Below are 57,671 nucleotides of genomic sequence, written 5' to 3' on the forward strand. Positions count from 1 at the left end.
GCCTGCAGCGGCGCCGTTGATGGCGGTAACGATGGGCATATTCAGACGGGCAAGGTTCATCATCAACGGGTTATAATGCCGGGTCAAAGCGATATAGCTACCCTCCCCTCCCGAAATCGAGCGTTCTCCGCGAGCGGACAAGTCTGCGCCTGAACAAAATCCGCGTCCTGCGCCCGTAATGACAAGGCAGCGGGCATCGCCAAGACCAGTTGAAAGGACGTCATTTATTTCCCCAGCCATATCTAGAGAACACGCATTCATCCGTTCAGGACGGTTGAGGGTGATGGTCGCGATCTTATCAGATACGTCAACGGATATTGTTTCATAAGCCATGATTACGCGCCCTCCTCCGGCGTTTGTATTATTATCGGTTAATTCAGTCACGCGTTCCGAGCAAGTCCCGTGCGACCACCCAATTGTGAATTTCGCTTGGCCCATCATAAATGCGCATAGTCCGTAACTTGTTGGACAGCAGATAAAGCGGCATTTCGCGTGTCATACCCATCCCGCCGAACATCTGCATCGCATGGTCGACAATGTCATAGGCAGTTTCGGTGCAATAGGATTTGATCATCGAAATCTCTTGCCTGGTGTCGCGCCCTTCATCCATTTTCCACGCACAGTCGTAAGTCATCAACCGCATAGCATGTATCCGCGTAGCGGCATCAGAAACCCAATTCTGCACAGTTTGGCGGGACGACAGCGGTTTACCAAAAGTCACGCGTTGCGGGGCATAGTCGATCATCATATCCAGCGCGCGCTGCGCCATGCCAATTGACCATGACGCCATTTCTATCCGCCTTGTGCCCAAACGGACTTGCATTGGCAAAAACCCCTGTCCGCGCTTGCCAAGTAATTTCCAGCCTGGAACGCGGCAATCGTCGAGCGCGATTTCATAGGTCGCCGTGCCGTCGATCATAGGGATTTTGCGTAGGACATTAAATCCCGGTGTTTCGCGGTCGACGAGAAATGCCGACATGCCATTTCGGCCTTCGGCATTTTTGTCCGTCACGGCCATCAATATGGTGAAATCTGCCTCGTCTGCCTTTGTAATCCATATTTTTCGGCCGTTGATAATCCAGTCATCGCCATCCTGAACTGCGGTAGTCTTCATCAGTTGCGGGTCGGCTCCAGCGCCCGGTTCCGATATACCAATAGCAGAGATCGTCTCGCCGCGCACATAAGGCGCTAGATAATGTTCGCGCTGCTTTTCATCCGCCGCCGCCATCATCATGCGTAAATTGGGGGAATCTGGGGGGATTGTGTAAGGGGTAACGGTCCGGCCAAGTTCTTCGCCAACACCAACCATGGCAACCATCGGCAGGTTCATCCCGCCCACTTCCTCCGGCGCATCCAGACCCCACAGTCCTAAATCCTTTGACACGAGATCAACCCGCGCCTGTTCGTCTATGGTGAGATAACTGCCTTTGCCCTCTGTCTCGCGCGCTAGCACAATGCTTTCTAACGGCATAAGCTGGGATTCCACAAATTTGCGGGTTAGGTCTTTGAGCATTTTATGCTCTTCAGCGAGTTCGAAATTCATGGCGTATCCTTGCGTTAATAGCTGCGGGGAAGACCGAGAACATGCTCGGCAAGATAACTTAGGATCAGGTTCGTGCTGATCGGGGCAACGGTGTAAAGACGTGATTCACGGAATTTGCGTTCGACATCATATTCTTCGGCAAAACCAAAGCCACCATGGGTTTGGACGCACATGTCCGCGGCGGCCCAACTTGCTTCGGACGCCAGCAGCTTGGCCATATTGGCTTCTGCGCCGGGATTACCGCCTGCATCAAACACTTGTGCCGAATGATGCACCATTAACTCCGCCGCGCACATTTGCGCATAGCAACGGGCGATAGGAAATTGGACGCCCTGATTCTGACCGATCGCGCGGCCAAAAACATTGCGCTCGCTGGCGTAGTCGCTCGCTTTCTTGATAAACCATTTGGCGTCACCAATGCATTCCGCAGCAATCAATATGCGCTCTGCATTCATGCCCGAGAGAATATAACGAAACCCCTTGCCTTCCTCACCGATCAGTGCAGACGCTGGAATCCGCATATCGTCAAAGAAAACTTCGGTTGTTGAATGATTCATCATCGTACGGATCGGCTTGATGGTCATGCCGTTCCCGACCATTTTGCGCATATCAACCAAGAAGATGGAGAGCCCTTCGGTCTTGCTGGCCACGTCTTCACGCGGGGTCGTGCGTGCCAGCAACATCATTAGGTCAGAATATTCCGCACGACTGGTCCAGATCTTCTGGCCATTGATGACATATTCGTCACCGTCCGGCACAGCGACAGTCCGCAACGAAAGCGTGTCCGTGCCGCTGGTTGGTTCAGAAACACCAAAGGCCTGCAGACGTAACTCTCCTGTTGCAATACGTGGCAGATATTCCTGCTTCTGTTCTTCGCTGCCATATTTCAACAACGTGTTCATGATATACATCTGTGCGTGGGCCGAAGCACCATTGCAGCCGGCTGCCTGAATTTCTTCCATGATCACGGCTGCAGCATCAAGCTTTAGCCCCGAACCACCATAAGCTTCCGGGATCAGGGCGGCGAGAAACCCTGCTTTGGTCAGAGCATCGACAAATTCGGAAGGATATGCGCGTTCGCTATCTTTTTCCCGCCAATAAGCACCGGGAAATTCAGCGCATAAAGCCTGCACTGCACGGCGGATTTCGCTGATGCCTTCGCTTTCAGTTATCATATTATTTCCTTTGGGCTGTTGCGGCGGTCACTTGCCGTCCGTCGCCAGCAAAAGCCGCCATTTCGATTTCATTACCTGAGCCGCGCATCACGAGATGCAAAGCCTCACCGCAAATGGCAGGCGAAAGGCCCCGGTAGCTAAAATGTGCGAGTGCATTGTCGCCGAATTCCCGCCGCGCCAAATCCAGTAATAATGTCGCGGTCAACGGGCCGTGGACGACAAGGCCACGATACCGCTCTTCATCTTGCGCATAAGGTAAATCATAATGAATCCGGTGGCTGTTGAAGGTTAGCGCGGAAAACCGGAAGAGCATCGGCTCGCTTGGCGTGAGCATCCGGTGGCTGCTCCAACCCTCTAAATCAACGGCTCCTAACGCCGATTTTGGTGGCGATAAATCCGCACCAACCGCGGCCGCCTCACGATATACAATGCTCTGAACCTCGTGAACCGCAATCCCTGCCTCGCCAAAAGTTTCATGCGCCACATCAACAAATACCAACTGGCCAGAACCCCCTGATTTTTCGGTGATGGATAACACGCGCGACGTGCGGGTGACCGCTTCACCCATATGCAAAGGCGCAAAGAAATCCACTTTGCTGGATGCCCACATTCTGCGCGGTAAAGCTATCGGTGGAAGAAAACTGGCTAGACTGTCATCACGCACGGGATGTCCGTCAGGGCCAAGCTGCGCAGTCGCGGCATCCGGTACGCATAAGCACCAATGGAGCCCCTGTGGTACATTGCCATCGGTAGGCGCTTCACGATCAAATGTCGCAAGCCAACGTGCTGCCAGACCATTGTCGATGCGGTCTGTCCGCAATTCCTCGCGCCCAATCCACGCGTCCCAAATACTCATGAATTGCGAACTCCCGTCAAACCTTTTGCAATTACCTGCGCCTGAATTTCTGCGGCGCCTTCGAAAACATTCAAAATCCGCGCATCACACAAAACACGGCTAATTTCATATTCAAGCGCATAGCCATTGCCGCCATGAATTTGTAAGCTCGAATCGGCATTGCTCCATGCAGCACGGGCTGCCAGCAGCTTCGCCATGCCCGCCTCAATATCGCAGCGCTTGCCAGAATCCTTAGCACGCGCTGCTGCGTAAGTCAGTTCACGGGTCATCACGAAATCAGCCACGCTCATTGCGATTTTGTCGGCTACGCGCGGGAACCCGATGATGGCCTTGCCAAACTGCTTGCGGTTAACGGCATAATCGAGGCCAAGCTCTAACGCGCGTTTTGCAACACCCACGGCGCGCGCTGCGGTCTGGATACGCGCGCCTTCGAATGTGCGCATCAGTTGCTTAAAGCCCTGTCCCTCTTCACCGCCCAGCAAAGCATCATCAGGGGCAATCATAGCATCAAATTGCAGGGTATATTCGCGCATACCGCGGTAACCCAGCACTTCTATTTCGCTACCGGACATGCCTTCAACAGGAAATAGGTCCGCCTTTGTTCCACGCGGCTTTGGCACCAGCAGCATGGACAGCCCCGCATAGCCATTCACATCGGGCGCTGTGCGCACGAGCATAGTCATGAGGTCAGAGCGACTTGCATGGGTAATCCAAGTCTTTGCCCCGTCGATTACCCAATGCCTATTATCCCGCCGCGCCCGCGTCTGTAATGCGCCAAGGTCGGAACCTGTGTCAGGTTCGGTAAACACCGCCGTTGGCAATATTTCACCGCTGGCGATTTTTGGCAGCCAATGGGCCTTTTGCGCGTGTGTGCCACCCATCGCGATCAACTCGCCAGCTATTTCAGACCGAGTACTCAGCGACCCTGCACCAATCCACCCGCGCGACAGCTCTTCTGTCACGACGCACATCACCAGCTTCGATAATCCCAAACCACCATATTCCGTGGGAATACACACCCCGAAAGTGCCAAGATCCGCCATTTCAGATATGGTTTCATCTGGGATTAAGTCATTTGCAAGGTGCCACTTGTGCGCGTTTGGTAAAATCCTGCTATTTGTAAACCGCCGATATTGGTCGCGAATAACGTCCAATTCAGCGTCATAAAGATTCTCGCTTGGCATTTGACCATCAGCCAAGGCCTGTGCCACCGCTGCACGGGTTTCTGCTTGGTTATCATTCAACCAAGAAGTGCAATCATGGGCAAGCAATGCTGCGGCACTGACGATACCAAGATCCACAGGTCTAAAAATCTCGTTCTGCCCCATCGGCAGACCGCCAGTCAGTTGTCCCAAGGTTTCGGCAAAAATCAGAGACGCCACATGCTGGTCAAGCTGCGTTCCACCGTCATTGCTGTCGAGCCATCGGCTAACGGCTTCCAAAGCCGCAACACTGGTGGCCACCCAAGCAAAGCCATGCGCGGCGCGTTGGTCTGTTTCCATAGCACGCTGCGCCAGACGCGCCACGAGTGCCGATTTTGCCGCGTCGCAGTAACGCTCCGCAGCTTGTAGAGCGGCTGCAAAACTCATGCGCGTTCAAATACCGCCGCAATCCCCTGGCCGCCGCCAATGCACATCGTTTCAAGCCCGAAACGGACGTCCCTGCGATGCATTTCGCGGGTCAGGTTCGCCAATATACGCCCCCCGGTTGCACCAATAGGATGACCAAGCGAGATACCCGACCCGTTGACGTTGAGCATGTCATGGCGGCTGTCATCGTCTGCCCAGCCCCAGCCCTTGAGACAGGCTAGTACTTGCGGCGCAAATGCCTCATTCAACTCGACAAGGCCGATGTCGTTCCAACTCAAGCCGTTGCGCGCAAACAGACGTTGCGTTGCAGGAACCGGACCATAGCCCATGCGCGAAGGCTCGCAGCCAGCTGCAGCCCAACTGTGGAAATAGGCTATGGGTTCTAACCCAAGCTCTTCCAATTTGTCTTCGGCGACAACAAGGCAAGCCGCGCCTGCGTCATTCTGCTGGCTCGCATTGCCTGCCGTCACCACGCCACCTTCAAGCGGCCGTAAAGCAGCCATTGTTTCGAGCGTCGCATCGGCGCGATAGCCTTCATCATGATCAAAGATGATTGGATCGCCTTTCCTTTGCGCGATGCGCACGGGCACCAACTCATCGTCAAACAGGCCATTTGCCCATGCCGCCGCCGCGCGCTGGTGTGACCGTGCTGCATAAGCATCGCACGCTTCGCGGCTGATATCATGGTCTTTCGCCAAATTTTCAGCGGTCTCAATCATACCACTAATCACGCCAAAACGCTCGACAGGCTGGCTCATCACCCGCCCACGCGTCAGGCGATCATGCAGCGTCAGATTGCCCGCACGAACGCCTTTGCGAACGTCCGTGGTGTAATGTTCAACATTTGACATGCTTTCGCACCCACCGGCTACGACAATGTCGCTTACCCCCGTTTGAACCATCATTGCGGCATTCACGATGGCTTGCAGGCCGGAACCACAACGACGGTCGACTTGATAACCAGGCACCTCAATGGGCAGCCCCGCCGCAAGCCACGCCCAATGCCCAATGCAGGGTGCTTCGCCATTGCCATAGCCCTGGGCAAAGACAACGTCGTCGACGCGGGCCGGATCAATCTTCGTCCGCTCGATCAGTGCCTTGAGGATGATACCGCCCAAGTCACCTGCGTTGAGCGACGACAGCGCACCGCCGAATTTGCCGACGGGCGTGCGAATAGGGGCTACAATAGCGGCACGGCGAAGCGTATTCATGTGGCAATTCCTAATATTCCAGAGTCGATGAGACGGGCGATTTCGCCTGAGGATAGTCCGAGCGACGTGCTCAATATTTCCTCGCTATGCTGCCCATTGCGCGGCGCTGCTTTTGCGTCACCACGCTGCAATTGGGGAATACTGCCAAAGGCACCAGCGGCAGGATAATTGAAGCCAGATGGGTTCGCGTCAAAGGCGGAAAACATGGGATTCTTGCCGACCAAGCGTGGATCATGCGCAGCATCCAACATGGTACGATAGGCCGAATGAACAATTCCTGCCCCATCAAGCGTTGAAGCCATTACCGCGTGATCGAGCGAACCAATTGCCCTTTCAAACAACGGATAAAGCGCTTCTCGATGTTCAAAGCGAAGTCCATCGTCTTTGGCGAAGCTAACGCCGCGCTCTGCCTCTATCGCTTCGACTTGAGTTGCCAAACTAAGCGCACCGATTAGATTTGCCCATTGGCGGTGTGTGACAACGACAATCATCGTGCGTATATTGTCTTTGGTGACAAAATCACGTCCAAACAAACCATAGACCGCGTTGCCAAGCCGAGGACGATTAGCTTTGTTATGCAGCACTTCGGCTATACCGCCGAGATTGGCCACTGTGCCAATGGCGACGTCCGACAGGGGAATGCGTACTTCACTGCCCTCCCCGGTTTGTTCGCGCCTGCGAATGGCGGCCAGCATGGCAAATGCAGCATAAGCACCGCTGATGACGTCCCAAGCCGGCAGAACATGGTTGACGGGTTCGGGACCAGGCCCAGTCATCATGGGATAACCAACGGCATTATTCACGGTATAGTCAAGGGCTGGCGCACCGTCGGCCCAGCCCATGACCCGCACGGTTACAAGATCAGCGCGTCCTTCCGCTAGTTTTGCGTGCGAAAGAAAGCCCTCTGCTGGGAAATTAGTAATAAATTGGCCCGTAGCGCGCACCAATTCCTGAAGTATTTCTCGCCCTTGTGGGCTAGATAAATCAAGTGCCACCGACTTTTTTGCGCGGTTTAGATTTTCCCAATATAATGAGTCATTCGCCTCAGTCACTGGCCAGCGATGATAATCCGGGCCACCACCAACCTGATCGACACGGATAACCTCTGCGCCGAACTGCGCACAATATAGGCCCGCCGTCGGCGACGCCACAAAGGACGACGCCTCGATAATTTTTAAACCGTCTAACAAATTATACATGCATCAGGCTTCCGACATCAGGATTGGGCAGCCCATTCACGCAGCATATGTTTGGCAATTTGAAGCTGCAAAATTTGCGTTGTGCCTTCATAAATCCGGTAAATGCGGGCGTCACGGTAGAAACGTTCCGCATCATATTCTGCGAGATAGCCAGCGCCACCGTAAATTTGAACCACGCGGTCAACAACGCGCCCACACATTTCGGTAGCAAACACCTTTGCAGCCGCCGCCTTCCGCAGGACATTCTCGCCTGCATCAGCACGGCGAGCAGCATCGTCAAGCATACATTCAGCTGCATAGATTTCGATATCACTATCCGCCAGCATTTGCTGAATAAGTTGAAAATTGGCAATTGGCTCACCGAACGCTTTACGTTCATTGGCGTAGCGCAATGCGCTGTCGAGTGCGCGGCGGGCATAACCCGTGGCCGCGGCTCCCACCGAAAGCCGGCCATTGTCTAAACTTTGCATTGCAAAAGCAAAGCCCTTACCTTCTTCGCCGCCCAATATGGCATCAGCGGGTAATTTTACATCTTCCATGATGATATCGGCAATATGGCTTCCCGCCTGCCCCATTTTTTTATCGGATTTACCAACAGTGACGCCAGCGGTGTCCATGGGAACAATAAAGGCCGAAACATGGGCATTTTTGGGAAGTGCTTCTTTGCTGGTACGGGCCATGATAAGCGCGACCTTCGCGAACGGCGCATTGGTGATGTAGCGCTTTGTCCCGTTCAATACCCAGCCATTGCCGGACTTTACGGCAATGGTTTGCATAGCGGCGGAATCCGAACCGGATCCAGGCTCGGTCAGGCCAAAAGAGGCCACTTCACCTGCTGCCAATCGCGGCAACCATTCAGATTTCTGAGCGTCAGTACCGCCATTTTTAAACGCTGAACAAACCATTCCAATGTTGATCGACGTGATCGAGCGATAGCATGGCATGGCATAGCTCAATTCACGGATTGTCCGGACATATTGCTGGATATTCATTCCCGATCCGCCATATTCTTCAGGCATTGTCAGGCCAAAAAGGCCCATGTCCCGCATCTCGGCCAAAATTGAATCCGGGATGATATCTGTTTCGAGGATTTCCTTCTCGGCAGGAATTAAACGCTCGCGAACATAACGCTGAAGCTGCTCGATAAACTGATCAAAAATGTCGTTATCCATGACGTTCCCTTTACCAGCGATACAAAAAACGAATATCTCTTTTCGCTATTCATGACTGACTTTTAAGCCGTAAACACAAAATATCCATTCGACAGAACCGTGACATCACCTTCAATACTTGTCGACTGAAATGCTGCTTTTCCATCACTCTCAATCCAAATATCCGTCCGGATTGTCTCGCCCGGTTCAACAGGTCGTGAAAACCGAACGTCCATTCTGCGCACACGCAATGGGTCATTATCGGCTAACGCCGACAGCAACGCGCGCCCAACCACGCCGTAAGTGTCGTCGCCGCTGACAATCCGACGTTCAACCATCGTATATGACGGCCCCACCGAAGTACATAAATGGAGCCTAGCCAAAAAAATCAAACGAGACTGGAAAACGTCGCAGAATTAATTACAGCATCACGGCATGGGCATGAATTGCAAAATGGAATTTGGCGTTAGGGCGCAGACTGGCCTGTGCGATATCGACATATGCCATTGTCCATTCATCGATCAGCACATAGTTGCACAGGGCGCTGGATTGATTGCGCCCTTTTGTGCGCTTTCAAATTTTTACGGGCCATAATTTGCATATGGAACATAATATTTTGTCCGATAGTTGGTCGCTATCTAAATGGTTGGCAGTCAAAACCAGCCATGCGCGCGATTTGGTGATTGATTGCATTGAATCACATCAGCCCGTGATGAGCGAGACCAATTGTCAACGGTTACTGCTGGCGCACGTGCATTATCATCAGATGGTCAAACCCGTTTATGATGATCCTAATATCAAGCGGTTGCTTTTTCCCTTTTTCGATATCCGCCAACCGCAGGTATTTGAGCCTAAAGCGCCCCGGCACATTGTTCCAGATGTACAGTTTTCCGGTCATGGCCGCAGCGTGCCCTTTGGCCTACTTCCAAGGATGGGTTGGTTATATGCCACCCAATTTGTCGATTTCGGATTGACGCAACTCCTAACAGACCCAAAGGCCAATCACCTTAATTTGCGCGTTGATGCTGAAAATCGGAAACGCGAGTGGCAGGCATTTCGACACGATCTTGATGTTTTGCATCTCTCTGAAAACGAAGAAGAAGCCTTAGCGAAAGCAGCCTGCTCCGCCTTAAGCACTTATAGTGGCATTTTTAATAGTGCCTACCGTGAATAAAGCCCCGGTTATGGTTGCATGCATAGAGACCTAACACGTCACCGACATGGCGTGTTGCAGCCCCTACTTCTCCGGTGTCAACTTTGAGCCACCCTCAACATTTTCATTAAAGCTCGTCACCACCGAGTCGATCAGCATCTGGACTTCTTCGGCTGCAAACTTTTCGGCTTCGGCTTGGCTTGATCCATAAGAACGCTCGGACTTCACCAATATCGCCTTATAGGCTGCGCGTTCTGTTGGGCATGCCGTATCGGTTGTTTTGATAAACGCGCTTGGAGAGGCTTTTTCCGCGACTGCAACATTGTGGACTTCAATCATGCAGTTGTTATACGCCTTGCGTGCGTTGTCCATGGCATCGCCCTTCATGGCGGCCATGCTAAGCAATGCGGTTGCGATGATAGTGATCATATTTCAAAATCCCTGATATTCGTTCCCGAATGGTTTTACGACCATGTGTGGTGACAGTTTACACAATCATCATGGCGCAATCAATGCGCTATGGCAGATTGATATAATGCATTCATCGGACGATTTTACCACCCTTCACAACGGCGTCGACGGATTCCAACTCCCGCACATTGGCCAAGGGATCGCCATCCACGGCGATGATATCCGCAAAGCGACCAACGGCAATGGCTCCCACATCCTTCTCACGGCCAAGCGCTTGAGCGGCGTTGCGGGTTGCGGCCTGAATGGCCTCTATCGGGGTCATGCCATATTCGACCATGACCTTGAACTGCCCGCCGACAAGACCGTGCGGCATCACGCCCGCGTCAGAGGCAAAGACCATCTTAACGCCAGCTTTGTGCGCTTTACGGAAATTGTCGCGCTGGATCTGCCCAACTTCGCGGTCTTTGCGCAAATTGTCCTCCAATACGCCATTTTTCGCGCCTTCGGCCTGCGTATAATCCGTGTTGAAGATATCCATCGAGAACCACACAGGACGCACGCGCGCGGCGGCAAGCCTTATGCCTTCATCATCGACAAGACTTGCATGTTCAATCGTGTCGATGCCAGCCTTGATCGCGGCCTTAATACCGTCACCGCCATGGGCATGTGCCGCAACGCGCAGGCCCCATTGATGCGCCTCATCGGCGATGACGCGCAACTCACGTTCGGAAAGCTGCTGTTGGCCAGGTTCGGTATTGCGCGAAAACACGCCGCCTGTGGCGCACACCTTTATTACTTCAGCGCCATATTTACGCTGGCGGCGCACCTGATAACGCAATTCATCTTCGCTATCGGCAATGCCTTCCTCCTTCGACGCCCCTTCAAGGCTTGGCGGGAGGAAGGTTGAGTCACAATGACCGCCAGTTGCCCCCAAGGCATAGCCAGCAGGAACAATGCGTGGCCCAGTTGCATAGCCATTTTCTATGGCTTGTTTCAGCCCAATGTCATTGCGGTTGTCTGAACCGACATTGCGCACAGTGGTAAAGCCCGCCTTGAGCATAGCTTGCGCTGCGCCGACGGCGGACATGCCCCAAAAGCTGTCGGTGAATTCAAGGCCGCGATAACCGCCAATATCGGCGGGGCTGTCGAGATGGACATGCATGTCAATGAGGCCGGGCAATATGGTTTTGCCGGACATGTCGATATGCGCAACATCGCTGCCCCATTTTACCGTGCGGGCATCGGCGATGCTGGTGATGCGGCCATCCGCGCCGACAAACACAGCAGGAAAATCAACCGTTTTACCGGTCAAAACATCAACCATCTTCTCAGCAGTAATGACCGTCGTTTGTGCCTGTGCAGTCGAGGACAAAATAAAGCCGCCAGAAATCGCCAAGACCCGCAGATTCTTCAGCAAGTTCACACTATATGTCATACCCGTTTATCCTACATATTTTTGTTATCCCAAAGGATGGCAAAAAATGGCGGTGTAGGACAGCGAAAACGACTTCATCCTTATATCATGGACGTCAACCTTATATAATGAACGTCATCCTGAACCAAGTTCAGGGTGACGGTTGTATTGGTGTATGGGTTCCAACCGCCTCACTCACATATGAATCATCTTACCATAAGCGCCGAGCACGCTCTCATGCATCATCTCGCTCAAGGTTGGATGCGGGAATACGGTGTGCATGAAATCGGCTTCCACCAACTCGGCGGTTTTGCCAATGGTATAGCCTTGGATCAGCTCGGTGACTTCCGCGCCGACCATATGCGCGCCCAGCAATTCGCCGGTCTTGGCGTCGAATACAGTTTTGATAAAACCTTCTGCCTCACCTAAAGCGATTGCCTTGCCATTGCCCAAGAAGGGGAAATTGCCGACCTTGACGTGATAGCCTGCTTCTTTTGCCTTGGCCTCAGTCAAGCCGACGCTTGCGACTTGCGGATGGCAATAAGTGCAGCCCGGAATGTTCAGCGGGTCCATTGCAACTGGGTGGCCGCCGGCGATGGCTTCAGCCGCAATCACGCCTTCATGGCTTGCCTTATGCGCCAGCCATGGCGGGGCGGTGACATCACCAATTGCCCAAATACCTGCGACATTGGTCCGGCCCATGGGATCCGTTTTAATGTGGTAACGTTTGTCAGGCTCTATGCCCAAATCCTCAAGTCCAATATTCTCGACATTGGGAACGATGCCAATTGCAACAATGACATGGCTGAACTCCTCTGTCGTAACGGCACCATCCTTGGCCTTTATCTCAACGCTTACGTGTGTTTCGGACGGTGTTACGGAACCGACCCCTGCAGACGTGCGAATGTCCATACCCTGCTTTTTAAGCGCCTTCTCCAAAAACGCGCTGACTTCCGCATCTTCGACTGGCACAATGCGGTCCATCATCTCGACAACGGTAACTTTTGCACCCATGTCATTATAAAAGCTTGCAAATTCTATACCAATGGCACCTGAGCCAATAACCAGTAACTTTGTCGGTATTTCTGCTGGCACCATGGCATGGCGATAGGTCCAGATGCGTTTTCCGTCGGCCTTCGCTTTAGGTAAATCGCGCGCGCGCGCGCCAGTGGCGATGATGATGTTCTTTGCGGTCAATTCTTGGGTTTTACCGTCTTTGGTGAAAGTCAATTTGCCTGGCGCAGTGAGCTTACCATCACCCATATGGACGGTGATTTTGTTCTTCTTCATTAAATGCGCGACGCCCTGATTCAACTGCTTGGCGATACCGCGCGACCGTTTCACCACCGCGTCAATATCCGCGCTGATATTCGCCGCCGTCAGGCCATACTCGCCCGCATGCTGCATATAATGATAGATTTCCGCCGAACGCAGCAACGCCTTGGTCGGGATGCACCCCCAGTTAAGGCAAATGCCGCCGAGATTTTCACGCTCGACAATCGCAACTTTCAGTCCAAGCTGCGCGGCACGGATCGCGGCAACATAGCCACCGGGGCCAGAACCAAGGACGATGAGATCATAATCAGACATTTTGGCTTCTCTCTAAAGCCCTCTCCCCCTGCGGGAGAGGGTTGGGTGTGGGGTCGCCGCACGTCTGTGCGGCATTATTTTGGAGGGCAGCGATGATTGTTTCGACTACGCTTTCCATATTGTTAAAGATGTCCGCATTCCAGAAACGCAGAACCGTAAAACCCTGCTGTTTCAGCCAAGTATCGCGTGCGGCATCCATGTCATTTTCGGCATGTTGGCTCCCATCTGCCTCGATAATCACCCTATGTTCGAAGCAAATGAAATCGACAATATACCGGTCGTCGATGACCTGTTGCCGACGCCAGCGAAGCCCATTCAGCCGCTTGTCCCGCAGAATATACCAAAGCTTCCGTTCGGCAACGGTGGGGTTGGCGCGCATAGATCGCGCACGATTTTTAAGCAACTCGTGCCGCGATTGAACTTGCGCTAAGGTAGCCGACGTCGCTTGCCGCGACACGACCCCACACTCTCCCACCGCTGCGCGGCGGGCCCCTCCCTCTCCCGCAAGGGGAGAGGGGTTAGGTGGTGACATGACTACCGCGCATTTCAAGGCTCCGTTTTTCTAACGTCACGCCACCAACCCCAAAGGCTTCTCGACGAGTTCCTTGAACACCTTCATAAACATCGCGCCGTCTGCGCCGTCGATCGCACGGTGGTCGAAGGAGCCGGTGACGCTCATAACCGTGGCGATGGCCAAAGCGTCATCGACGATATAGGGCCGCTTTTCCCCTGCTCCGACCGCGAGGATCATCGCTTGTGGCGGGTTGATGACAGCGTCGAATTGCTTGATGCCCATCATGCCCATGTTGGAAATCGACGCGGTGCCGCCTTGATATTCATGCGGTTGCAACTTGCCATCCTTGGCCCTGCCCGCAAGTTCAGCGACTTCGGTCGAGATTTTGGACAGTGACTTGTTCGCAGCATCGGTGATGATGGGCGTAATCAGGCCAGTGGGCACCGAAACAGCCACGCTGATATCGGCGCGGGCGTATTGCAGCATATTGTCGCCAGCAAAGCTGACATTGCATTTGGGCACCTGCATAAGCGCAAGGCCGAGCGCCTTGATCAGCATGTCGTTGACCGACAGCTTGATGCCGCGGCCTTCGAGGCTGGCATTTAATTCGCCGCGCAACTTCAATAATGCGTCCAAGCGGACATCTACGGTCAGGTAAATGTGCGGAACGGTCTGCTTGCTCTCGGTCAAACGGCGCGCAATCGTCTTGCGCATATTGCTCAGCTTGACGACCTCATGGGGGATGTCAGTGCTAATCGCCACGGGGTTAGCCATGGGAGCTTCCGCGCGAGGTCCCGCATTCAAAGCGGTGGCCACAACAGGGCTCCGGCTTTCGCCAGAGAGCGCGTCTACATCTGCTTTCACGATACGGCCATTTGGACCGGTGCCGGCGACTGATGTCAGATCAAGGCCTTTGTTCACGGCAATGCGTTTGGCGAGTGGGCTGGCTTTGACGCGGTCATTGCTGTGCGATGGCGCTGGCCCTCCCCCGACCCCTCCCGCCTGCGGGAGGGGAGCTATGGCAGGTTGGGCAACCAATTTGGTTTCAGGCACAGACTTAACCTGCTCCCCTCCCGCAGGCGGGAGGGGCTGGGGGAGGGCAACAGAACTACTAGGACCAGCAACCGCATCCTCATCATCCTCACCTTGAATCATCGCGATAACCGCGCCGACCTTTACGCCATCGGTTCCCTCGGCCACCAATATCTTCGTGACGATACCCTCATCAACCGCTTCAAACTCCATTGTGGCCTTATCGGTCTCAATTTCGGCCAGCAAATCACCAGAAGACACTTTGTCGCCTTCCTTGACCAGCCAGCGGGCTAATGTGCCTTCTTCCATCGTGGGTGAAAGCGCGGGCATTTTTAGTTCTATGGGCATCGGGTACTAGCCTTTTATAGACGTCGTTATGGTTCTCCGAATAGCCAAGCTTTCCCAAGCGTCAAGCGTGATGAGGTTGCCAATCCTTTAAATTTCGCGCAGGCTGTGCAAATTCATGAAATGCTGCGGGTGAAGTAGGCCCCGGGGGAAACTATGCGGACATATCTGGTGGTTATCGACGAAACCGAAGAAGCGCGTCTTGCGCTGCGCTTTGCATCACGCCGTGCTGCGAAAACCGGCGGCGCGGTGCATATCTTGGCGTTGGTCGAACAGGCAGATTTTGTCGCATGGGGGGGTGTTCAGGCAACGATGGAGGCAGAAGCGCGCGATCGGGCGGAGCAGCTTGTGACGGCGGCCGCCGGTTCGATCTTCGACGAAATCGGTGTTCGTCCCGATATTACGGTTAAGCCCGGCGAGGCTATTGATGTTGTAAAAGTCATGCTGGAGGAACATCCCGGTATCGCTGCACTCGTTCTGGGTGCCGCCGCCCAAGGCGCACCTGGTCCGTTGATTAGCCACTTTACGGGTGTGAATGCCGGAACCTTGCCCTGCCCGGTCATGGTTATTCCCGGATCGCTCAGCGATGCGCAATTGGATGAGTTGAGTTAAGCTATACGGGTTCGTTACCCTGAATTTGTTTCAACCTCCCCCCTCGTAATCCCGAACTCGTTTCAGGATAACGCACGGCGGGCTTTGATATCCTGAAACAAGTTCAGGATGACGAACATTTATTCTATTAGGACGGTGTGAAGCAAGCTAACGCCTTTTCCCCTGATGCCGGATATTCCCCGGCCTACCGCGCTTTCCCGCATCATATTTGCCCGCCTTGGGTTTGCCCTTATGCTTGAAACGGTCTGGCGCGTAGCTTCCGCCCTCCGGCAATTCAAAGCGCAGCGCACCTGAAATCGGGTTCGCCTCGGCCAATCGCAGTTCGAGGCACATGCCCGGTCGATATTCCTGCCGTGTTTTCTCGCCGATCAATGTTTGGCTTGCCTCGTCATAATGGAAATAATCCTTACCCAAGGTTGAGACAGGGACTAAGCCGTCGCCGCCAACCCCTTGTACAGTTGCAAAGAAACCAAAATTCTGAACACCTGTAATCCGCGCTTGAACGATTTGCCCGACTTGCACGGACAGATAGGCGGCAATGTAGCGGTCCGTTGTCTCACGCTCTGCTTCCATCGCGCGGCGTTCGGTGCGGCTGATGGCTTCGGCGGTGGCTGCAAGCTTCATGATCGCGGCCTCGGTCAAGCCGGTGATGGGCTCAACATCCTTGAGTTTTGGTTTGGGCATCTCAAGCCCATAAGCGCTCACCAACGCGCGGTGCACGATTAGGTCGGCATAGCGCCGGATTGGCGAGGTGAAATGCGCATAGCTACCCAATGACAAACCAAAATGCCCCACATTAGTTGGGCCATAATATGCCTGCGTCTGGCTGCGCAAGACGGCTTCCATAATTTGCGGACGCACTTCTTCGTCGATAATTTTTTCGAGTATCGCGTTGAATGTCTCAGGCTTAACCACCTGACCCAGCGCAAATTCGATGTCAAAAGTTTTGAGATATTCCTTCAACGCCACCAGCTTTTCGCGGCTTGGCGGTTCATGCGCACGATAAATCAAAGACGACTTTTTTGCTTCCAGCGCCTTGGCCGCGGCGACATTTGCGGCGATCATAAAGTCTTCGACCAAACGATGCGCTTCCAACTGTTCGCGTTCGGCAACACCCGTCACCCGGCCTTGATCGTCAAGCGTAATCCGCTTTTCAGGCAAGTTCAGTTCCAGTGGCCCGCGCTTGTTCCGCGCGATAGAAAGCAATCTCCAGCACGCCCAAAGCGGCTTGAGCGGCGTTTCCAGCAACGGGTTTTCCATCTGCCCATCGATAGCTGCCTGCGCATCTGGATAAGGGATATTGGCCGCAATTCGGGCAACAGCACGGGTAAAGCGCCATGACGTCACCTGCCCGGTCTTGCCGATGGCGAGATGGCAGGCAAGTACAGCGCGATCCTCCCCTGCCCGCAGCGAGCATTTATCCGAAGACAATGCGTGCGGCAGCATCGGCACAACGAGGTCGGGAAAATAGACACTATTTCCACGCTTCGACGCCTCATGGTCCAATGCGCTACCGGGGCGAACATAATAGCTCACATCCGCAATCGCGACGATCGCATCAAAGCCGCCGGTATCCGCATTCGGGGTGGCCCAGATGGCGTCATCAAAGTCGCGGGCATCGCGTGGATCGATGGCGATGATGGGCAAATGGCGCAGATCCTCCCGATGGTCGTCGGTGACCGGCAGTTCCCTTACACGTTCAGCCTCACGCTCGGCGGCTTCGGGCATTTCAAAAGGAATACCGAACTTGTGAATGGCGATCAGGCTGAAGCTTTTGGGCGCAAATGGGTCGCCCAAGACTTGGGTCACCCGCGCCGATTTTTTATGTGCGTTACCCGTCAATTCGGCGAGCACCAATTCCCCGGCCTTGGCATTGCCAACGTCACCAATTTGCGTATCAAATCGCGCTTTTTTGTCGACGGATTTAAGCCAAAAACGGCCATTCTCCCCGCCTTCGACTACGCCCAATATCTGCTCGCTACCTTTTTCGAGCTTCTTCAGGACGTGCGCGACATGGCCGCTGCCGCGCTCTTCGGTGCGCGCCAATATGCGGTCCCCAATCCCTAAGGCGCCGCGATTCCCTTTGGTTTCTATCACCCGAATCTTGGGTAACGGAATGCCTTCTGCTTCCCAATGCTCCGGCACCGCCACCGCATTATCGCCATCAATCGCAACGACCTTGAGCACAGTAACCTTCGGCAAGCCGCCCATTTTGTGAAAGGCACGGCCCGGGGCCATGTCGATCAGCCCTTCGTCTGTCATGTCCTTTAACAAGGCCTTCAGCGCAATTTTCTCATGCCCACGCAAACCAAATTCCCGCGCAATTTCCCGTTTGCCCGCAGGGTCCTTAGACGTCTTGATAAATTCAAGGATCTGATCTCTTGTGGGAAGCCCTTCAAACTGCGCATATTTCGTCATATTCTAATAAGTCCGCCCGATCAGTATCCGTTCCACCGCCGGATCGCCGGTAAAGAAGCAAGCGCCGTGGCCGGGGGCGGCGTTGATAGGGCTGTTGCGCATGGTGAGTTTCAGCGCCTTGAGTTCGGAAACGATTCTGTCGAGCGCCGCGCCGCTTGGCCGCGACCATTGCACTTCGACCCAGCCTGCAAAACCCGCTTCATCGCCGGCAAAATGTTGGGCAAGGTCGGTGACATCACGGCGGATATTTGCCTCTAGCCGCTTTTTTGCCTCAGCATATAAACCATTCTGGATATCCTCCAGCAACGCAGGCGCAGACGCCACAAATTCGGCACGCGGTGTGAATGCGGTCGCAAGCTTGCCGTCGTCCTTATATAGGCGATCGCGGCGGATTACCGCTGCCTTACCTTCCGCCATATCGCGTGGCCCAACCTCAACAATAATCGGCGCGCCCTTTTTGACCCAGGCCCAGCGCTTGTTTGATGCCTTTGCTGCTTTGGTATCCAGCAACACGCGCAATGGTTCGCCAAAGGCCTTGGCCGCCAACAATTCCAACCGCAAGCTCCGGCAATAGGCCAACACCGCTTCGTCTTCGTCATTGTCCCGTAACATCGGAATGATTACAATCTGGTGCGGCGCGATTTGCGGGGGGCAGCGCAGGCCATCATCATCGCCATGGGTCATGATAACGCCGCCAATCATGCGCGTGGACACGCCCCAGCTTGTCGTATGCGCGAACTGCTGATTGCCTTCCTTATCCTGATATTTGATGCCGGATGCTTCGGCAAAGCCAGTACCGAGATAATGCGACGTGCCAGCCTGCAACGCTTTACCGTCCTGCATCATCGCTTCAATGCTGTAGGTTGCAACCGCGCCGGGGAAACGTTCATTCTCGGGCTTTTCACCCGCAACGACGGGCATGGCCAATGGACCTTCGGCAAAGGCGCGGTACATTTCCAACGCGCGCATCGTTTCCTGCATTGCATCTGCACGGTCGGAATGGGCGGTATGCCCTTCCTGCCACAAAAATTCGCTGGTGCGCAGGAACATGCGTGTCCGCATTTCCCAGCGCACAACATTGGCCCATTGGTTGACCATCAACGGCAAATCACGCCAGCTTTGCACCCAGCGGCTCATCGCTGCGCCAATCACCGTTTCTGAGGTTGGACGAACGACAAGCGGTTCCTCCAGCTTCGATCCGGGGTCTGGGATCAGCTTGCCATTGCCATCGCTGACAAGGCGGTGATGCGTAACAACCGCCATTTCTTTGGCAAAGCCTTCGACATGATCCGCCTCTTTTTCAAAGAAGGATAAGGGGATGAACAATGGGAAATAGCAGTTTTCAACGCCAGCGGCCTTAATCTCTGCATCCATCAGCTTCTGGATGCGTTCCCACATGCCATAGCCCCATGGCCGGATAACCATGCATCCCCGCACACCGGATTCTTCGGCCAAATCCGCCTCTGAAATGACTTCCTGATACCAACCAGCGAAATTTTGCGCGCGGGTGACGCTTAAAGCATTTTTAATCAAAGTCTTACCTGCTATTCAAAGAAAAGTTATGAGGCGCGGTCAGCGGCCATTTGGTCGATCTGCGCTTGCAGCGCCGTGATTTGTTGCTTGAGCTCAGCAACGCTTTCATCGCGTTCCGGCTTTTTACCCGTGAGGTTCCCCAAATTCGGCATCAATGCTTCCCGCGCAGAGCGCATGAATTCGATATTCTGCTTTGCCAAATGGCCAAAGGGACCAGAAGTGATCGCCGTTTCAATCACTTCTTGAACTTGCCTTTGATTCTTGCGGAAATTGTCCATCGACGTTTCCAAAAATTGCGGCACCATCCCTTGCATGGAATCCCCATACATTGCGATCAGTTGCTTCAGGAAGCCGACCGGCAACATCTGCTGCCCGCTATTCTCTTCATCCATGATGATCTGTGTGAGGACACCGTGCGTGATATCCGCATTCGATTTGGCGTCGACAACCTTGAAGTCAACATCCTTGCGGGTAAGTTCAGCGAGAAAATCAAGAGTGATATATTTCGAGGACTGCGTATTATACAGCCTGCGATTGGCATATTTTTTAATGATGATTGGGCCATCACCATATTTGTTGGCCGTACGTGCCATATTTGGTCCTTTCGGAAAAGCTGCGCCCCGATAGCACTATGTCATAGTGCACTGCAACATTGGTGAAGGGATGCAAGGTTTAGCACCTATCTTTCACGCAAAAAGGATGCGGCGTAGTTAAAAGCACGCATATTCCATCCATTTTTCAATTTAGATTGCAACCAAGTTAACAGCGTTCCTATTTTTGATAGGGTCGCATGCCCCATCCTGTAAGTACATGTGATATTATAGTCACACACATGAAGAAAATGACCAAATGTCATCTGCAACTCTTGCATATGAACCCGACCGAAGCTTTACCGTTTAAGCAATTATAACTGCATGCTATATTCGTAATGAATAAACAAAAATTTGAGCTGGGGAGCTTTCACATGAAAACATCACATTTACTATTGGCGGGTTCGGCGCTCAGCCTCGCGCTTTTTACCGCCGCACCATCCTTTGCTCAAACCGCTGCGACAGAAGGGGAAGCCAAAGAAGAAGCCGTTGTCAAAACTACTGAGGTGGTCGAAGATGCTGGTAATGCTATCACGGTAACTGGATCACGCATCCGGCGCCCTAACCTGACGTCTACTATTCCGGTAACAACGATCATCGGCGAGCAATTTTTTCAGCAAGGTCAGACAAGCGTAGGGGATACCTTAAACGACTTGCCGCAACTGCGCAGCACCTTCGCACAACAGAATCCTGGCTTGGGCATCGGTATCGCTGGACTAAACCTGCTTGATCTTCGCGGGCTTGGGACTTCGCGTACACTTGTTTTGGTTAATGGTCGCCGGCACGTTCCTGCAGACATTTTGGTTAACGCAGTGTCGGTAGACACTAACACCATTCCAAACGATTTGATCGAGCGCGTGGACATTGTAACGGGCGGCAACTCCGCTGTTTACGGTTCGGACGCGATTGCTGGTGTCGTTAACTTTGTATTGCGCAAAAGCTATGACGGTCTCCAACTGCGGGCGCAGGCAAGTGTTGCCGAAGAAGGCTTCGGCGCAAACCAATACATCTCTGGCATGTACGGAAAGAATTTTGCGGGCGGCAAGGGTAACGTAACGGTGCATGGTGAATATGCTCGATCCGAGCGTGTTTTTGCATCAGACGTTCCTGCATTTCGCAGGAATGATAACTTCCTAACTATCGATGCGGATGGAGGTGCTGGAATTGTAAATGGCGGCGACGGATTTGTTGACACTGCCTTCTTTACCAACATCAGCAGCACGACAATTCACTACAACAGCCTTGTTCCTATCAACCAGCGTAACGTTCCGAATGCAGGCGCGTGTGGCAACGCAACAACGCCAAACAATGGAGGCCCTAATACAGCTGGTGCGGCGTTCAATTGTACGTACTTTTTTTCGGATGCTGGTCGCCTTACACAACAAACAGGGACACGCTTTGGTACGGGGATAAACTCGGCAATCGTAAACAGTAATGGTCAAACTGGCCGTGAAGGAAAAACGGTTTCCGTGCTGCCCTTTAATGAGCGCTTAAGCTTTAACTTTCTGGGTCACTTCGAGTTTAGCGATGCTGCCGATGTTTTCATCGAGGCAAAATGGAACCGTGTAAATGCTTTGGGTAACAACGCTGGCCCCTCGTTTAATCAGGGGACCGGTGGGACGGCGGATTTTCGTGAACGTCCTCGTCTAGATAATCCGTTTCTCAATTCAGCAGATCGCGCTACACTTGCCGGCCTTATTCTGGCCTCTGGTTGTCGGACAGATCTGCAGGTCACATGCCCGGCTGCTGGTAACTTGACAGCTACAGACATTACAAACGTCAATAATGGGAGCTACCGCTTTGTTGCTTCGCGCAACCTTCTGGACGTTGGCCTTCGCGATGCTCGGTTCCAGCGTGACACTTTCCGTGTCGTTGGCGGGGTTCGTGGCACGTTTAATGACGACTGGAGCTACGAACTTTCGGCTAACTACGGAAAGTTTAAGGAAGATACCACGCAGGACGGTTTTATAGATCGGCAACGTTTTGCGCTCGCAATGGATGCGGGTCGTAATCCTGTTACTGGTGCTGTTCAGTGTCGTTCGCAGTTTGATACAGCATCGGCAGTTCCTCTTGTTGGCTTTGCTGCGCCAGCCTCTGCAAATGCGGCTCGTTTAGCAGCCGACATCGCGGCATGCGTGCCTTACAATCCTTTTGGATCGCCGGATAACTCTGCTTCCGTGGCATATTTTGCACGTACTTTTACTGCTACGGCGTCGCTTGACCAATTCATTGCCTCTGGCTTTGTATCAGGTGATGCAAGCCAGTTGTTTGAGTTGCCAGGCGGTCCGCTCAGTTTTGCAATTGGTGCCGAGTATCGGCGCGAGAACGCTTCATATGTTCAGGACAGTTTCGTAACAGATGGCTTTACCAATGCTGTTTCTATTCCCACTTTTAAGCCCAAGGCTTTTGTGGTGAAGGAAGCATTTGGCGAACTTCGTGCGCCGTTGCTTAGGGACTTACCATTTGCGCAAGAGCTTACGTTGAGTGCGGCAGGTCGAGTGGCTCAATATCAGGGTAAGGCCGGAACAGTGTATTCATACAATGGGGGCGTAGACTATGCGCCGGTTGCGGATGTTCGCTTCCGGGCAAACTACAGCCGCGCGGTTCGTGCACCCAACGTGTCGGAAACCGGTTTTCCGTTGGTACCAAACTTTTCAAACGGCTTCGTTGATCCTTGCAACCCGGCATCAATTGGGTCGGGTATCCGGGCAACTAACTGCCTAGCTGCGGTCGGTGCCGCTAACCTTGCAACCTTCACCAACATCACACAATCTTTACCTATTGTTAGCGGTTCTAACCCTAATTTGAGTGTTGAGGAGTCTGACTCCTATACCTATGGTGTTGTCATCCAGCCACGCTGGGTTCCCGGGTTGAGTTTGTCAGCCGATTATTACGACATTAACGTTAAGGGCATTATTTCCAGTGTTTCTCCGCAAGGGATTGTGAACCAGTGCTATGACTCACCAACGTTGAACAACATCTTCTGTGGTCAGTTCACGCGTTGGGCTGGTCCCGGTACAGGTCCGTTGGGAGAAACGCCTGGTCGTGTTTTGGGTAACTCTCTGATTAATGCACCGTTGAACTTTGCAAATCGCAAACGTCGCGGCGTTGATGTCAATCTGGCCTACCGCACAGACCTAGGCCCAGTAGATTTCAGCACAAGCCTGATTTACACGCGTAATTTTGAAATCAGTAACTTCCAAGATCCTACTAATCCTAAGTTTGAAACAAGATTGTTAGGACAACTTGGTGATCCTAAGGATGAGTTCCGTTGGGATTTTGATTTTGGTTATGATGCTGTGACATTTGGCTATCGCTTGCGCTACATCGGCCCAATGTTCTTTAATGGTTACAGCACGTTGTTCACGTTGAACGATTTACCTCCATCTAACGTTGATGCCTTCCCAGACACGAAGTTTTCGTCGGTAATGTATCATGACGTGCGGATAGATTTTGATATCGGAAAGGATAGCAATAACGCCGAATCTCGTTTCTATGTTGGTGTAGATAACGTGTTGAATAAGGGCGTACCGCGTGGTGCCACCACTGCAACTGGTTCAGGTAGCGCTATCTACTCATTCCGTGGACGTAACTTCTACGCAGGATTCCGCGCACGTTTCTAAGCCAACCCTGATCGTATAAAAAAAGGGCGCCCAATGTGGCGCCCTTTTTTGTTGGCTACGGTATCGGCGCGATGCACCAAAAAATAGGGAACATCCGACACGTCAGCTGCCTTAAGCGTCAGCTCCAAATACGCGCGAACCTCGCCCCTAAATTTGTCAGCAGCTCATACTGCGATAGCCCTGTTAGGGCCGCAGCAGTGACAAGGTCATATTCGACATCGACCCATTCGCCTTCACGCAAATCAGGCGCGGCATTGAGATCAAGTGTTACAAGGTCCATCGACACGCGGCCGATAACCGGCAACGCACGTCCATCTGCCCAAGCCATGCCCTTGCTGGAAAATGCGCGCAAATATCCGTCGGCATAGCCAATAGATATCGTGCCCACGCGCGTTTCTGCGCGACAAACATAAGTTGCGTTATACCCGACCGTTGCGCCTGCTGGTGCGACTCGCACCTGCAGAAGCCGCACCGAGAGTCGAACGACCGGTCTGATCCATTCAGCCATTCCCACGCGGGCAATGCCGCCATACAGGCTCAATCCGGGGCGCGTCAGGTCAAAATGATAGTCTGCGCCCAACATGATGCCTGCGCTATTGGCTAAGCTAAACCGCTGTGCGCTGGTTGCGGAAACGGCTTGGCTAAACAGATTAAGCTGCGCACTGTTCTGCGCGACATCGGTGTCCGCCGATGCCAAATGCGACATCAACATATCAACCTCTACACCGTCGAGCGCACCGTCGGCGATGTGCTGCGGTGCAAGGCCCAAGCGGTTAATGCCGCTATCGAACATCACATGGCACCGTCCTGCGCCTGCGTTGCGCCACATCGCAACTTGCTCAGGCGTGTTCAGCACTGGAGTAGCCGCCAACGCCCGCGCGGCGGCAAGATCGGTGTGGGCGATACCATTTAGCACCGATATCCAACTGGGCGGTACTAAGTCGGCAATGGCTTGCGCCTCGCCCCAATGGGCAACGAAAAAGTCGCGGCACCCTGCATCACGCAAACGGGCCACAACCGCACGCGCACCCAAGCCATAAGCATTGGCTTTTACAGCAGCCCCTGCCCGCGCCGCGCCGCTATGTGCATCTAGCGCGCGCCAGTTGGAGACCAGCGCCTCGCCTTCAAGGTGAAGGCGCAAAGGAGGCTCAAAATCAGTCATCGACCGTCTTTTGTCCCTGCTGGACGCGCTGTCAATCCAGCTCCGTTTTTCCGGATGTTTCCGGCAGCCAAATCAACGCTACGATGAATGCCATCGCGGTAACCGCCACTGTATACCAAAGCCCGGAAAAAGGCTGACCAGTTTGGGCAACGATATATTGGGAAATATACGGCAGAAACCCGCCAAAATAACCTGTGCCTATGTGATAGGGTATCGACATGGATGTATAGCGGATTTTGGCTGGGAATAATTCTACAAGGATTGCCGCCACTTGCCCATAAGTCATGCCTGACAATGCCACCATCAAGAACACCGCCAAGATGATTTTCCAAGGTTCACGCTGGGCCGGGTCTGATTTGTCGGGGTAGCCTGCTTTTTCTAGCGCGGTGATATAGGCTTTTTCATCAAAGCCCTTAATATTTGCGTCACCGACGTTCAACGACACGCTATCACTCGCCTGCTTGCTATAGGCTATGCCGCGCTTCGTCAGGAAATTGAGCGCTTGCGCACATTCGCTTTCATGTACGCGGTTGAGTGCGTTAAAATCACATTCCGGCATGGACAAAGTGACAGGGTTACGCTCTGTCGCCCTCGCCAAAGCGGGGTTTGCGGCATCGGCCATCATCCAGAAAATCGGAAACACGCCCACAATGGAAAGCGCATAGCCAAGCAAGAGCAGCCTTTTGCGGCCCCATTTGTCCGACAACCAACCGCAGGCAACATAGGTCGGTGCTGCCAATGCTGCCCCCACCGCCATATATAAAAGCGCATCAGTCTCCGGAACGCGTGCAGTCCCCGTTAGAAAGTATAAAGTGCCGAATTGCGACGTGTAATAAATGACGGTCAATCCGGCAGCGACGCCGAATAATGCGACGAAAATACGCCCCACATTGCCTGGATATTGAAAGCTTTCCAGAAACGGGTTTTTGGATGTTGTGCCAGCTTCCTTCATGGCCTTAAAAACGGGGCTTTCCGACAATTTGACGCGCATATAGAGGGAAATCGCGAGCAGCAAAATTGAGGTCAGGAACGGCACACGCCAGCCCCATGCCTCAAACGCCTCGTTGCTCATGGACTGGCGCGTGATCAGCACGACAATCACGGCGAGCAGAAACCCGCCAGCGACCGATGCCTGAATCCAACTGGTATATTGGCCGCGTTTGCCGTTGGGTGCATGTTCCGCAACATAGATAGCAGCCCCGCCATATTCGCCGCCAAGCGCCAGTCCCTGAAGACAGCGCATAAGCAACAGCGAACCAGCGGCCCATAGCCCAGCGGTTTCAAATGTCGGCAGCAATCCAATCGCTGCGGTCGCAACACCCATGAGGGTTATGGTGACAAGAAACGTATATTTTCGGCCGATTTTATCGCCGAAATAGCCAAATAGAACCGCACCAAATGGTCGCACACCAAAGCCTGCGCCAAAGATTGCAAGCGATGCCAAGGTGGCGGCGGTCGGGTTATCAGCGGGGAAAAACAGCTTTCCGATTAAGGCCGCTAAAATGCCATAGACGAAAAAGTCATACCATTCGAAAACCGTACCCAGCGACGATGCTGTGATAACCAAGCGGTCGCGCTTAGGATCAAGTGCGACTTCAGTTTCGGCGGTACTGGCCATGATATTCCCCTAATAACCCTCTGCGCTTGTTTTAATGCCAATGTTGGCACTTACAAGCAGCTTCACTCCATCTCCAATATCACCGCGTCGACGGCGAGGCTGTCCCCAGCCTGTGCATTGACCAATTTTACCGTTCCCGATTTCTCGGCACGCAAGATGTTTTCCATCTTCATCGCTTCGACCACGGCAAGTGGTTGGCCAGCCTCAACCTTGTCACCGACGCTAACATGCAAATTCGTGAGCAGGCCCGGCATTGGGCAAATCAGAAATTTGGACAAATCTGGCGGGATCTTTTCTATCATATGCGTGGCCAGATGCGCGATGTGGCCCGGCAGAACGCGGGCGACATGGGTTGCACCGCGCGTTGTCAGATGGAATCCAGTTCGCGTTTTACGGATTTTGACCGCGAGTTCCTCTTCCCCAATTTCTGCTTCGATTAAGCGATCTCCGGGGTCATATTCCATCGATAGGTCGAAAGGCACACCATCGACATGGATGTCGCCATCACGCATTTCGATTTCATAGACCGCCTCCCCGATCGTCACTTGCCAGCGGGCTGGCGGATCAAGCGTATCGCCCAACTGGCCATCGACATGCCGCGCACGGTCCGCCTCCGCCGTCGCAACAAAGCCAGCAATTGCGGAGAGTGATTTGACAAGCTCGGGCGTCGATGCTGCGCCTTGGAAACCATCGGGATATTCCTCGGCGATGAAACCAGTCGTGAGTTCGCCTGATCGGAAACGCGGATGTTGCATGATGGCGCTGACGAAATCGATATTGTGGCCAAGGCCCTCAATTTCGAAGCGGTCAAGCGCAGCGATTTGTAGGTCAGCGGCTTCATCCCGCGTTTTGCCCCAGGTAATGAGCTTGGCGATCATGGGATCGTAGAACATCGACACTTCACCGCCATCATAGACGCCGTCATCTACGCGGATACCCTCAACACCGCGACGACCGTTGGCATCTGCGTCCTCGGTCCAACCCGTCACGGGCGGACGATAGCGCGTCAAGCGTCCCGTGCTCGGCAAAAACCCGCGATAAGGGTCTTCGGCATAGACGCGGTTTTCAATGGCCCAACCGTCGATTTTGATATCGTCTTGCGTCATGGCCAGCTTCTCACCTGCGGCGACGCGGATCATCTGTTCGACCAAATCAATGCCGGTGATGCATTCGGTTACGGGATGTTCCACCTGCAACCGCGTGTTCATTTCAAGGAAATAGAAGCTCTCGCCGCTCGGGTCCGCACCTGATACGATCAATTCGACCGTTCCGGCGGAATAATAGCCGACCGCACGGGACAAGGCCACGCACTGCTCACCCATAGCTTTGCGCATTTTCGGCGTGACGAAGGGCGATGGCGCTTCCTCAACAACCTTTTGATGTCGCCGCTGGATCGAACATTCGCGTTCGTTCAGATATAAAATATTGCCATGTTGGTCGCCCAATATCTGAATTTCGATATGGCGCGGGTTGAGGATGAATTTCTCGATAAAGACGCGGTCGTCGCCGAACGAGTTTAACCCTTCGCGCTTCGTCGCCTCAAAGCCTTCACGGACATCCTGCTCATTATAGGCAAGCCGCATCCCCTTACCGCCGCCGCCCGCAGACGCCTTCATCATAACGGGATAGCCGATTTCTGCCGAAATCCGCACCGCATGTTCCGTGTCGTCAATCTCACCAACAAAGCCGGGGACGACATTGACGCCCGCCGCCAACGCCAGCTTTTTGGACTCGATCTTGTCGCCCATCGCGGCAATCGCGTTTACAGGCGGGCCGATAAAGGCGATGTTTTCCTTGGCCAAGGCTTGCGCAAAGCTGGTGCGTTCGGACAGGAAGCCATAGCCCGGATGTACAGCTTCGGCGCCTGTTTGCTTACACGCGGCGATGATCTTATCCGCAATCAAATAAGACTGCGCAGCAGGCGAAGGCCCGATATGCACCGCCTCATCGGCCATTTGCACGAATGGCGCACGCGCATCGGCATCGGAATAGACCGCGACGGTCGCGATCCCCATCCGGCGTGCGGTTTTGATGATCCGGCAAGCAATTTCGCCACGGTTTGCGATTAGGATTTTTTTGAACATATAACTCCCCCAAAGCCGTCACCCTGAACTTGGTTCAGGGTCCATGGTGCCACGCACACCGACAGTTGTTGCTGAAAAATGGATGCTTGAACGTCAGTCACCGCAGGTGAAACGAGTTCGGCATGCCGAGAATTTAAACTCACTCCGCCGCCTCCAACGCCTTACACGCACGCAGCGGCTCCTCCGACTCCATCGGGCGCAAACCCAACTTCGACAGCAAAGCCGCGTCCTTGTCGTCGCCTGCATTGGCCGCCGTCAGCAATTTGTCACCCGTAAAAATACTGTTCGCACCCGCCATGAAGCACAAAGCTTGCGTCGCTTCTGACATGCTCTCGCGGCCTGCACTTAACCGTACCATGCTCATTGGCATGGTGATCCGCGCCACCGCAATCGTGCGGACAAATTCGATATCGTCAATCTTGGCCAATGGTGTATCGGCGAGCATATCGCCCAGCACCGTGCCCTTCACGGGAACCAACGCGTTTACGGGAACGCTTTCTGGATGCTGTGGCAGGGTCGCCAGCGTGTGGATGAAGCCCACCCGGTCGGCGCGGGTTTCGCCCATGCCGACAATTCCGCCGCTGCATACGTTGATGCCTGCACGGCGCACCTCGGACAGCGTGTCGAGCCGGTCGTCCATCGTGCGCGTGGTAATGATCTCATTATACCGCTCTGGTGAAGTATCGATATTGTGATTGTAATAATCCAAGCCAGCGTCGGCTAGCATGTCCGCTTGGGCGGGCGTCAACATGCCCAATGTCATGCAGGTTTCCATACCCATGGCGCGCACGCCCTGAACGATCTGCACAATCGCGGGCATGTCGCGGTCTTTCGGGTTGCGCCACGCTGCGCCCATGCAGAATCGGCGAGAGCCAGCATCTGCGGCCTCAGCCGCCTTTTGCAACACGGCCTGCACATCCATCAACTTCGTTGCCGCAACGCCGCTGTCGGCTTTGACAGATTGCGAACAATAGCCGCAATCTTCGGGGCAACCACCGGTTTTGATGGACAGCAATGTGCAAAGCTGTATCTGCCCCGCCGCATGATGCGCGCGGTGCACGGTCTGCGCTTGAAATAGCAGTTCGTCGAACGGCAGATCAAACACAGCAGCGATCTCGGCGCGGGTCCAGTCGGTGCGTTGATTAGACATAATTTCCCTTATCATTAACGTCACCCTGAACTTGTTTCAGGGTCTTACTTGGGTGCCAACACCGCAAAAAGTAAGATACTGAAACAAGTTCAGTATGACGGTGGTATTTAACATTATGTTGCATCGTTCAACGGCGGCATATTGTGCCCTAATAATGTCAAAACATCGGCTGCACATTCAACGACATTGCTGCCGGGGCCGTAAATGCCCTGCACCCCTGCTTCCCGCAGAAAATCATAATCCTGTGGGGGAATAACGCCGCCGGCGATAACCTTGATGTCGCCGCGTCCTGCCGCGCGCAAACCTTTTACCAATTCGGGGATCAACGTCTTGTGTCCGGCGGCAAGGCTGGATGCGCCTACGGCATCAACATCATGCTGTAGCGCGAGGACAACGGTTTCTTCGGGCGTTTGGAACAATGGTCCGCTGATAACGTCAAAGCCCATATCGGAGAAAGCCGAAGCGATGACATTGGCGCCGCGATCATGCCCGTCCTGGCCCATTTTTGCGACCAAAAGCTTGGGCTTGCGACCTAAGCGGCGGCCAACGGACTCGACGCCATCCACTACTTGCGCCCAGCGTTTGTCGAATTCATGGGCGCTGCCATAAATGCCTTGAACGGGAACCGGCGTCGTTGCGTAGCGGCCAAACACAGCCTCCATCGCGTCGGAAATTTCGCCCAATGTGGCGCGGACGCGGGCGGCTTCGACGGCAAGCGCCAAAAGATTTGCGCCACCTTTCGCGCCCTCGGTCAGCGCCGTCAAAGCCGCCTGGCATGCGGCTTCATCGCGTGCGGAACGGGTGGCGGCAAGGCGGGCAATCTGCCCTTGGCGAACGAAGTCATTGTCGACTTCCAACGTGTCGAGTTGGTCTTCAGTGGCGAGCTTATATTTGTTGACGCCGACGATAACATCTTCGCCTTTGTCCACACGCGCTTGCCGGGCGGCGGCAGCTTCTTCAATAAGGCGCTTTGGCATGCCCGATGCCACCGCCTTCGTCATGCCGCCTAGTGCGTCGACTTCGCCGATAATTGTCCACGCTTGCTCAACCAATTCAGCGGTCAACGCCTCCACATAATAAGAACCGCCCAAAGGATCGACGACCTTGGTAATGCCGCTTTCTTCAGCCAACACAATCTGTGTGTTGCGGGCGATGCGCGCCGAAAAATCGGTTGGCAGCGCAATGGCTTCATCCAGCGCATTGGTGTGCAACGACTGCGTCCCACCTAAGGTCGCGGCCATCGCCTCAATCGTCGTACGGATGACGTTGTTATAAGGATCCTGCTCTTGCAACGACACGCCAGACGTCTGGCAATGGGTGCGCAACATTTTGGAGCGTTCATCCTGTGCGCCAAGTTCATCCATGACGCGGTGCCACAAGGTGCGCGCGGCGCGCAGCTTTGACACTTCCATGAAGAAGTTCATGCCAATGCCAAAGAAGAAAGACAGGCGCCCCGCAAACGCATCAATGTCCAAGCCAGAGGCAATAGCGCGCTGCACATATTCCTTGCCATCGGCAATGGTGAAGGCAAGCTCCTGCACCGCAGTTGCGCCCGCCTCATGCATATGATAGCCGGATATCGAAATACTATTGAATTTCGGCATGTTAGCGGACGTATATGCGATGATATCTGAAACAATTCGCATCGATGGTTCGGGCGGATAAATATAGGTATTCCGGACCATGAATTCTTTGAGGATGTCGTTCTGGATCGTCCCGTCCAGTTGCGCTTGGGCAACGCCTTGTTCCTCACCCGCCACAATGAAAAACGCAAGGATGGGGATGACTGCGCCGTTCATCGTCATCGATACCGACATTTGATCGAGCGGAATCCCGTCGAACAGGATTTTCATATCCTCAACGCTATCAATCGCAACGCCAGCCTTGCCGACATCGCCGACAACGCGCGGATGGTCGCTGTCATAGCCACGGTGGGTGGCAAGATCGAAGGCGACCGAAAGGCCCTTTTGTCCAGCGGCGAGATTGCGGCGGTAAAATGCGTTGGATTCCTCAGCGGTCGAGAAACCCGCATATTGGCGGATCGTCCATGGGCGGCCCGCATACATGGATGCGCGCACACCACGCGTAAATGGCGCAAAACCGGGAAGGCCGGGGTCGGCTGAATCGTCGGCTGTATAAAGCGGCTTTACAGCAATGCCCTCTGGCGTGTGCCAAGTCAGGTCCTTGCCCTTAACCTCTTTGTCCGCCGCTTTTTTCCACTGGTCGATATTTGTCATTTTGTTCCAAACTTTTATTTCGTCATCCCGAACTTGTTTCGGGATAACGCACCATCGCCCTGCGTTATCCTGAAACGAGTTCAGGATGACGAATTTTTGTGGGTTTTTGCCCACCCCGTTGCGACTAGCGAACAAGCTCGCAAGTCTCACCACCCCTCCCGCCTGCGGGAGTGGTGCAATTAATGCCCGTCTTGCGCAGACACCTCCATAATCTCAGTCAAAACACCTTGCATATCCTTGGGATGCACAAAGAATATCAACGTCCCATGCGCGCCAATCCGTGGCTCGCCAAGCACGCGTTTGCCCATTGCCTCAAATTCCGCCTTTGCAGCATGGATATCAGGCACTTCGTAACAGACATGATGCTGTCCACCCGCCGGGTTCTTTTCAAGGAACGCCGCGATTGAGGCATTGCCGGGGAGCGGTTCGATCAACTCGATCTGCGTCCCGTTCATCGCACCTTCTGCGCCGGGCGTATCGACAAAGCACACCTTCACCCCCTGATCAGGCAGGTCGAAAGGATCATGAATTGTCGTCGCGCCCATCACATCGCGGTAAAAGATAATGCTGTCCGCGATGGAAGGCGTTGCAACGCCGATATGGTTGAGACGGCCGAGTTTCATTTTATATCCTCACAACGGAATATTATCATGCTTCTTCCAAGGGTTCTCCAACGCCTTGTTCCGCAATTTCCGTAAGCCCAAGGCAATCCGCTTCCGCGTGGAATGCGGGTAGATCACCTCGTCGATGAAACCTTTGCTTGCCGCCACAAAAGGATTTGCGAAGCGGTCTTCATATTCTGCGGTTTTCACCGCTTGCTCTTCGGTCGATAGCCCGCGGAAGATGATCTCCACCGCGCCCTTCGCGCCCATCACCGCGATTTCGGCGGTTGGCCAAGCGTAATTGAGGTCGCCGCGCAAATGCTTGGACGCCATCACGTCATAGGCGCCGCCATAGGCCTTGCGCGTGATGATGGTGATTTTGGGCACGGTCGCCTCGGCATAAGCGAACAGCAATTTTGCCCCATGCTTGATGATGCCGCCATATTCCTGCGCGGTGCCGGGCAAAAATCCGGGGACATCGACAAAGGTGATGATCGGAATGTCAAACGCATCGCAAAAGCGCACAAAGCGCGCGGCTTTTTTGGAGCTGTTAATGTCGAGCACGCCGGCCAGCACCATCGGCTGATTGGCAACGATGCCCACCGTGCGGCCCTCAATCCGGCCAAAGCCGATGATGATATTCGCCGCATGGCTGGGCTGAACCTCAAAAAAGTCCGCCTCATCAACCGTTTTACGGATCAGCTCATGCATATCATAAGGCTGGTTCGCGCTGGGCGGGATCAGCGTGTCGAGGCTAAGTTCCATCCGGTCCCATGGGTCTTGCGTCGGACGCTCTGGCACGCCCGCGCGGTTATTCTCGGGCAGATAGTCAAAGAAATCGCGGACTGACAGCAATGCATCGATATCATTTTCGAACGCATTATCCGCCACGCCCGACTTGGTTGTATGCGAAATCGCGCCCCCTAGCTCCTCTTGCGTGACGACTTCATTGGTCACCGTCTTCACAACATCGGGACCCGTGACGAACATGTAAGACGAATCCTTCACCATGAAGATGAAGTCGGTGATTGCGGGCGAATATACCGCGCCGCCCGCACATGGGCCCATGATCAGCGAAATCTGCGGCACGACGCCACTGGCCAAGACATTGCGTTGAAACACCTCGGCATAGCCGCCAAGGCTGGCCACGCCCTCTTGAATACGCGCGCCGCCGCTGTCGTTCAGGCCGATGACCGGCGCGCCGACTTTCATGGCATTGTCCATGACCTTGCAAATCTTCATGGCGTGCGCTTCGGATAATGAGCCACCGAATACCGTAAAATCCTGACTATAGACATAGACTAGGCGGCCATTGATCGTGCCGCTACCCGTGACTACGCCGTCACCCGGTATCTTTTGTTCCGCCATGCCGAAATCGGTGCAATTATGCGTGACATAGGCATCGAGTTCTTCGAAGCTGCCTTCATCCAGTAAGATATCCAGACGTTCGCGCGCGGTCAGGCGGCCCTTGGCGTGCTGCGCATCAATACGCTTTTGCCCACCCCCCAATTTCGACGCCGCGCGGCGTGCTTCCAGTTCAGCGATATTGGCCGACATGGCATTCCCCATAAGCAGTTTTGATGACCAAAGCCTTGGCATCCTGTGGCGGCAATTGCAAATTAATCGTGCGATTAAATTCTGTTTAACCCGCCATAGATTGGAGGCTGCAAAAATTACAAAAGCGCGTTATAGGGCGGCGTCATGGACGAAGATCACCCTATTAAAGTTGCAGCACTGTATCGTTTTGTCGCATTTGGTGCGCCGGAAGAACTGCAACCATATATTCAGGCGCAATGCGCGGCGGGCGGCATCAAGGGTACGATATTGCTGGCGCATGAAGGCATAAACGGAACGGTGGCTGGAAACCCATCCAACATCGACGCTTTAATATCGTTTTTGCGCGATATTCCAGGTTGCGCCGAACTGGATGTGAAATATTCCTTTGCCAAGGAAATGCCTTTTTACCGGATGAAAGTGCGCCTGAAAAAAGAGATTGTTACCCTCGGCGTCGAGGGCATCGACCCAAGAAGGGAGGTGGGCACTTATGTGCAGCCAGAGGATTGGAATGCACTGATTTCTGATCCCGCCACTGTGTTGATCGATACCCGAAATGATTATGAAGTGGCGATTGGTACGTTTGAGGGGGCGGTTGACCCACAAACCAAGTCTTTTAGCGAATTTCCAGACTGGTTTCGCGCGCATCGTGCAGAACTGGCGGCAGGCAAAACAAAGTTCGCGATGTTCTGCACCGGCGGGATCCGCTGCGAAAAATCAACGGCATTTTTGAAGGCCGAAGGCATAGACGAGGTCTATCATCTCGAAGGCGGCATATTGCGGTATCTGGAGAATATTCCAGAAGGACACAGCAAATGGCAGGGTGAATGTTTCGTGTTCGACGAACGCGTGTCGGTGAAGCATGGTCTGGAGCTTGGCGAGATGGAGCTGTGCCACGCGTGCCGCCGCCCGATTTCGCAAGCAGACAAGGCATCGGCCCATTTTATCGAAGGCGTGTCCTGCCCTGCTTGCTATGCTGAACGCACCGACGATGACCGCGCGCGCTTCGCCGAACGGCAAAAGCAGATTGCCTTAGCCAAAAAGCGCGGCAAGCAGCATATTGGCGTCAATCCGCGTGATGATGTTTAGTTTTGGCTTTAACGGAGCCTTGACCACGTTCAAACCGAACGGAGGGGAACTGTGCAACTTGGTTTGCCTTTCCGATCGGCATTTTCTGCGCCTCTGCGTGAGTCCATTTTTGCAGGCAGAGGCGCAGAGGACGCCGAGTATATCCAAGATAATGAAACCCGCTTGTGACGAGCAAAGACAGAACACCTGTCGGCCCCACTTATTCCCTGAGCTAACATGACAGCCCTGCCCATCCTCTACAGTTTCCGGCGCTGCCCTTATGCCATGCGCGCACGCATGGCCGTTGTGGTTAGCGGCGTGCACGTGGAACTACGCGAGGTCATTTTGCGCGCCAAGCCACCTGAAATGCTGGCGGCATCCCCCAAGGGCACCGTCCCTGTCTTATTGCTGCCCGATGGCAGGGTGTTAGAGGAAAGCCTCGATATCATGCGCTGGGCGCTCGCACAAAGCGATCCGATGGGCTGGCTAACCCATGATGACCAAAATCTTATCTTGGCCACTGACGGGCCGTTTAAGATAGCCTTGGACCATTATAAATATCCGCATCGTTATGATCTGACCGATGGCACTGTGCATCGCGATGCCGCTTTGGCGCATCTTGGCGACCTGAACGACCGATTGGCGACCGCGCCTTATCTCAGCGGCGCACGGCCCGCCTTTACCGATATCGCCTTATTCCCCTTTGTGCGGCAATTTGCCGCAACCGATGCTGAATGGTTTGCGGCTCTGCCCCTCCCCGCGCTGCAAAGCTGGCTAACCGCGCTTGTCGGCAGTGACCTGTTTGTTCAGATCATGACCCGCTACCCAGCGTGGAAAGCCGGCGATCCGCCCGTTCACTTTCCCTGATTATTTCATCAAAACCAATTCTTCGGACATGCTCGGGTGCAAGGCGACGGTATCGTCAAAATCTTGCTTGCTTAGCCCTGCCTTAACCGCAATCGCCGCCGCCTGAAGAATTTCGCCGCTGTCCGGGCCGATCAGGTGAAGGCCAACAACCCGCTCGTCCGGGCCCGCCACGACCATTTTGTATAAGGCCCGCTCGTTCCGGTCGGCCAACACGTTTTTCATCGCGCGAAAATCGCTTTTGTACACCTTCACGTCACTATACTGCGCTCGGGCCTCCGCCTCGGTCATACCCACGCTGGCAATGGGCGGATTACTGAAGACTGCTGTTGGAATGCAGTCATAATTCACCGTGCGTGGATTGTTGCCGAACACGCTGTCGGCAAAGGCATGGCCTTCACGAATGGCAATTGGCGTCAGTTGCACGCGGTTGGTAACGTCGCCAACCGCATAGATGCTTGGAATATTGCTGCGGCTGTCGTCGCTGACCTGCACCGAGCCGTCTTTACCGAGGTCCACGCCGACCTCCTCTAAGCCAAGTCCGACGGTGTGCGGGGTGCGGCCAATGGCCCATAACAGCAAATCGGTCTCGATGACCTCTCCATTGTCGCCCGCAATCAAAAGCGTGCCGTCATCCTGCTTTACCACCGATTTGATGCCGAAGTGGAAATGGATATCGATACCTTTTTGGCGACTTAAATCGACCAAGCGATCGACAATCTCGTCATCATAGCCGCGCAATATGCGGTCGCCATGTGTGACAAGTTTCACATCCACGCCCAATTCGTTAAAAATACCTGCAAATTCATTTGCGATATAGCCGCCACCCGCAATCACGGCGCGCTTGGGCAGCGTGGGCAAGCTAAAAACTTCGTTTGATGTGATCCCATGGCCTGCGCCCGGAATTTCAGGGACAGACGGCCAAGCGCCGGTGGCAATCAAGATATGCGCCGCCTTAATGTCCCGCCCGCCGGACAGCCGAACATTATTGGGTCCAGTCACTGTCGCGCGTTCACGGAAAACCTCAACCTTGTTATTGCCAAGCGTCTGGCCATATAGCCCCTCCAAGCGGTTAACCTCGGCAGCGACATTGTCGCGCAGGACGCTCCAATCAAATGTCGCGCCTTCGGTGTTCCAGCCAAAACGTTGTGCGTCATGCAAATCTTCGGCGAAATGCGATCCGTAGACCAACAACTTCTTCGGCACACAGCCGCGGATGACACAGGTGCCGCCGACGCGATGCTCTTCCGCCACAGCGACGCGCGCACCGTGCGATGCCGCAATTCGTGCGGCACGGACGCCGCCCGAGCCTGCGCCGATGACGAAGAGGTCAAAGTCAAAATCAGCCATAACATGTTCTTTCCTATGCCCCCCGATATGGGGACATGTTCATAGTTTTACCAACGTGAATAATCGCGCTGTGTTATCGAACAAATTCCTACAGCTCAGATATCGCCAAACGCCGCCTCAAACAGGGCGGTTGTTGATGGGTCAAAGCCCTTTGCGTCATTGTCACTTATGCTTTTTGCGATTTGCTTGCCCAGCTCAACGCCAAATTGGTCGAACGGGTTAATGCCTAACAAAACTGCGTTCACGAACGTCCGATGTTCGTAAAAGGCAATCAACGCACCGACCGTCGATGGTGTGATGTCATCCAACAATATCGTCGTCGATGGGCGGTTGCCGACATAATTACGCGCAAGGTCATCGGACTTTTGCCCTGCCATCAATGCCGCGCCTTGGGCAAAGCAATTGACCAGCAAGGTTTCATGATGCGCGGTATCGAAATCATGCCCCGGTATTTTACTGGCAATGAATTCGACGGGTATCAGATGCGTGCCCTGATGCAGCAATTGGAACACGGCATGCTGCGCATCGGTCCCCACACCGCCCCATGTCACAGGCGCGCTGTGCCGTCCAAGCGGTGCACCTACGGCGGTCACGGACTTACCGTTTGATTCCATTTCCAACTGCTGAAGATAATCGGGCAGCAGCCGCAGACGTTCGTCATAGGCAAATACCGCGCGCATCTGACACGCCTTGGTCTGAGCATAATACAGATCCGCAAATGCCGACAATGTCGGGGCGTTCTCCATAATGGGTGCATTACGGAAATGCGCATCCATGGCGGCGGCGCCATCCAGCATTTCCTGATACACCGCCCAACCAAGGCCAAGCGCAACGGGGAACCCGATCGAGCACCACATGGAATAGCGCCCCCCCACGGTCTCGTTGAACGGTAAGATGCGGCTTTCGTCGACACCCCATTCGATAGCTTTTTCGGGATAAGCCGTCAGCGCCACAAGCTGGGCATAGGGGTCAGCCACGCCGCCGTCGCGCATCCATTCCATCGCGCTGGTGGCGTTGATCAATGTTTCGGTTGTGGTAAAAGTTTTGGACGCGACAGCAACAATCGTCTTGTGCGGATCCATGTCCTTCACCGCCTCGGCCAGCGCCGCACCGTCAATATTGGAGACGACTTTCACGTCATAACGTGCGCCGTCGCGTCCAAGCGCGTCGATCAGCAATTTGGGACCAAGCGCAGACCCGCCAATGCCGATATGCAATATGTGACGTATTTCGCCCATCAGGCCTGCGTCAATGGCCTCAACCAAGCCGCGCATGCGTTGCTGAAGCGCACGGGCAGAAGCAACGGATTCGGGATCACCCATACCGCGTTCGGCAAGATGCTCCGCGGCGCGCCCTTCGGTCACATTGATTGCGGCACCCGAAAACAAAGCGGCTTTAGCCGCATCAAGCTGCATATCTTCCGCAAGCTTGGCAAACTGCCCCAACGTGCTTTCGTCCAGATGCGTCTTCGACAAGTCAAACCGCAACCCCGCTTGCTCGACCGTCATTTTGGATACACGATTTACGTCCGACGCGAACAAATCATTAAGGAATTGGGGTTGATGCTGTTCGAGCGCAGTCCATCGATTATCGGTCATTTTTATCTCTTCATTATTGGCGTCGCAACGCAGAGTGAATCTCGGCGCTGGCAAATAACGCGCCATCACGGTAAAAGGCTAGCCAATACGTCATTCGACGACAATATTTTGCGAGATTTTGTGACTTCACATACTGAAAAGCCGGACGATTTACCTGTAACTGCGCCTGCTCCGTCAGAATGGCGCGAATATGGCAGCTTCTTGTTGAAACTTGCCTTGTTCGTTTTCATCTTGCGCAGTTTCATCGTTTCGCCCTTCAACATTCCGTCGGAATCGATGCAGCCACGCTTGCTCATTGGCGATTATCTGCTGGTGGCGAAATGGCCCTATGGCTATTCCAATAACAGCCTCCCTTTTGCATTACCGATTATCCCAGGACGGATTTTCGCAAGCCAACCGGCCCGCGGCGATGTTGTGGTTTTCAAGGCCCCGATGTCGAACGGAACGGATTATATCAAGCGCGTCATTGGTCTACCGGGTGACGTCATTCAGATGCGCGAGGGTATCCTTGAAATTAATGGCGTTGCGGTCAAGAAGCAGCGGATTGCTGACCTCGTCATCCCAGTCACGCAAAATATGCGCGATACAGCTGAGCTTGACCGCAACCCATTCCCTTGCTGGCGTCCCGATATGGAAGAACCAGCAGCCAATGGGGGCACGCAATGCCGCTATCCGCGCTTTCGCGAAACATTACCGGAAGGCAGAAGCTACGAAATCTTGGATCTTGCGAACGGTCTAGAGGGCGACAATACGCAAGCATTCGTTGTTGGCGAAGGCGATATGTTCCTCATGGGCGATAATCGCGATCGCAGCGCCGATAGCAGATGGTCCCCCATCGATAAGCCCGGAGCGATTGGCATGGTACCGCAAGAAAATCTTGTGGGCCGTGCTTTGGTGTCTGTGTTCTCCACAGATGGATCGTCGCATTGGTTGCTGCCATGGACTTGGTTTACCGCCACGCGCGCGGAACGCATTGGACAAGGATTTTGAACAGCGACGAACAAGAGGCCTGGCTGTCGGAATTGCTCCCTAAGCCGCCAAAGGATAAGACACTTTACCAGCGCGCACTCACGCATGGCAGTACCGGACAACCAGATTATCAACGGCTCGAATTTCTCGGCGACCGCATCTTGGGTCTCATAATCGCCGACATGCTCTATCACCGATATCAGGATGAAGCTGAGGGTCGCCTGTCGCACCGGCTAAATGCGCTTGTTTCGGGCGTGACCTGCGCCGATATCGCGCGGCAAATTGGTCTTCCGTTGTATGTCCGGCTTGGCAAGCAAGCCCGTGATGATGGTGCCCAACAAAGCGATAATGTCTTAGGGGACATCATGGAGGCCATTATTGGCGCTGTGTATCTCGACCATGGTCTACTCGTAGCCCGCGATCTTGTAGAACGGCTCTGGAGGCCACTTCTTGAAACGGCAAATGGCGCCCCAAAACATCCTAAATCCGAATTGCAAGAATGGTGCGCCGCCCATGGTCGTAAAGTTCCAGAATATGTCATTACCAAAAAAGAAGGCCCTCCCCACGCCATGAGATTTGAAATCACCGTCACCGTAAAAGGCTTTGCGCCGATCACGGCCACCGCCAACAGCAAACAGGCCGCCGAAACCAGCGCAGCGCTTGCATTTTTGGAAGCAAACGCATGACAAAAAAATGCGGACATGTCGCCATTATTGGTGCGCCAAATGCGGGCAAGTCAACCTTAGTCAATGCTCTGGTCGGTCAGAAGGTCGCCATCGTTAGCCCTAAGGCGCAAACCACGCGCACACGCATGTTGGGCGTCGCCTTGGCCGGCGAAACCCAGATCATTCTTGTCGACACGCCAGGTATTTTCGCGGCGCAACGCAGGTTTGACCGCGCCATGGTAGCGGCAGCTTGGGACGGTGCGGGCGATGCCGACATGATCGCATTGATCGTCGACGGCCGCGCAGGCGCAGGACCAAAGGTTGAGAAGATCCTTGAAGGATTAAAAGATCGCCCTGAACGCAAATGGCTTGTGCTCAACAAGGTTGATATTGCGGCCAAGGACAAATTGTTGGCCTTGACCACGAAACTGACTGACAAATGCGCGTTTGAGCAAATTTATTATATCAGCGCGGCAACGGGCGACGGTTTAGAGGAATTCAAAACGGCGCTTGCTGACAATATGCCAGAAGGCGAATGGCATTTCCCGGAGGATCAGGTGTCCGATGCAACCGAGCGCCTGATCGCGTCGGAAATAACACGCGAGCAACTCTATCTGCAGCTGCATGAGGAGCTTCCCTATGCCAGCGCCGTCGAGACCGAAAAATATAGCGAACGCGAAGATGGCTCACTAGAAATCCACCAGCAGATCTTAGTAGCGCGGCCGACCCAGCGCGCCATTGTTTTAGGCAAAGGCGGCGCGCGGATTAAGGCCATTGGAGAGGCGGCGCGACTTGAACTGGCCAAGCTCATGGGTGTTAAGGTCCATCTCTATTTGCATGTGAAAGTGCATGCTAAATGGGACGAGGACCGCAGCCTGTATCGGGATATCGGGCTTGAGTGGGTGGAGTGACGCAGCTCGGTTAATCACCAGACCACGTCGCCCCAGCGCAGGCCGGGGCGACGGTTGGGTTTATTTGGTTGTTTTCGTCTTTGCTTTCGCCGCAGGCTTGGCCTTCACAGCAGCCTTCGTCTTGGGCGCGGCCTTTTTCTTAACCTTGCCCTTGGACGGCATCGCGGCGCGCGCATCAATCAACTGTGCCGCTTCCTCAAGGGTAAGCTCGCTAGGCGAGATGGACTTGGGCACTGTCGCATTAGTGGTACCGTCAGTGACATAAGGGCCAAAGCGCCCCTCCATCAGCCTAATCTCGGCATCTGTGCGTGGATGCTTGCCAAATTCCTTAAGCGGCGCGCGCGCGGCACCGCGGCCACGACCCGGGTTAGCCAAGGCCTCCGCCAACTTCACTACGGCGCTGTTCATGCCGGTTTCGAACACCTCAGTCGTCGACTGCAACCGCGCATATTTCGCATTATGCGCCAGATATGGACCATAACGCCCAATGCTTGCCGTAACTGGTTCGCCGCTTTCGGGATGTATCCCGACGGAGCGTGGAAGCGACAGCAGCTTCACCGCCCATACTAGTCCAATGTCCTCCGCCGGAATATCCTTGGGGATAGAGGCACGTTTGACGTCAGCGCCTTCGCCCATTTCGAAATATGGACCAAAACGTCCCGTTTTCCGGCTGACTTCTAGTTGCGTTTCGGGATGCTGGCCAAGCACTTCTGGACCAGTATCCTCCCCACTCTCGCCGCCGGGTTGCGCAAACTTCCGCGTATATTTGCAATCCGGATAATTTGAGCACGCCACAAAAGCGCCGAACTTTCCGCCGCGCAGGGCAAGCCTGCCCTCACCGCATTTCGGGCATAAACGCGGATCGGTGCCGTCTTCGCGTTCCGGAAACAAATAAGGCGACAGGAATATATCAAGCTCTGCAGTTACCTCAGACGGCTTCTGCTCCATGACTTCAACCGTTTTCGGCTTAAAGTCGCGCCAGAACGCCTCCAGAAAAGACTGCCAATCGGCGCGGCCGCCGCTGATTTCGTCTAACTGATCTTCAAGGCCAGCAGTATAATCATAGGCGACATAACGTTCGAAAAAACGCTCTAGAAATGCTGTAAGAAGTCGCCCCGATTCCTCTGCAAAGAAACGATTTTTTTCTACGCGCACATATGCGCGATCTTTCAAAACCTGAATGGTCGATGCGTAGGTCGATGGACGACCAATACCCAATTCTTCCAGACGCTTGACCAAAGTCGCTTCCGAAAAACGTGGAGGTGGTTGCGTAAAATGCTGGGTCTTTTCGGCAGCGTGCTTGGCTGGCGTGTCGCCAACGGTCATGGCTGGCAAGATTGCGCCATCTTCGCTGTCGCTATCATCCAAGCCTTCCTCATATACGGCGAGAAATCCCGGGAACTTCATAACTTGCCCGGTGGCGCGTAAGCCAGTCTGTCCGGTACCGTCGAGCAGATCGATGGTTGTACGTTCCATGCGGGCCGATGCCATCTGGCTAGCCATCGCGCGTTTGAAGATCAGGTCATATAAACGGCCATGGTCGCCTGAGCCTGCTTTGTCCTTGCCAAAATCGGTTGGACGTATCGCCTCATGCGCTTCTTGAGCGTTCTTTGCCTTGCTCTGATAAACGCGCGGCTTCTCCGGCAAATAGCCACTGTCAAACCGATCCGAAATGGATTTGCGCGCGGCGGAAATAGCGCTGTGGTCCATTTGCACGCCATCGGTTCGCATATAGGTTATCGCGCCATCCTCATACAGACCCTGCGCAATACGCATGGTGTGGCTGGCGGAAAAACCCAGCTTACGCGCGGCTTCCTGTTGCAAGGTCGATGTTGTAAAGGGTGGCTGCGGATTGCGGGTTACCGGCTTTGTTTCGACAGTTTCGACCGTAAATTTGCCCGACTCAACCGCAAGGCGCGCTTGCTCCGCATCCGCCTCGGTCTTTAGGTCCATCTTGTCGAGTTTCTTGCCCAGATATTGGATCAAACGGGCATCAAATTTTTGGCCCTTATGTTCCATTCCGGCCTTCACCGACCAATATTCCTGCGCACGAAACGCTTCGATCTCACGTTCGCGTTCGACAATGAGGCGCAACGCAACAGACTGCACACGACCAGCGGATTTTGCGCCAGGAAGTTTGCGCCACAACACGGGTGATAGCGTAAATCCAACAAGATAATCCAACGCACGCCGAGCCCGGTAGGCGTCAATCAGGTCGATATCCAACGCGCGCGGTTGTTTCATCGCGTCGGTTACGGCCTGCTTCGTTATGGCGTTGAACGTCACGCGACCAACCTTGGCAGGCAGCACCTTTTTCTTCGCAAGCACTTCTTGCACATGCCAGCTAATCGCTTCCCCTTCGCGGTCAGGGTCGGTCGCAAGGATCAGGCTATCCGCTTTTCTAGCTTCGTCAGTGATCGCCTTCAGCTGCTTTGCCTTATCTGCATAATTGTCCCACAACATTTCAAAGCCATTATCGGGGTCAACCGAACCATCCTTGGGCGGTAAATCCCGAATGTGACCATAAGAAGCCAGCACCTTGAATCCAGGCCCCAGATATTTCTCGATTGTCTTGGCTTTTGCAGGAGATTCTACGATTACTAATTGCATGATATTTTGTGCTTTTCTAAAATGTCTCGCGTACGCGTATAGGCTGATGGGGTAAGGTAGGCCTCGTCAAGGCGAAAAATGCGGCTGTATTTTATGTCGCCAAGCGGACTTTCCCACCTGCCCCACGTTCGAGTTTTCCGGCCAGCTCGAATTCAAGCAACACCAGCTGGACAGTCGATGGACTGCTGCCGGATTGCCGCACCAATTCATCAACCGAGACATAGGTCATACCCATTAGGTCAACAACCGCGCTGCGCTCCAAATGGCTTCCATCATCGTTGACTGCGGTAAAGGACGGTTTGAATTCACTTACAGGCGCAAGCATGCGATTGTCTAAGGGGGAAATAAGCTCCGCAATTTCCGATGCGTTCTGTACCAAAGTTGCGCCTTCACGAATAAGCTGGTTGCAGCCCCGCGAGCGCGGATCCAGTGGTGAGCCGGGAATAGCCATAACCTCACGGCCGGCCTCCGCCGCAAGCCGCGCCGTGATCAGCGACCCCGACTTAGGCGCAGCCTCAATCACCACCGTACCAGCCGAAACGCCGGCGATAATGCGGTTGCGATAGGGAAAGTGCCGCGCCCGCGGCTCTGTGCCTGGAGATTGTTCTGCAATCAAAAGCCCGCGCTCGGATATTGCGTTCTGAAGCGCTCGGTTTTCGGGCGGATAGACCACGTCAATACCGCCAGCGATAACAGCGACTGTTCCGCTTTCAATAGAACCAACATGGGTGGCGGTATCAATGCCCCGCGCCAGACCCGACACAACGGACAATCCCATTTGGACGAGTTCAAAAGCCAACTGCCGCGCAAATTGACAGGCACCTGCCGATGCATTGCGCGCACCGACAAGTGCCACCGCAGGACGCGCCAATAACCCAAGATTGCCCTTTACGCAGATGACGGGCGGCGCATTGTCCATGTGGGGCAGCAAATAAGGATAGTCCACATCATCCATGAAAACATGACGTGCGCCATAGGCCTCAACAAACTGGATCTCCTGCGCAATGGCGGCCTCATTGGCGAGCAACGCTTGCTTTCCGCCGCCGCGACGTACGAGATCAGGTAAGGCTTCGAGCGCCGCCCGCGCGCTACCGAAACGCGCCATAAGCTGCCGATAACTGACAGGACCGATATTGGGGGAACGGATCAGGCGAAGCTGATCAAATTGCACTTGGCTGTTCCCCATCGCCACGATCAGCTTTTGCTTTTGCCAATGCGCGGTTCAGTGCCATCCATGAGATTATTGATATTGGCCCGATGTTTCCAAAAGACGATCAATGTGCAGGCGGTGAGCAACGCAACCAGTTCATAATGACCGAAAACGGCTGCAGCGACGGGGGCAGAAACGGCGGCTACCAAACCAGCCAGCGACGATATCCGTGAAATCAACAAGACGCCAATCCAAGCGGCCGCATACACCAAGCCGCCCTGCCAAAACAAACCAAACAAGATGCCCGCATAAGTTGCTACGCCCTTGCCGCCCTTGAACCGGAGCCAAACGGGGAAAAGATGACCGAAAAATGCGCCCGCTGCCGCAAGAATTTCGCTACCGGGGAAATAGCTGGTAGCCAGCCATACCGCAAACAATCCTTTCAGCAGATCAAGCAGCAATGTGAGCGCAGCAAGCCCTTTGCGTCCGGTCCGCAATACATTGGTCGCGCCAATATTACCTGACCCAATGGACCTTATGTCGCCGCCACCAGAAAAACGTGTGAGCAACAGGCCGAAGGGGATGGAGCCAAGCGCATAACCAAGCAAAAGGCTCGCAAATATGTTGAACCAAAGATCACTCACCGCACGAATCCCCCTATATTTCAATATTGTGTAGCTGTTTTGTTCCGCACGCTCAAGGTCGTCGCCTTGCCAGCTCGGCCACTGACGTTTATCGCCGTGTCATGACGATTGTTCCAGATGTCGCACCTTTATTATTTTTCGATTCCGGCATTGGTGGCCTTTCGGTTTTAAGGGCGGTGCAGGCAGCCTTGCCACGCGCGCCCATCGTTTTTGCTGCCGATTATGCGGGCTTACCTTATGGAATAAAGACTGAAGAGGAGATTTCGGCAAGGGTGCCCGCCTTACTTGGCCGGTTGGTTGAGCGTTATCAACCGCGCCTTGTCATCATTGCCTGTAATACCGCCTGCACTATCGCTCTGAACCATGTACGCGCTGCTTTGAATGTTCCCGTGGTCGGCACTGTTCCTGCGATCAAGCCTGCTGCCGAGGCGACTGAAACTGGCGTCATTGGACTATTGGGCACGGCTGCAACTATTCGGCAGGTCTATGTCGACGCGCTTCACGCCGATCATGCACCGCATATGCGTTTGTTGCGCCATGCCGCGCCTGAACTTGTGCGTGCGGCGGAAGCAAAAATGCGCGGCGAAGTTGTTGACCCGGCAATCTATGCCAAGGCGATGGCGGGCTTGATGGATCAACCCTTTGGCGAACGCCTTGATGTAACTGTGCTGGGCTGCACGCATTTTCCTCTTGTAGAAGAGGACTTATTGGTTGCGGCCCCGCATGTGCGGTTTGTCGATGGCGCTGCAGGCATCGCCCGCCGCATCTGCCATTTGACCAAGGATCAAAGCTGGCCGGAAAAGACAATCGACGGTATATTCGTGACGACGGGAGAGGTCAGCGCACTGAGATCGCTGCTTCCGGCGTTATTTTCTTTGGGTATAACGCAGATCCAATCACTGTAAGCGATAATATCGCAATAGCGGAACCAGAATGGCGCTTATTGCAAGTCGTTCGCGCTGGATTTTTGCATTACCCGCGTTTATTGGACTCTGATGTGCTGCAATAGCGGTTTCAACCCGGGGTTAATGTCCGTGAATTATAACGCTGTTTTCGAAAAAGCGATTGACCGGCTTCACGCCGAGGGACGCTATCGTGTATTCATCGATATCCTTCGGAATAAGGGTAGCTATCCCAACGCACGCTGCTTCGCTGGACATAATGGCCCCAAGGACATCACTGTGTGGTGCTCAAACGACTATCTTTGCATGGGGCAACATCCTGACGTCATAAGCGCAATGGAAAACGCTTTGCATGATGTGGGCGCCGGTTCCGGTGGAACGCGCAACATTGGCGGCAATACCCATTATCATGTCGAGCTTGAGCAGGAACTCGCTGACTTGCATGGCAAGGATGGCGCGTTGATATTCACGTCGGGCTATGTTTCAAACGACGCAACCTTGTCGACGCTCGCCAAGGTGCTGCCGGGCTGCATCATTTATTCGGATGAATTGAACCACGCATCGATGATCGCCGGCATCCGCAACGCAGGCTGCGAAAAGCGCGTTTGGCGGCATAATGACCTCGCGCATCTTGAAGAATTACTCGCAGCGGATGATCCAGAGGCACCGAAGCTGATTGCCTTTGAAAGCGTCTATTCGATGGACGGAGACGTTGCACCTATTGGCGCGGTCTGCGATCTTGCCGACAAATATAACGCCCTCACCTATTGTGACGAAGTGCACGCCGTGGGCATGTATGGCCAACGCGGTGGCGGCATTTCAGAACGTGATGCCGTGGCCGACCGCGTGACGATTATCGAAGGCACGCTTGGCAAGGCATTTGGCGTTATGGGCGGTTATATCGCTGCGGACCAGAATATCATTGATGTGATCCGTTCTTATGCACCGGGCTTTATCTTCACCACGTCCTTGTCACCCGTGTTGGTCGCAGGCGTATTGGCCGCTGTGCGCCATTTGAAGGCATCAAGCGTGGAGCGTGAGGCGCAGCAAGCCAATGCGGCTATGTTGAAAAATCTTTTTGCCAATGCGGGTTTGCCCGTGATGTTAAGCAACACGCATATCGTCCCGCTGATGGTCGGTGACCCCGTGAAAGCGAAAAAGGTGAGCGACATATTGCTTGCCGAATATGGCGTATATGTGCAGCCGATCAATTACCCCACTGTGCCACGTGGCACGGAACGGTTGCGCTTTACGCCAGGCCCTCAGCATAATGAATCTATGATGCGGGATTTGACGGCGGCGTTGGTCGAAATCTGGGGCCGGATGGAAATGCCGGTCGCTCAAGCGGCCTGAGCAAGCAATTTCACGAACAGTTCCCGATCAACGTTTCCGCCTGACAAGGTTACGGCGGTAACCGCCTTTGGATGAATTTTACCAGCAAGCACAGCCGCCAGAGCAACCGCGCCACCTGGTTCCACAACGAGGTGCAGCTTTTCAAACACTACGCGCATCGCGGTCGCCACTTCGTCGGTCGAGACCCAAACACCTTGAGACACACGGCGGCGCAAAATCTCAAAATTCACAGGATAGGTTTGCGGCGTCTGCAATGCGTCACAATAAGTAGGGTAAGCAAGGTCATTGACAGGCAAAATTTCACCCGCATCAAGCGAACGAATGATATCATCCCAGCCTTCAGGCTCAACAATGGCGATTTCGGCGTCCGGACATGCCAGCGCAAGGCCGGATGCCAAGCCACCTCCGCCGCAACAGGACACAATCATATCCGGCCCAGACAAGCCAAAACCCCTAAGCTGTTGGGTGATTTCGATGCCTGCCGTCCCCTGCCCTTCGATGACCCACGGGTCACCAAATGCATGCACCAACTTCGCGCCACTTATGGCAATCAAACCAGCAGCGACCTCTTCACGTGATTCGGTGGCGCGGTCGTAGAGCACCACGTCTGCGCCCAAAGCCTTTGTCGTTTCCAATTTCATGCGCGGCGCATTCGAAGGCATGACGATAGTTGCAGCTATTCCAAGCTTCTTCGCCGCCCAAGCGACGCCTTGCGCATGGTTCCCGCTGGATACGCCCACAACACCCCGTGCGCGTTCTTCCTCGTTCAGGTCGGACAGGCGATGCCACGCGCCCCGTATCTTGAAAGCACCAACCGGCTGAAGCATTTCAGCCTTGCACCAGATGGTTACACCGTCCACCTCAAGCGGTAGCAACGGTGTTTGTGGCAAGATATCGGCAATTTTGGCCATCGCCCGCAGCACGCCTTCATGCGTTGGTGTTTTGTGGGCCGCAGCCAATTCTTGTCCTGACATAAAAGGCCCCTATATGCGTGCGCTGAACGAATCTCTGATAAGAGGAAATTGCAGATGAGCAAGATATTGGTAATTGGCGCAGGCGGCGTCGGGTCGGTTGCAGTCCACAAGATGGCCATGAACCCAGATGTTTTTAGCCATATCAGCCTCGCAAGCCGCACTAAGTCCAAATGCGATGCGATTGCCGCTTCGGTCAAGGAACGGACAGGCGTCGACATCGACACTTTTGGCTTGGATGCGGATGATGTTCCTGCGACCACAGCATTGCTGAACCAGATCAAGCCAAGTCTCGTTGTAAACCTTGCTTTGCCGTACCAAGACCTCAACATCATGGATGCATGTCTCGCCGCTGGCGTGCATTATATGGATACCGCGAATTACGAGCCACTGGATGTTGCGAAGTTTGAATATCATTGGCAGTGGGCCTATCAGGACCGCTACAAGAATGCTGGCCTGACGGCTTTGTTGGGTTCAGGGTTCGACCCCGGTGTCACCAGCGTGTTCACGACCTATTTGAAAAAGCATTATTTCGACCGCATCGATACGCTCGACATATTGGATTGCAATGGCGGCGACCATGGTCAGGCCTTTGCAACCAATTTCAACCCCGAAATCAACATCCGCGAAGTCACCGCCGTCGCGCGTCATTGGGAAAATGGCGACTGGGTGGAAACGCCGGCAATGTCGGTAAAGCAAAGCTTTGACTTTGAAGCCGTTGGTCCCAAGAATATGTATCTGATGTATCATGAGGAAATTGAAAGCCTCAAAACCCATCTGCCCGAAATCAAGCGGATTCGTTTCTGGATGACCTTTGGTGACGCCTATATCATGCATCTCAACGTGCTTCAGGCGGTCGGCATGACGCGAATTGACCCAGTCATGTATGAAGGCAAGGAAATCATTCCGCTTCAGTTCCTGAAGGCCGTGTTGCCTGAACCCGCCTCGCTTGGTCCGACGACCAAGGGTAAGACCAATATCGGCTGCATCGCCACCGGTCTTGGTAAAGACGGCAAGGAAAAGACGCTCTATATCTACAATATCTGCGATCATAAGGACGCTTATGCCGAAACCGGCAACCAAGCCGTCAGTTACACCACGGGCGTTCCGGCGATGATCGGCGCGGCGATGCTGGTTACGGGCAAATGGTCGGGCGCTGGCGTGTGGAATATTGAACAATTTGACCCAGACCCGTTCATGGACATGCTCAATGCGCATGGTCTGCCTTGGCAGGTGAAGGAATTGGAGGGGCCTTTGGGCTTTTAATTCCCCGTCGCCCCAGCGCAGGCTGGGGCCCATCACGCCTCTAAGCAAAGCACAGCGCAAGATGGATAAGCGAGATAGGCACCAGCCTCCGCTGGTGCGACGAACCATATATTAGGTAAGTTATAACATGGAAACTAAGGCAGGCGACCCAGGGGCATTTGTCCATTTTGACCTTCACCGCGTGCCCTCGCCTGCCTTTGTGGTAGATGAGGTGGCGTTGCGGCGGAACCTTGCTATATTGGCCGACATTAAGCGGCGTTCGGGTGCCAAGATATTATGCGCGATGAAGGCTTTTTCGATGTGGAAAGTTGCGCCGATCATAGGAGAATATCTGGACGGCGTATGCAGTTCTGGATTGTGGGAATCGCGTCTCGCGCGGGATTATTATACCGGCGAAATTGCGACTTATTGCGCTGGCTATAAAGAGGCCGATATGGCCGAGATCGTCGAAATATCTGACCATATCATTTTCAACAGCCCGCATCAGCATCGCCGTTTCGCATCATTTTTGAATGATAGCGTCGATGTTGGCCTGCGTATCAACCCTGAACATGCAGAGGGCGAAGTAGCGAAATATGACCCCTGCTCGCCCGGATCGCGACTTGGCTTTCCGATTAGCCAGTTGAAGGCTGAGCATCTGGAAGGCGTTTCAGGCTTCCATTTCCATACCCTTTGTGAACAGGATTTCGAACCGCTCAAACGCACATGGGAAGCGCTTAAGCCGCATATCGTGCCCTATTTTAATCGGCTAAGCTGGATCAATTTTGGTGGCGGTCATCATATTACGCGGGCCGATTATCAGCGCGATGAACTCGTCGCGTTCATTCAAGACGTCCGCGCCGAAACCGGCCTTGATGTTTATCTCGAACCCGGCGAGGCGATTGCACTGGATGCCGGAATATTGATTGGCGAATTGCTCGACGTTTTTGAAAACAATATTCAGGTTGGCATCACCGACATTAGCGCCACCTGCCATATGCCTGACGTGATTGAGGCACCCTATCGCCCCGCCATGCTTGGAGAGCGTTCAGAAGGCTCTCTTGTGCGTCTGGGAGGGCCATCTTGCCTTGCCGGGGACATTATCGGCGATTATGTGTTGCCGGTTCCAGCAGAGCCCGGAGCGCGTTTTGCATTTCTGGATCAGGCGCATTATTCCATGGTGAAGACGAACACGTTTAACGGGGTGCCTTTGCCATCCATTTGGTTGTGGAATAGCGATACGGACGCGCTTGAATGCGTGCGCTCTTTCGACTGGACCGCGTTCCGCGACCGGCTGAGCTAAGCCGCGATCCGATAGATATCACCTTCACGGCCTAAAAATCAAACGAATCGCTTTACAACTACCCAAGCTTTTCATAAGGCGCACGTCCGCTGCCCCAGGGGGACTTCCAATAACCGCAAGGCAGCCTTGTTGTTTCATATTATCTTTTGGGGGTCCCTTGAATTGTACGAGAACACTGACGCACTTGCTGTAGTCCGCGCCCTCCGCCCGGATGAACCAATCACGCTCCTTCGCCCACATGCTGCTGCGCGCGCTGCCCGTTTCTTCGTTGAGAAGTTTCAGGGTAAGTCGCTCTACGCTGTCAAAGCGAACCCATCACCCGCCTTGCTCGAAACCCTTTGGGAGGCTGGCATCACACATTATGATGTTGCATCCTTGGGTGAAGTGCGGCTGGTCCACAAATTCCTGCCAGATGCAAAGCTTTGCTTTATGCATCCGGTTAAGAGCGAGCGCGCCATCGCGCAGGCCTATCACAACCATAATGTCCGCACATTCAGCCTCGACAGCCATGAGGAGCTGGAGAAGATCGTGCGCGCAACACATGGTGCGACTGACCTTGAACTGTGCGTGCGCATTCGCGTTTCATCCGAGCATGCAAAGTTAAGCCTTGCATCGAAATTCGGTGCGGATCCCTCAGAAATTGCTGACTTGTTGATTGCGACGCGTCAGGTTGCAGACAGCCTTGGCATTTGTTTCCATGTTGGCAGCCAAGCCATGACGCCCGCGGCCTATGCTGAGGCCATGGAGCATGTGCGCGCCGCGATTGTCGAGGCGTCGGTCACGGTGGACATCGTGGACGTCGGTGGCGGATTCCCCTCGGTTTATCCAGACATGGAGCCCCCAGCGTTGGACGGATATTTCGATGTCATTCATAACTGCTTCGAAGATCTGCCGATTAGCTACTCTGCTGAACTTTGGTGCGAACCGGGCCGTGCTTTGTGCGCTGAATATGCATCTTTGCTTGTGAAGGTCGAGAAGCGTCGCGGGAATGAGCTGTTCATCAACGACGGCGCTTATGGATCATTGTTCGATGCCGCGCATATCGGTTGGCGCTTCCCTGTGGCCCTTCAACGGTCGGAAACGTCAATTGGTACGCAGATGGCTGAATTCAGCTTCTACGGCCCTACCTGCGACGATATGGACCATATGGCAGGGCCTTTCATCTTGCCGGATGACGTCAAGGCTGGCGATTATATCGAAGTTGGTATGCTCGGCGCTTATGGCTGTGCCATGCGGACCGAGTTTAACGGTTTTGGTGAGACTGAAACGCTGATCGTAGAGGATCAGCCGATGGCAACGCTTTATGGCTGGGCTCCAGCCAATGATGCAGGCGTTTGGGCCACCCGTTCGCACAGTTCAAAAGTCTAAGTTACGTTTGACAATTTGTCTAAGGTGCATCAACCCTCCCCGTCTATAAAGAGGGGGAGGGTTTTTATATGAATACGCCTATTTTGGCGCCAGCGGCTGCGTTGGTGATATGGTCGATCGTAATGCTATTTTGGATGGCAGGGACGCGGCTTCCAGCGATGTCGAAGATCGGCATGGATCTCGGCAAGGCTGCCCCAGGCGGCCGCGGGCAAGATATTGACCCTAATGTGCCACCATCGGTAGCATGGAAATCCCATAATTACGCACATCTCATGGAGCAACCGACGATTTTCTATGCCACGATCATGATCTTGGCCGTCTCCGGCAGCGCAACGGACCTGTCCGTCATGCTGGCTTGGGGCTATACCGTTTTGCGGGTGATCCACAGCATATGGCAAGCGACGGTAAATACCGTCAGCATTCGTTTTATGTTCTTTTTACTATCGACTGTATGCCTGACCATATTAGCGGTACAGGCGTTACTCGCGACTATTTAAGAGGGGAAATTCTATGGAAAGTGCAATTTTAGGTCCCGTCGTAGCGCTTGCGGCATGGACCATGATTATTTGGATATGGATGTACGCCACACGTCTGCCAGCGATGGGCCGTGCAGGCATTGACGGCACCAAGATTGTAGGTTCTTCTAGCGGCGCGTTACGCGATGCGCTTATCGCCAAGGGTGAAGAAAAAGCGTCATGGGTTGCAGATAATTACAATCACTTACACGAGGCACCTACCGTATTTTATGCGGTATGCTTGGTGCTGGCGATGGTAGGGCAAGGCGACAATTTGAACGCGACTATTGCTTGGGCCTATGTCGGCCTGCGCGTCGCACACAGCCTGGTTCAGATATTTTCTAACCGCGTGATCATACGTTTTGCGCTGTTTGCGTTGTCATCCATCGCGCTCATGATGCTCGTCGCACATGCCGTGATGGCAGTTTTGCTCCGTTAACGGCTGAAATAGCCCACTAGCTCGATATGGGTTGACCAGCGGAACTGTCCTACCGGCCAGATCCGCTGCAACCTATATCCGGCAGCAACCAAGGTTTTTGCATCCCGCGCAAAGCTGGCGGGATTACAACTTACATAAGCGATGTTTGGCACATTCGACGCAGCAAGCTGCGCGACTTGCTCCTTTGCGCCTGCCCGTGGCGGATCAAGCACCACCGCTTGGAATTTATTGAGTTCCTCGACTGTGAGCGGCCGTCGAAAAAGATCCCGATGTTCGACAAATATCGTCCGCCCAGCGCGCCCCGCCGCTGATTTAAGGGCAAGGCTCGCCTGTAGGTCGGCTTCGCCTGCATAAACCTTGCGGCCTGCACCCATGGATAAGGCGAAAGTACCGGAACCTGCAAACAAGTCCGCCACGATGTTGTTGTTGCCAATGATAGAATTGACCGCATCTACCAACGCCGCCTCACCATCTGCAGTCGCTTGCAAGAAGCCATAAGGCTGATAACCCACCGCAACACCCCCAAGCGTCACGGTAACAGGCTCTGGCTCATAAAAGGGTACCGGACCATAGCCTTCATCCAGCGACAGACGCGCAAGGTTGTGGGTTTTGGCAAATTCGGACAATAGCTCATGCGTATCGAGATCATTGGCGATCCAATTTTCGATCAACACATCAACGCCTTGGTCAACCATCGCCAATTTTATCTGTACCTGACGCGCACGGTTTAGCCTTGGCTCAAGCAATGTCCGAATCGGCGCAAGCAAGGCAAACAACTCTGGTGCCATGACATCACATTGATTTAAGTCTATGATACGGTGACTTTTTTCTGTACTAAACCCGAGCTGAAACTGCTTACCTGCCCAAGCCGAACGCACCGCGATGCGGCGGCGCGTCTTAGGCGGCGACAGATGGACAGGCATGACTTCGCCGATGCTTACCTGCTGCGTGGCAAGGGCGTGGGTCACGCGTTCGGCAATAAACAGGCGCAGGCTGTCTTCATCCAGATGCTGTAACTGACATCCACCGCACAAAGGAAAATGCTGACAGGGCGGCGCAACATGATGCGGGCCGTGTATTAAACCGCCTGACGGATCGACGATGTCGCCAGGCGCAGCAAGCGCCACATAACGGCCATTTGCAGTGACGCCATCACCACGCGCGGCGACCCTAATAATCTCTTCTGACATTCCCATACCGCCCCATGCCCGTGATGGGGTGAGCAATCAACTGGCGATTAAATATCCGCAAAAACGTGCGTCTCCGCGGCACCGCCGGGATGCGTCACGGCGCCCTTATAGGCTGGACCAACATTTTGGGCGTAACGCCAGATCGCGCCAGACTGATAATCCGTCTGACGCGGCTTCCAGTTTTTACGACGCTCTTCAAGGACTTCCGCCGCAACATTCAGATCAATTACACCCGTTTCGGCGTCGATCATGATCTCGTCACCATCCTCGATCAAAGCAATTGGCCCGCCCAAAGCAGCCTCTGGTCCAACATGGCCAATACAAAAGCCGCGCGTTGCGCCAGAGAATCGGCCATCGGTAATGAGCGCAACCTTTTCTCCCATCCCCTGCCCGTAAAGGGCAGCCGTTGTCGACAGCATTTCGCGCATGCCGGGGCCGCCTTGTGGCCCTTCATACCGAATAACAATGACGGAACCTTCGCGAATTTCCCTTGCCTCAACCGCGGCAAAGCAATCCTCTTCACAATCGAAAACCTGTGCAGGGCCAGTGAAGGTCAACCGGTCCATGCCCGCAACTTTCACTATTGCGCCTTCTGGGGCCAGCGTACCGCGAAGGCCGACAACGCCGCCAGTGGGGGTTATGGGTGCGGTTGCGGGATAGATCACCTTTTGATCGGGGTTCCAAGTGATTTGGTCGATATTCTCGCCAAGTGTTTTGCCCGTAACCGTCATGCAGTCGCCAAATAACAGCCCCTCAGCCAGCAAGGACTTCATCAGCATATAGACGCCGCCAGCATCATACATGTCGCGGGCGACAAACTGACCGCCGGGTTGGAGATCGGCCATATAAGGCGTTGTTTTGAAGGCGTCGGCCACATCGAAGAGGTCAAAATCGATACCAGCCTCATGCGCCATTGCCGGCAAATGCAAAGCGCCGTTGGTTGACCCACCTGTCGCAGCAACGATTCGTGCAGCATTTACAAAGGCTTCGCGCGTACATATGTCACGCGGCCTGATATTGCGTGCAAGCAATTCCATGACTTGGACGCCCGCCGCATGCGCAATTTGGTCACGGGTCGAATAGGGCGCTGGTGCCATATTGCTGTTGGGTAACGAAAGCCCAATCGCTTCGCCAACGCAGGCCATTGTGTTTGCGGTATATTGTCCGCCACATGCCCCATGGCCGGGACACGCCACGCGCTCAAGCTCTTCCAACTCGGATAAAGGGCAAGCGCCCGCCGCGTATTTGCCGACGATTTCAAACACGTCCTTAACCGTGACGTCTTTGTTATTGTAACGACCGGGCAAAATGGATCCGCCATACACAAAGATCGATGGCACATTTAAACGCAACATCGCCATCATGATGCCGGGCAGCGACTTGTCGCATCCCGCAAAGCCCACCAGCGCGTCATAGCAATGGCCACGCACCGAAAGCTCAACCGAATCCGCAATCACTTCACGGCTAACGAGAGAGGCTTTCATCCCCTGATGCCCCATGGCGATGCCGTCCGTCACGGTGATGGTATTGAACCGGCGCGGCATGCCGCCGCCCTGCTCCACGCCAACGCGCGCTATATCGGCCTGCGCGTCCAACGTCGTGTTGCACGGAGCGCTGTCATTTCCAGCGGATACGACGCCAACAAAAGGCCGCGCAATTTCTTCTGCAGTCAGGCCCATTGCATAATAATAGCTGCGATGCGGGGCGCGTTCCGGCCCTACAGACACATGGCGGCTTGGCAATTTTGACTTGTCGAACTGGTTTGGCATACTGACCTCCGTTAAGACGAGTGCTTTAAGCCTTTTTATATGGATAAGCCAAGCTGTTCCGAAACAAAATGGCACATTTCTGCCAATGTGCGTGCATATCTTGCTTGGCCATCGGGGTAGCTTGATATATCCTGCCGCATCTCGATACCTATATAAGGGATGTTATTGGCTTCGGCATGGCGGTTCATTGTCGCGTTCAGCAGCTTTCCGGAATAAGGAAGTTGGTCGCCAACGACATATCCCGCGTTTTCAAGAAACGGGATAGCCAGTTTGGACGCAGCTTCCTGTTCATTATACAAAACCCCAACTTCCCAAGGCCGAGGCTCTTGTGGAGTGCTCTCAAGGGCTGGCGTGAAGCTATGGAGCGATAGTATCAGTGCGGGACGGTGTTGCGACAGCAACTGCGCCAGATATCCGTGAT

Annotated in this window: 48 protein-coding genes (1 of these 48 running past the window's edge); 15 read left to right on the top strand and 33 right to left on the bottom strand. The window is 54.1% G+C overall.

Features of this window, described 5'->3' with window-relative positions:
* The 9 genes from Q0O07_RS04520 to Q0O07_RS04560 form a co-directional block, all read right to left on the bottom strand.
* Window positions 1–333, bottom strand: a 333-nt coding sequence (locus Q0O07_RS04520) for an enoyl-CoA hydratase-related protein (RefSeq protein ID WP_295490916.1), incomplete at its 3' end; no start/stop codon positions are given.
* 43 nt (window positions 334–376) lie between these two features.
* Complete coding sequence (locus tag Q0O07_RS04525; RefSeq protein WP_295490919.1) at window positions 377–1,543, bottom strand: acyl-CoA dehydrogenase family protein; 1,167 nt, start codon at window positions 1,541–1,543, stop codon at window positions 377–379.
* Between the two features lie 14 nt (window positions 1,544–1,557).
* Complete coding sequence (locus tag Q0O07_RS04530; RefSeq protein WP_295490922.1) at window positions 1,558–2,718, bottom strand: acyl-CoA dehydrogenase family protein; 1,161 nt, start codon at window positions 2,716–2,718, stop codon at window positions 1,558–1,560.
* 1 nt (window position 2,719) lies between these two features.
* Complete coding sequence (locus Q0O07_RS04535) at window positions 2,720–3,574, bottom strand: MaoC family dehydratase N-terminal domain-containing protein (RefSeq protein WP_295490925.1); 855 nt, start codon at window positions 3,572–3,574, stop codon at window positions 2,720–2,722.
* The gene (locus Q0O07_RS04540; RefSeq protein ID WP_295490928.1) at window positions 3,571–5,163 is read right to left on the bottom strand and encodes an acyl-CoA dehydrogenase family protein; all 1,593 of its coding nucleotides are present in this window, start codon (window positions 5,161–5,163) and stop codon (window positions 3,571–3,573) included. Before Q0O07_RS04540 ends, Q0O07_RS04535 begins: the two co-directional genes overlap by 4 nt.
* A complete protein-coding gene (locus Q0O07_RS04545) occupies window positions 5,160–6,374 on the bottom strand; it encodes an acetyl-CoA C-acetyltransferase (protein WP_295490931.1) in 1,215 nt (404 codons plus the stop codon). The genes Q0O07_RS04540 and Q0O07_RS04545 overlap by 4 nt, the downstream gene beginning before the upstream one ends.
* A complete protein-coding gene (locus Q0O07_RS04550; protein WP_295490933.1) occupies window positions 6,371–7,573 on the bottom strand; it encodes a CoA transferase in 1,203 nt (400 codons plus the stop codon). Before Q0O07_RS04550 ends, Q0O07_RS04545 begins: the two co-directional genes overlap by 4 nt.
* Window positions 7,574–7,590: 17 nt before the next feature.
* Window positions 7,591–8,745: an acyl-CoA dehydrogenase family protein gene (locus tag Q0O07_RS04555; RefSeq protein WP_295490936.1), complete on the bottom strand. Its 1,155-nt coding sequence runs from the start codon at window positions 8,743–8,745 to the stop codon at window positions 7,591–7,593.
* Between the two features lie 62 nt (window positions 8,746–8,807).
* Window positions 8,808–9,062: a MaoC/PaaZ C-terminal domain-containing protein gene (locus Q0O07_RS04560; RefSeq protein WP_295490938.1), complete on the bottom strand. Its 255-nt coding sequence runs from the start codon at window positions 9,060–9,062 to the stop codon at window positions 8,808–8,810.
* A gap of 263 nt (window positions 9,063–9,325) precedes the next feature.
* On the opposite strand from Q0O07_RS04560, the gene Q0O07_RS04565 reads away from it, so the two are divergent.
* The gene (locus Q0O07_RS04565) at window positions 9,326–9,898 is read left to right on the top strand and encodes a hypothetical protein (RefSeq protein ID WP_295490940.1); all 573 of its coding nucleotides are present in this window, start codon (window positions 9,326–9,328) and stop codon (window positions 9,896–9,898) included.
* Window positions 9,899–9,961: 63 nt separating this feature from the next.
* On the opposite strand, the gene Q0O07_RS04570 is transcribed toward Q0O07_RS04565, so the two are convergent.
* From Q0O07_RS04570 to Q0O07_RS04590, 5 genes are all read right to left on the bottom strand, one after another.
* Window positions 9,962–10,306, bottom strand: coding sequence for a hypothetical protein (locus tag Q0O07_RS04570; RefSeq protein ID WP_295490943.1), 345 nt, complete (start codon window positions 10,304–10,306; stop codon window positions 9,962–9,964).
* 112 nt (window positions 10,307–10,418) lie between these two features.
* On the bottom strand, window positions 10,419–11,723 hold the full coding sequence (locus Q0O07_RS04575; RefSeq protein ID WP_295490946.1) for an amidohydrolase family protein: 1,305 nt from the start codon (window positions 11,721–11,723) through the stop codon (window positions 10,419–10,421).
* Between the two features lie 174 nt (window positions 11,724–11,897).
* The gene (gene lpdA / locus Q0O07_RS04580; RefSeq protein WP_295490949.1) at window positions 11,898–13,292 is read right to left on the bottom strand and encodes a dihydrolipoyl dehydrogenase; all 1,395 of its coding nucleotides are present in this window, start codon (window positions 13,290–13,292) and stop codon (window positions 11,898–11,900) included.
* A complete protein-coding gene (locus Q0O07_RS04585; protein WP_295490952.1) occupies window positions 13,285–13,824 on the bottom strand; it encodes an endonuclease domain-containing protein in 540 nt (179 codons plus the stop codon). The genes lpdA and Q0O07_RS04585 overlap by 8 nt, the downstream gene beginning before the upstream one ends.
* Window positions 13,825–13,860: 36 nt before the next feature.
* Complete coding sequence (locus Q0O07_RS04590) at window positions 13,861–15,186, bottom strand: pyruvate dehydrogenase complex dihydrolipoamide acetyltransferase (protein WP_295490954.1); 1,326 nt, start codon at window positions 15,184–15,186, stop codon at window positions 13,861–13,863.
* A 153-nt stretch (window positions 15,187–15,339) separates the two neighbouring features.
* Here Q0O07_RS04590 and Q0O07_RS04595 point away from each other — a divergent pair, with 153 nt between their 5' ends.
* Window positions 15,340–15,795 (top strand): universal stress protein, encoded by a 456-nt coding sequence (locus Q0O07_RS04595; protein WP_295490957.1) that lies wholly within the window; start codon window positions 15,340–15,342, stop codon window positions 15,793–15,795.
* A 147-nt stretch (window positions 15,796–15,942) separates the two neighbouring features.
* On the opposite strand, the gene rnr is transcribed toward Q0O07_RS04595, so the two are convergent.
* Genes rnr through phaR form a run of 3 tightly spaced genes read right to left on the bottom strand, consistent with a single transcriptional unit; the run spans window position 15,943 to window position 20,339 of the window.
* Window positions 15,943–18,213 (bottom strand): ribonuclease R, encoded by a 2,271-nt coding sequence (gene rnr, locus Q0O07_RS04600; protein WP_295490959.1) that lies wholly within the window; start codon window positions 18,211–18,213, stop codon window positions 15,943–15,945.
* A 3-nt stretch (window positions 18,214–18,216) separates the two neighbouring features.
* Complete coding sequence (proS, locus tag Q0O07_RS04605) at window positions 18,217–19,746, bottom strand: proline--tRNA ligase (protein WP_295490962.1); 1,530 nt, start codon at window positions 19,744–19,746, stop codon at window positions 18,217–18,219.
* A gap of 26 nt (window positions 19,747–19,772) precedes the next feature.
* A complete protein-coding gene (phaR, locus tag Q0O07_RS04610; RefSeq protein ID WP_295490965.1) occupies window positions 19,773–20,339 on the bottom strand; it encodes a polyhydroxyalkanoate synthesis repressor PhaR in 567 nt (188 codons plus the stop codon).
* Window positions 20,340–20,674: 335 nt separating this feature from the next.
* Between phaR and Q0O07_RS04615 the strand changes: the two genes are divergently transcribed.
* Complete coding sequence (locus tag Q0O07_RS04615) at window positions 20,675–23,959, top strand: TonB-dependent receptor (RefSeq protein ID WP_295490968.1); 3,285 nt, start codon at window positions 20,675–20,677, stop codon at window positions 23,957–23,959.
* A 118-nt stretch (window positions 23,960–24,077) separates the two neighbouring features.
* Here the strand turns inward: Q0O07_RS04615 and alr are convergent, their stop codons facing one another.
* The 7 genes from alr to Q0O07_RS04650 all read right to left on the bottom strand — a co-directional run bounded on the left by alr (window position 24,078) and on the right by Q0O07_RS04650 (window position 34,369).
* Window positions 24,078–25,121 carry an alanine racemase gene (gene alr, locus Q0O07_RS04620; RefSeq protein ID WP_295490970.1) on the bottom strand — a complete coding sequence of 348 codons (1,044 nt, stop codon included), beginning with the start codon at window positions 25,119–25,121 and terminating at the stop codon, window positions 24,078–24,080.
* Between the two features lie 31 nt (window positions 25,122–25,152).
* Entirely contained in the window at window positions 25,153–26,739 is a 1,587-nt protein-coding gene (locus Q0O07_RS04625) for an MFS transporter (protein ID WP_295490972.1), read from the bottom strand.
* 62 nt (window positions 26,740–26,801) lie between these two features.
* Window positions 26,802–28,823, bottom strand: a complete 2,022-nt coding sequence (locus Q0O07_RS04630; RefSeq protein WP_295490975.1) for an acetyl/propionyl/methylcrotonyl-CoA carboxylase subunit alpha — start codon at window positions 28,821–28,823, stop codon at window positions 26,802–26,804.
* 139 nt (window positions 28,824–28,962) lie between these two features.
* Window positions 28,963–29,973: a biotin synthase BioB gene (gene bioB / locus Q0O07_RS04635; RefSeq protein WP_295490978.1), complete on the bottom strand. Its 1,011-nt coding sequence runs from the start codon at window positions 29,971–29,973 to the stop codon at window positions 28,963–28,965.
* 113 nt (window positions 29,974–30,086) lie between these two features.
* Window positions 30,087–32,228 (bottom strand): methylmalonyl-CoA mutase, encoded by a 2,142-nt coding sequence (scpA, locus tag Q0O07_RS04640; RefSeq protein WP_295491170.1) that lies wholly within the window; start codon window positions 32,226–32,228, stop codon window positions 30,087–30,089.
* 161 nt (window positions 32,229–32,389) lie between these two features.
* Window positions 32,390–32,833, bottom strand: a complete 444-nt coding sequence (gene mce / locus Q0O07_RS04645; RefSeq protein WP_295490980.1) for a methylmalonyl-CoA epimerase — start codon at window positions 32,831–32,833, stop codon at window positions 32,390–32,392.
* Window positions 32,834–32,842: 9 nt separating this feature from the next.
* On the bottom strand, window positions 32,843–34,369 hold the full coding sequence (locus tag Q0O07_RS04650; protein WP_295490983.1) for an acyl-CoA carboxylase subunit beta: 1,527 nt from the start codon (window positions 34,367–34,369) through the stop codon (window positions 32,843–32,845).
* 144 nt (window positions 34,370–34,513) lie between these two features.
* On the opposite strand from Q0O07_RS04650, the gene Q0O07_RS04655 reads away from it, so the two are divergent.
* Window positions 34,514–35,455 (top strand): rhodanese-related sulfurtransferase, encoded by a 942-nt coding sequence (locus Q0O07_RS04655; protein ID WP_295490985.1) that lies wholly within the window; start codon window positions 34,514–34,516, stop codon window positions 35,453–35,455.
* Between the two features lie 216 nt (window positions 35,456–35,671).
* Window positions 35,672–36,301 (top strand): glutathione S-transferase, encoded by a 630-nt coding sequence (locus tag Q0O07_RS04660; protein WP_295490987.1) that lies wholly within the window; start codon window positions 35,672–35,674, stop codon window positions 36,299–36,301.
* On the opposite strand, the gene gorA is transcribed toward Q0O07_RS04660, so the two are convergent.
* On the bottom strand, window positions 36,302–37,648 hold the full coding sequence (gorA, locus tag Q0O07_RS04665; RefSeq protein ID WP_295490988.1) for a glutathione-disulfide reductase: 1,347 nt from the start codon (window positions 37,646–37,648) through the stop codon (window positions 36,302–36,304).
* 95 nt (window positions 37,649–37,743) lie between these two features.
* On the bottom strand, window positions 37,744–39,246 hold the full coding sequence (gene pgi / locus Q0O07_RS04670) for a glucose-6-phosphate isomerase (RefSeq protein WP_295490989.1): 1,503 nt from the start codon (window positions 39,244–39,246) through the stop codon (window positions 37,744–37,746).
* 120 nt (window positions 39,247–39,366) lie between these two features.
* Between pgi and lepB the strand changes: the two genes are divergently transcribed.
* Genes lepB through era form a run of 3 tightly spaced genes read left to right on the top strand, consistent with a single transcriptional unit; the run spans window position 39,367 to window position 41,791 of the window.
* Entirely contained in the window at window positions 39,367–40,236 is an 870-nt protein-coding gene (gene lepB, locus Q0O07_RS04675; protein WP_295490990.1) for a signal peptidase I, read from the top strand.
* Entirely contained in the window at window positions 40,233–40,901 is a 669-nt protein-coding gene (rnc, locus tag Q0O07_RS04680; RefSeq protein ID WP_295490991.1) for a ribonuclease III, read from the top strand. Before lepB ends, rnc begins: the two co-directional genes overlap by 4 nt.
* The gene (era, locus tag Q0O07_RS04685; RefSeq protein WP_295490992.1) at window positions 40,898–41,791 is read left to right on the top strand and encodes a GTPase Era; all 894 of its coding nucleotides are present in this window, start codon (window positions 40,898–40,900) and stop codon (window positions 41,789–41,791) included. Before rnc ends, era begins: the two co-directional genes overlap by 4 nt.
* Window positions 41,792–41,851: 60 nt before the next feature.
* Here the strand turns inward: era and topA are convergent, their stop codons facing one another.
* The 3 genes from topA to plsY form a co-directional block, all read right to left on the bottom strand.
* On the bottom strand, window positions 41,852–44,401 hold the full coding sequence (gene topA / locus Q0O07_RS04690; RefSeq protein WP_295490994.1) for a type I DNA topoisomerase: 2,550 nt from the start codon (window positions 44,399–44,401) through the stop codon (window positions 41,852–41,854).
* 91 nt (window positions 44,402–44,492) lie between these two features.
* Window positions 44,493–45,587, bottom strand: coding sequence for a DNA-processing protein DprA (gene dprA, locus Q0O07_RS04695; protein WP_295491171.1), 1,095 nt, complete (start codon window positions 45,585–45,587; stop codon window positions 44,493–44,495).
* A gap of 8 nt (window positions 45,588–45,595) precedes the next feature.
* On the bottom strand, window positions 45,596–46,195 hold the full coding sequence (gene plsY / locus Q0O07_RS04700; protein WP_295490995.1) for a glycerol-3-phosphate 1-O-acyltransferase PlsY: 600 nt from the start codon (window positions 46,193–46,195) through the stop codon (window positions 45,596–45,598).
* Window positions 46,196–46,296: 101 nt separating this feature from the next.
* On the opposite strand from plsY, the gene murI reads away from it, so the two are divergent.
* The gene (gene murI, locus Q0O07_RS04705) at window positions 46,297–47,100 is read left to right on the top strand and encodes a glutamate racemase (protein ID WP_295490996.1); all 804 of its coding nucleotides are present in this window, start codon (window positions 46,297–46,299) and stop codon (window positions 47,098–47,100) included.
* Between the two features lie 123 nt (window positions 47,101–47,223).
* Window positions 47,224–48,450, top strand: coding sequence for a 5-aminolevulinate synthase (hemA, locus tag Q0O07_RS04710; RefSeq protein ID WP_295490997.1), 1,227 nt, complete (start codon window positions 47,224–47,226; stop codon window positions 48,448–48,450).
* On the opposite strand, the gene Q0O07_RS04715 is transcribed toward hemA, so the two are convergent.
* Window positions 48,438–49,424, bottom strand: coding sequence for a threonine/serine dehydratase (locus tag Q0O07_RS04715; RefSeq protein WP_295490998.1), 987 nt, complete (start codon window positions 49,422–49,424; stop codon window positions 48,438–48,440). The two genes, hemA and Q0O07_RS04715, sit on opposite strands and share 13 nt — an antisense overlap.
* A gap of 54 nt (window positions 49,425–49,478) precedes the next feature.
* On the opposite strand from Q0O07_RS04715, the gene Q0O07_RS04720 reads away from it, so the two are divergent.
* The 5 genes from Q0O07_RS04720 to Q0O07_RS04740 all read left to right on the top strand — a co-directional run bounded on the left by Q0O07_RS04720 (window position 49,479) and on the right by Q0O07_RS04740 (window position 54,291).
* Entirely contained in the window at window positions 49,479–50,687 is a 1,209-nt protein-coding gene (locus Q0O07_RS04720; RefSeq protein WP_295491000.1) for a saccharopine dehydrogenase family protein, read from the top strand.
* Between the two features lie 127 nt (window positions 50,688–50,814).
* Complete coding sequence (locus Q0O07_RS04725; RefSeq protein ID WP_295491002.1) at window positions 50,815–51,969, top strand: carboxynorspermidine decarboxylase; 1,155 nt, start codon at window positions 50,815–50,817, stop codon at window positions 51,967–51,969.
* Window positions 51,970–52,131: 162 nt separating this feature from the next.
* Window positions 52,132–53,337: a type III PLP-dependent enzyme gene (locus tag Q0O07_RS04730; protein ID WP_295491004.1), complete on the top strand. Its 1,206-nt coding sequence runs from the start codon at window positions 52,132–52,134 to the stop codon at window positions 53,335–53,337.
* A gap of 68 nt (window positions 53,338–53,405) precedes the next feature.
* Window positions 53,406–53,834 carry an MAPEG family protein gene (locus Q0O07_RS04735; RefSeq protein WP_295491006.1) on the top strand — a complete coding sequence of 143 codons (429 nt, stop codon included), beginning with the start codon at window positions 53,406–53,408 and terminating at the stop codon, window positions 53,832–53,834.
* A gap of 13 nt (window positions 53,835–53,847) precedes the next feature.
* Entirely contained in the window at window positions 53,848–54,291 is a 444-nt protein-coding gene (locus Q0O07_RS04740) for an MAPEG family protein (protein WP_295491008.1), read from the top strand.
* Here Q0O07_RS04740 and Q0O07_RS04745 read toward each other — a convergent pair.
* The 3 genes in view from Q0O07_RS04745 to Q0O07_RS04755 are tightly spaced (at most 47 nt apart) and all read right to left on the bottom strand, a layout consistent with a single transcriptional unit that may run on beyond the window.
* Window positions 54,288–55,481, bottom strand: coding sequence for a class I SAM-dependent RNA methyltransferase (locus Q0O07_RS04745; RefSeq protein ID WP_295491011.1), 1,194 nt, complete (start codon window positions 55,479–55,481; stop codon window positions 54,288–54,290). The genes Q0O07_RS04740 and Q0O07_RS04745 overlap by 4 nt on opposite strands.
* 47 nt (window positions 55,482–55,528) lie before the next feature.
* Window positions 55,529–57,250: a dihydroxy-acid dehydratase gene (gene ilvD / locus Q0O07_RS04750; protein WP_295491013.1), complete on the bottom strand. Its 1,722-nt coding sequence runs from the start codon at window positions 57,248–57,250 to the stop codon at window positions 55,529–55,531.
* Window positions 57,251–57,285: 35 nt separating this feature from the next.
* A protein-coding gene (locus Q0O07_RS04755; protein WP_295491014.1) for an N-formylglutamate amidohydrolase crosses the window boundary here: on the bottom strand, window positions 57,286–57,671 show its 3' portion. Its footprint extends 352 nt past the window's final position; 386 of the gene's 738 nt are visible here — the last part of the coding sequence; the start codon falls outside the window, past its right edge — the gene reads right to left on this strand; its stop codon occupies window positions 57,286–57,288.

It is taken from the genome of Sphingorhabdus sp. EL138 (assembly GCF_945890115.1).
Taxonomy (GTDB): Bacteria; Pseudomonadota; Alphaproteobacteria; order Sphingomonadales; family Sphingomonadaceae; genus Sphingorhabdus_B.

What these genes read in the sequence shown, in the direction of transcription:
- Q0O07_RS04735 (WP_295491006.1), top strand. Translation starts at nt 53,406, where the DNA reads ATGAATACGCCTATTTTGGCGCCAGCGGCTGCGTTGGTGATATGGTCG.
- phaR (WP_295490965.1), bottom strand. Translation starts at nt 20,339, where the DNA reads ATGGCACGTACGGCCAACAAATATGGTGATGGCCCAATCATCATTAAA.
- era (WP_295490992.1), top strand. Translation starts at nt 40,898, where the DNA reads ATGACAAAAAAATGCGGACATGTCGCCATTATTGGTGCGCCAAATGCG.
- Q0O07_RS04650 (WP_295490983.1), bottom strand. Translation starts at nt 34,369, where the DNA reads ATGTCGGCCAATATCGCTGAACTGGAAGCACGCCGCGCGGCGTCGAAA.
- Q0O07_RS04585 (WP_295490952.1), bottom strand. Translation starts at nt 13,824, where the DNA reads ATGTCACCACCTAACCCCTCTCCCCTTGCGGGAGAGGGAGGGGCCCGC.
- Q0O07_RS04565 (WP_295490940.1), top strand. Translation starts at nt 9,326, where the DNA reads ATGGAACATAATATTTTGTCCGATAGTTGGTCGCTATCTAAATGGTTG.
- lpdA (WP_295490949.1), bottom strand. Translation starts at nt 13,292, where the DNA reads ATGTCTGATTATGATCTCATCGTCCTTGGTTCTGGCCCCGGTGGCTAT.
- Q0O07_RS04530 (WP_295490922.1), bottom strand. Translation starts at nt 2,718, where the DNA reads ATGATAACTGAAAGCGAAGGCATCAGCGAAATCCGCCGTGCAGTGCAG.
- Q0O07_RS04720 (WP_295491000.1), top strand. Translation starts at nt 49,479, where the DNA reads ATGAGCAAGATATTGGTAATTGGCGCAGGCGGCGTCGGGTCGGTTGCA.
- Q0O07_RS04625 (WP_295490972.1), bottom strand. Translation starts at nt 26,739, where the DNA reads ATGGCCAGTACCGCCGAAACTGAAGTCGCACTTGATCCTAAGCGCGAC.
- Q0O07_RS04570 (WP_295490943.1), bottom strand. Translation starts at nt 10,306, where the DNA reads ATGATCACTATCATCGCAACCGCATTGCTTAGCATGGCCGCCATGAAG.
- rnr (WP_295490959.1), bottom strand. Translation starts at nt 18,213, where the DNA reads ATGACGAAATATGCGCAGTTTGAAGGGCTTCCCACAAGAGATCAGATC.
- Q0O07_RS04740 (WP_295491008.1), top strand. Translation starts at nt 53,848, where the DNA reads ATGGAAAGTGCAATTTTAGGTCCCGTCGTAGCGCTTGCGGCATGGACC.
- mce (WP_295490980.1), bottom strand. Translation starts at nt 32,833, where the DNA reads ATGAAACTCGGCCGTCTCAACCATATCGGCGTTGCAACGCCTTCCATC.
- Q0O07_RS04615 (WP_295490968.1), top strand. Translation starts at nt 20,675, where the DNA reads ATGAATAAACAAAAATTTGAGCTGGGGAGCTTTCACATGAAAACATCA.
- Q0O07_RS04525 (WP_295490919.1), bottom strand. Translation starts at nt 1,543, where the DNA reads ATGAATTTCGAACTCGCTGAAGAGCATAAAATGCTCAAAGACCTAACC.
- topA (WP_295490994.1), bottom strand. Translation starts at nt 44,401, where the DNA reads ATGCAATTAGTAATCGTAGAATCTCCTGCAAAAGCCAAGACAATCGAG.
- Q0O07_RS04575 (WP_295490946.1), bottom strand. Translation starts at nt 11,723, where the DNA reads ATGACATATAGTGTGAACTTGCTGAAGAATCTGCGGGTCTTGGCGATT.
- murI (WP_295490996.1), top strand. Translation starts at nt 46,297, where the DNA reads ATGACGATTGTTCCAGATGTCGCACCTTTATTATTTTTCGATTCCGGC.
- Q0O07_RS04595 (WP_295490957.1), top strand. Translation starts at nt 15,340, where the DNA reads ATGCGGACATATCTGGTGGTTATCGACGAAACCGAAGAAGCGCGTCTT.
- Q0O07_RS04555 (WP_295490936.1), bottom strand. Translation starts at nt 8,745, where the DNA reads ATGGATAACGACATTTTTGATCAGTTTATCGAGCAGCTTCAGCGTTAT.
- Q0O07_RS04725 (WP_295491002.1), top strand. Translation starts at nt 50,815, where the DNA reads ATGGAAACTAAGGCAGGCGACCCAGGGGCATTTGTCCATTTTGACCTT.
- pgi (WP_295490989.1), bottom strand. Translation starts at nt 39,246, where the DNA reads ATGACCGATAATCGATGGACTGCGCTCGAACAGCATCAACCCCAATTC.
- Q0O07_RS04540 (WP_295490928.1), bottom strand. Translation starts at nt 5,163, where the DNA reads ATGAGTTTTGCAGCCGCTCTACAAGCTGCGGAGCGTTACTGCGACGCG.
- Q0O07_RS04560 (WP_295490938.1), bottom strand. Translation starts at nt 9,062, where the DNA reads ATGGTTGAACGTCGGATTGTCAGCGGCGACGACACTTACGGCGTGGTT.
- Q0O07_RS04590 (WP_295490954.1), bottom strand. Translation starts at nt 15,186, where the DNA reads ATGCCCATAGAACTAAAAATGCCCGCGCTTTCACCCACGATGGAAGAA.
- Q0O07_RS04655 (WP_295490985.1), top strand. Translation starts at nt 34,514, where the DNA reads ATGGACGAAGATCACCCTATTAAAGTTGCAGCACTGTATCGTTTTGTC.
- gorA (WP_295490988.1), bottom strand. Translation starts at nt 37,648, where the DNA reads ATGGCTGATTTTGACTTTGACCTCTTCGTCATCGGCGCAGGCTCGGGC.
- ilvD (WP_295491013.1), bottom strand. Translation starts at nt 57,250, where the DNA reads ATGCCAAACCAGTTCGACAAGTCAAAATTGCCAAGCCGCCATGTGTCT.
- bioB (WP_295490978.1), bottom strand. Translation starts at nt 29,973, where the DNA reads ATGTCTAATCAACGCACCGACTGGACCCGCGCCGAGATCGCTGCTGTG.
- hemA (WP_295490997.1), top strand. Translation starts at nt 47,224, where the DNA reads ATGTCCGTGAATTATAACGCTGTTTTCGAAAAAGCGATTGACCGGCTT.
- alr (WP_295490970.1), bottom strand. Translation starts at nt 25,121, where the DNA reads ATGACTGATTTTGAGCCTCCTTTGCGCCTTCACCTTGAAGGCGAGGCG.
- Q0O07_RS04630 (WP_295490975.1), bottom strand. Translation starts at nt 28,823, where the DNA reads ATGTTCAAAAAAATCCTAATCGCAAACCGTGGCGAAATTGCTTGCCGG.
- Q0O07_RS04715 (WP_295490998.1), bottom strand. Translation starts at nt 49,424, where the DNA reads ATGTCAGGACAAGAATTGGCTGCGGCCCACAAAACACCAACGCATGAA.
- Q0O07_RS04660 (WP_295490987.1), top strand. Translation starts at nt 35,672, where the DNA reads ATGACAGCCCTGCCCATCCTCTACAGTTTCCGGCGCTGCCCTTATGCC.
- Q0O07_RS04535 (WP_295490925.1), bottom strand. Translation starts at nt 3,574, where the DNA reads ATGAGTATTTGGGACGCGTGGATTGGGCGCGAGGAATTGCGGACAGAC.
- Q0O07_RS04745 (WP_295491011.1), bottom strand. Translation starts at nt 55,481, where the DNA reads ATGTCAGAAGAGATTATTAGGGTCGCCGCGCGTGGTGATGGCGTCACT.
- Q0O07_RS04550 (WP_295490933.1), bottom strand. Translation starts at nt 7,573, where the DNA reads ATGTATAATTTGTTAGACGGTTTAAAAATTATCGAGGCGTCGTCCTTT.
- dprA (WP_295491171.1), bottom strand. Translation starts at nt 45,587, where the DNA reads ATGGGGAACAGCCAAGTGCAATTTGATCAGCTTCGCCTGATCCGTTCC.
- Q0O07_RS04545 (WP_295490931.1), bottom strand. Translation starts at nt 6,374, where the DNA reads ATGAATACGCTTCGCCGTGCCGCTATTGTAGCCCCTATTCGCACGCCC.